The 57,671-nt window shown below is 39.4% G+C and carries 50 protein-coding genes and 1 pseudogene (1 of these 51 only partly in view); 20 read left to right on the forward strand and 31 right to left on the reverse strand.

All coding sequences use genetic code 11. The features are described 5' to 3' along the window. Window positions 1–61: 61 nt before the first annotated feature. Window positions 62–1,093 (reverse strand): glycosyltransferase family 2 protein, encoded by a 1,032-nt coding sequence (locus tag DTA23_RS18465; protein WP_070566056.1) that lies wholly within the window; start codon window positions 1,091–1,093, stop codon window positions 62–64. After that, window positions 1,090–1,956: a lysophospholipid acyltransferase family protein gene (locus DTA23_RS18470; protein WP_046671746.1), complete on the reverse strand. Its 867-nt coding sequence runs from the start codon at window positions 1,954–1,956 to the stop codon at window positions 1,090–1,092. The genes DTA23_RS18465 and DTA23_RS18470 overlap by 4 nt, the downstream gene beginning before the upstream one ends. Window positions 1,957–2,043: 87 nt before the next feature. Here DTA23_RS18470 and DTA23_RS18475 point away from each other — a divergent pair, with 87 nt between their 5' ends. Together DTA23_RS18475 and DTA23_RS18480 are read left to right on the forward strand one after the other, a co-directional pair. Beyond that, the gene (locus DTA23_RS18475) at window positions 2,044–2,655 is read left to right on the forward strand and encodes a WbqC family protein (protein ID WP_070566052.1); all 612 of its coding nucleotides are present in this window, start codon (window positions 2,044–2,046) and stop codon (window positions 2,653–2,655) included. A gap of 63 nt (window positions 2,656–2,718) precedes the next feature. Next, window positions 2,719–3,405 (forward strand): hypothetical protein, encoded by a 687-nt coding sequence (locus tag DTA23_RS18480; protein WP_112375611.1) that lies wholly within the window; start codon window positions 2,719–2,721, stop codon window positions 3,403–3,405. 2 nt (window positions 3,406–3,407) lie between these two features. Here DTA23_RS18480 and DTA23_RS18485 read toward each other — a convergent pair whose 3' ends face one another. Then, the gene (locus tag DTA23_RS18485) at window positions 3,408–4,412 is read right to left on the reverse strand and encodes a YihY/virulence factor BrkB family protein (protein ID WP_070566046.1); all 1,005 of its coding nucleotides are present in this window, start codon (window positions 4,410–4,412) and stop codon (window positions 3,408–3,410) included. 35 nt (window positions 4,413–4,447) lie between these two features. Then, window positions 4,448–6,214, reverse strand: coding sequence for an AMP-dependent synthetase/ligase (locus DTA23_RS18490; protein ID WP_112375612.1), 1,767 nt, complete (start codon window positions 6,212–6,214; stop codon window positions 4,448–4,450). Between the two features lie 260 nt (window positions 6,215–6,474). Here DTA23_RS18490 and DTA23_RS18495 point away from each other — a divergent pair, with 260 nt between their 5' ends. Further along, the gene (locus DTA23_RS18495) at window positions 6,475–6,975 is read left to right on the forward strand and encodes a hypothetical protein (protein WP_112375613.1); all 501 of its coding nucleotides are present in this window, start codon (window positions 6,475–6,477) and stop codon (window positions 6,973–6,975) included. 58 nt (window positions 6,976–7,033) lie between these two features. Here the strand turns inward: DTA23_RS18495 and DTA23_RS18500 are convergent, their stop codons facing one another. Further along, window positions 7,034–8,779, reverse strand: a complete 1,746-nt coding sequence (locus DTA23_RS18500; protein WP_112375614.1) for a M61 family metallopeptidase — start codon at window positions 8,777–8,779, stop codon at window positions 7,034–7,036. A 335-nt stretch (window positions 8,780–9,114) separates the two neighbouring features. Here DTA23_RS18500 and DTA23_RS18510 point away from each other — a divergent pair, with 335 nt between their 5' ends. Both DTA23_RS18510 and DTA23_RS18515 read left to right on the forward strand, forming a co-directional pair. Continuing rightward, window positions 9,115–9,981, forward strand: coding sequence for an N-acetylglucosamine kinase (locus tag DTA23_RS18510; protein ID WP_070566035.1), 867 nt, complete (start codon window positions 9,115–9,117; stop codon window positions 9,979–9,981). A gap of 11 nt (window positions 9,982–9,992) precedes the next feature. After that, a complete protein-coding gene (locus DTA23_RS18515) occupies window positions 9,993–10,517 on the forward strand; it encodes a glutathione peroxidase (RefSeq protein ID WP_070566033.1) in 525 nt (174 codons plus the stop codon). A 169-nt stretch (window positions 10,518–10,686) separates the two neighbouring features. On the opposite strand, the gene DTA23_RS18520 is transcribed toward DTA23_RS18515, so the two are convergent. After that, window positions 10,687–11,823: a serine hydrolase domain-containing protein gene (locus DTA23_RS18520; protein WP_070566031.1), complete on the reverse strand. Its 1,137-nt coding sequence runs from the start codon at window positions 11,821–11,823 to the stop codon at window positions 10,687–10,689. Window positions 11,824–12,047: 224 nt separating this feature from the next. Between DTA23_RS18520 and DTA23_RS18525 the strand changes: the two genes are divergently transcribed. After that, window positions 12,048–14,564 carry a TonB-dependent receptor gene (locus DTA23_RS18525; protein WP_112375615.1) on the forward strand — a complete coding sequence of 839 codons (2,517 nt, stop codon included), beginning with the start codon at window positions 12,048–12,050 and terminating at the stop codon, window positions 14,562–14,564. An 80-nt stretch (window positions 14,565–14,644) separates the two neighbouring features. On the opposite strand, the gene DTA23_RS18530 is transcribed toward DTA23_RS18525, so the two are convergent. Continuing rightward, the gene (locus DTA23_RS18530) at window positions 14,645–15,556 is read right to left on the reverse strand and encodes a LysR family transcriptional regulator (RefSeq protein ID WP_236560271.1); all 912 of its coding nucleotides are present in this window, start codon (window positions 15,554–15,556) and stop codon (window positions 14,645–14,647) included. Between the two features lie 135 nt (window positions 15,557–15,691). On the opposite strand from DTA23_RS18530, the gene DTA23_RS18535 reads away from it, so the two are divergent. Continuing rightward, entirely contained in the window at window positions 15,692–16,405 is a 714-nt protein-coding gene (locus DTA23_RS18535; protein WP_112375616.1) for a class I SAM-dependent methyltransferase, read from the forward strand. 296 nt (window positions 16,406–16,701) lie between these two features. Here the strand turns inward: DTA23_RS18535 and DTA23_RS18540 are convergent, their stop codons facing one another. From DTA23_RS18540 to DTA23_RS18550, 3 genes are read right to left on the reverse strand one after another with little or no spacing between them, the layout of a single operon-like run. Next, window positions 16,702–17,157: an NUDIX domain-containing protein gene (locus DTA23_RS18540; protein ID WP_046671830.1), complete on the reverse strand. Its 456-nt coding sequence runs from the start codon at window positions 17,155–17,157 to the stop codon at window positions 16,702–16,704. A 38-nt stretch (window positions 17,158–17,195) separates the two neighbouring features. Beyond that, window positions 17,196–17,942: a hypothetical protein gene (locus tag DTA23_RS18545; protein ID WP_112375617.1), complete on the reverse strand. Its 747-nt coding sequence runs from the start codon at window positions 17,940–17,942 to the stop codon at window positions 17,196–17,198. 52 nt (window positions 17,943–17,994) lie between these two features. Then, window positions 17,995–19,185: a DEAD/DEAH box helicase gene (locus DTA23_RS18550; protein ID WP_172462455.1), complete on the reverse strand. Its 1,191-nt coding sequence runs from the start codon at window positions 19,183–19,185 to the stop codon at window positions 17,995–17,997. Window positions 19,186–19,412: 227 nt separating this feature from the next. On the opposite strand from DTA23_RS18550, the gene DTA23_RS18555 reads away from it, so the two are divergent. Further along, window positions 19,413–21,827: an alpha-ketoacid dehydrogenase subunit alpha/beta gene (locus DTA23_RS18555; RefSeq protein WP_070566023.1), complete on the forward strand. Its 2,415-nt coding sequence runs from the start codon at window positions 19,413–19,415 to the stop codon at window positions 21,825–21,827. Window positions 21,828–21,884: 57 nt separating this feature from the next. Here the strand turns inward: DTA23_RS18555 and DTA23_RS18560 are convergent, their stop codons facing one another. The 5 genes from DTA23_RS18560 to DTA23_RS18580 all read right to left on the reverse strand — a co-directional run bounded on the left by DTA23_RS18560 (window position 21,885) and on the right by DTA23_RS18580 (window position 27,269). Next, complete coding sequence (locus DTA23_RS18560; RefSeq protein WP_112375619.1) at window positions 21,885–22,739, reverse strand: ROK family protein; 855 nt, start codon at window positions 22,737–22,739, stop codon at window positions 21,885–21,887. After that, entirely contained in the window at window positions 22,726–23,832 is a 1,107-nt protein-coding gene (aroC, locus tag DTA23_RS18565; protein ID WP_046671826.1) for a chorismate synthase, read from the reverse strand. The genes DTA23_RS18560 and aroC overlap by 14 nt, the downstream gene beginning before the upstream one ends. Before the next feature lie 203 nt (window positions 23,833–24,035). Continuing rightward, window positions 24,036–25,286: a 3-phosphoshikimate 1-carboxyvinyltransferase gene (aroA, locus tag DTA23_RS18570; RefSeq protein ID WP_070566017.1), complete on the reverse strand. Its 1,251-nt coding sequence runs from the start codon at window positions 25,284–25,286 to the stop codon at window positions 24,036–24,038. After that, window positions 25,286–26,398: a chorismate mutase gene (locus tag DTA23_RS18575; RefSeq protein WP_046671824.1), complete on the reverse strand. Its 1,113-nt coding sequence runs from the start codon at window positions 26,396–26,398 to the stop codon at window positions 25,286–25,288. The genes aroA and DTA23_RS18575 overlap by 1 nt, the downstream gene beginning before the upstream one ends. A 46-nt stretch (window positions 26,399–26,444) precedes the next feature. Continuing rightward, window positions 26,445–27,269, reverse strand: a complete 825-nt coding sequence (locus DTA23_RS18580) for a prephenate dehydratase (protein WP_046671823.1) — start codon at window positions 27,267–27,269, stop codon at window positions 26,445–26,447. Between the two features lie 570 nt (window positions 27,270–27,839). Between DTA23_RS18580 and DTA23_RS18585 the strand changes: the two genes are divergently transcribed. The 4 genes from DTA23_RS18585 to DTA23_RS18600 are packed head-to-tail and all read left to right on the forward strand — an operon-like array spanning window position 27,840 to window position 30,662. Beyond that, on the forward strand, window positions 27,840–28,316 hold the full coding sequence (locus DTA23_RS18585; protein ID WP_112376522.1) for a thermonuclease family protein: 477 nt from the start codon (window positions 27,840–27,842) through the stop codon (window positions 28,314–28,316). A 14-nt stretch (window positions 28,317–28,330) separates the two neighbouring features. Next, on the forward strand, window positions 28,331–29,197 hold the full coding sequence (locus DTA23_RS18590; protein ID WP_112375620.1) for an EamA family transporter: 867 nt from the start codon (window positions 28,331–28,333) through the stop codon (window positions 29,195–29,197). Beyond that, on the forward strand, window positions 29,194–29,811 hold the full coding sequence (locus tag DTA23_RS18595) for an IMPACT family protein (RefSeq protein ID WP_112375621.1): 618 nt from the start codon (window positions 29,194–29,196) through the stop codon (window positions 29,809–29,811). Before DTA23_RS18590 ends, DTA23_RS18595 begins: the two co-directional genes overlap by 4 nt. After that, the gene (locus DTA23_RS18600) at window positions 29,808–30,662 is read left to right on the forward strand and encodes a nucleoside phosphorylase (protein WP_112375622.1); all 855 of its coding nucleotides are present in this window, start codon (window positions 29,808–29,810) and stop codon (window positions 30,660–30,662) included. Before DTA23_RS18595 ends, DTA23_RS18600 begins: the two co-directional genes overlap by 4 nt. A gap of 103 nt (window positions 30,663–30,765) precedes the next feature. Here the strand turns inward: DTA23_RS18600 and rodA are convergent, their stop codons facing one another. The 11 genes from rodA to DTA23_RS18655 all read right to left on the reverse strand — a co-directional run bounded on the left by rodA (window position 30,766) and on the right by DTA23_RS18655 (window position 44,152). After that, window positions 30,766–32,031, reverse strand: a complete 1,266-nt coding sequence (rodA, locus tag DTA23_RS18605; RefSeq protein ID WP_112375623.1) for a rod shape-determining protein RodA — start codon at window positions 32,029–32,031, stop codon at window positions 30,766–30,768. Continuing rightward, window positions 32,024–34,006, reverse strand: coding sequence for a penicillin-binding protein 2 (gene mrdA, locus DTA23_RS18610; RefSeq protein ID WP_112375624.1), 1,983 nt, complete (start codon window positions 34,004–34,006; stop codon window positions 32,024–32,026). The genes rodA and mrdA overlap by 8 nt, the downstream gene beginning before the upstream one ends. Before the next feature lie 27 nt (window positions 34,007–34,033). After that, window positions 34,034–34,552, reverse strand: coding sequence for a hypothetical protein (locus tag DTA23_RS18615; RefSeq protein WP_046671817.1), 519 nt, complete (start codon window positions 34,550–34,552; stop codon window positions 34,034–34,036). Next, the gene (gene mreC / locus DTA23_RS18620; protein WP_070566004.1) at window positions 34,545–35,387 is read right to left on the reverse strand and encodes a rod shape-determining protein MreC; all 843 of its coding nucleotides are present in this window, start codon (window positions 35,385–35,387) and stop codon (window positions 34,545–34,547) included. Before mreC ends, DTA23_RS18615 begins: the two co-directional genes overlap by 8 nt. 91 nt (window positions 35,388–35,478) lie before the next feature. Further along, window positions 35,479–36,504, reverse strand: a complete 1,026-nt coding sequence (locus DTA23_RS18625; protein ID WP_046671815.1) for a rod shape-determining protein — start codon at window positions 36,502–36,504, stop codon at window positions 35,479–35,481. 475 nt (window positions 36,505–36,979) lie between these two features. Next, window positions 36,980–38,290 carry an NAD(P)/FAD-dependent oxidoreductase gene (locus tag DTA23_RS18630; RefSeq protein ID WP_070566001.1) on the reverse strand — a complete coding sequence of 437 codons (1,311 nt, stop codon included), beginning with the start codon at window positions 38,288–38,290 and terminating at the stop codon, window positions 36,980–36,982. A gap of 253 nt (window positions 38,291–38,543) precedes the next feature. Beyond that, window positions 38,544–38,876, reverse strand: coding sequence for a 2Fe-2S iron-sulfur cluster-binding protein (locus DTA23_RS18635; protein ID WP_112375625.1), 333 nt, complete (start codon window positions 38,874–38,876; stop codon window positions 38,544–38,546). A 2-nt stretch (window positions 38,877–38,878) separates the two neighbouring features. After that, the gene (locus tag DTA23_RS18640) at window positions 38,879–39,883 is read right to left on the reverse strand and encodes an NAD(P)/FAD-dependent oxidoreductase (protein WP_112375626.1); all 1,005 of its coding nucleotides are present in this window, start codon (window positions 39,881–39,883) and stop codon (window positions 38,879–38,881) included. 2 nt (window positions 39,884–39,885) lie between these two features. Beyond that, on the reverse strand, window positions 39,886–40,323 hold the full coding sequence (locus tag DTA23_RS18645) for a MarR family winged helix-turn-helix transcriptional regulator (protein ID WP_112375627.1): 438 nt from the start codon (window positions 40,321–40,323) through the stop codon (window positions 39,886–39,888). 115 nt (window positions 40,324–40,438) lie between these two features. Next, window positions 40,439–43,420, reverse strand: coding sequence for a protein translocase subunit SecDF (secDF, locus tag DTA23_RS18650; RefSeq protein ID WP_112375628.1), 2,982 nt, complete (start codon window positions 43,418–43,420; stop codon window positions 40,439–40,441). A 258-nt stretch (window positions 43,421–43,678) separates the two neighbouring features. After that, window positions 43,679–44,152: a hypothetical protein gene (locus tag DTA23_RS18655; RefSeq protein WP_070565992.1), complete on the reverse strand. Its 474-nt coding sequence runs from the start codon at window positions 44,150–44,152 to the stop codon at window positions 43,679–43,681. A gap of 225 nt (window positions 44,153–44,377) precedes the next feature. Between DTA23_RS18655 and guaB the strand changes: the two genes are divergently transcribed. The 5 genes and pseudogenes from guaB to DTA23_RS18680 all read left to right on the forward strand — a co-directional run bounded on the left by guaB (window position 44,378) and on the right by DTA23_RS18680 (window position 51,758). Next, window positions 44,378–45,853 (forward strand): IMP dehydrogenase, encoded by a 1,476-nt coding sequence (gene guaB / locus DTA23_RS18660; RefSeq protein ID WP_070565990.1) that lies wholly within the window; start codon window positions 44,378–44,380, stop codon window positions 45,851–45,853. 143 nt (window positions 45,854–45,996) lie between these two features. Continuing rightward, a pseudogene (locus DTA23_RS18665) lies at window positions 45,997–48,277 on the forward strand (ATP-dependent helicase). Between the two features lie 53 nt (window positions 48,278–48,330). Continuing rightward, on the forward strand, window positions 48,331–49,161 hold the full coding sequence (locus DTA23_RS18670) for a DUF4290 domain-containing protein (protein WP_070565986.1): 831 nt from the start codon (window positions 48,331–48,333) through the stop codon (window positions 49,159–49,161). 210 nt (window positions 49,162–49,371) lie between these two features. Next, complete coding sequence (murA, locus tag DTA23_RS18675; RefSeq protein ID WP_112375629.1) at window positions 49,372–50,697, forward strand: UDP-N-acetylglucosamine 1-carboxyvinyltransferase; 1,326 nt, start codon at window positions 49,372–49,374, stop codon at window positions 50,695–50,697. Window positions 50,698–50,825: 128 nt separating this feature from the next. Beyond that, window positions 50,826–51,758: a hypothetical protein gene (locus DTA23_RS18680; RefSeq protein WP_112375630.1), complete on the forward strand. Its 933-nt coding sequence runs from the start codon at window positions 50,826–50,828 to the stop codon at window positions 51,756–51,758. Window positions 51,759–51,858: 100 nt separating this feature from the next. Here DTA23_RS18680 and DTA23_RS18685 read toward each other — a convergent pair whose 3' ends face one another. Beyond that, the gene (locus DTA23_RS18685) at window positions 51,859–52,263 is read right to left on the reverse strand and encodes a DUF5606 family protein (RefSeq protein WP_070565981.1); all 405 of its coding nucleotides are present in this window, start codon (window positions 52,261–52,263) and stop codon (window positions 51,859–51,861) included. A gap of 26 nt (window positions 52,264–52,289) precedes the next feature. Further along, window positions 52,290–52,748, reverse strand: coding sequence for a peptidylprolyl isomerase (locus DTA23_RS18690; RefSeq protein ID WP_046671802.1), 459 nt, complete (start codon window positions 52,746–52,748; stop codon window positions 52,290–52,292). Between the two features lie 163 nt (window positions 52,749–52,911). Between DTA23_RS18690 and radC the strand changes: the two genes are divergently transcribed. Both radC and DTA23_RS18700 read left to right on the forward strand, forming a co-directional pair. Further along, window positions 52,912–53,610, forward strand: coding sequence for a RadC family protein (gene radC / locus DTA23_RS18695; protein WP_070565979.1), 699 nt, complete (start codon window positions 52,912–52,914; stop codon window positions 53,608–53,610). A 17-nt stretch (window positions 53,611–53,627) separates the two neighbouring features. Next, entirely contained in the window at window positions 53,628–54,377 is a 750-nt protein-coding gene (locus tag DTA23_RS18700) for a class I SAM-dependent methyltransferase (RefSeq protein WP_112375631.1), read from the forward strand. Here DTA23_RS18700 and DTA23_RS18705 read toward each other — a convergent pair whose 3' ends face one another. The 3 genes from DTA23_RS18705 to DTA23_RS18715 are packed head-to-tail and all read right to left on the reverse strand — an operon-like array spanning window position 54,378 to window position 57,467. After that, window positions 54,378–55,922, reverse strand: a complete 1,545-nt coding sequence (locus tag DTA23_RS18705) for an MFS transporter (protein WP_112375632.1) — start codon at window positions 55,920–55,922, stop codon at window positions 54,378–54,380. Between the two features lie 2 nt (window positions 55,923–55,924). Further along, complete coding sequence (locus tag DTA23_RS18710) at window positions 55,925–56,986, reverse strand: HlyD family secretion protein (RefSeq protein WP_112375633.1); 1,062 nt, start codon at window positions 56,984–56,986, stop codon at window positions 55,925–55,927. 34 nt (window positions 56,987–57,020) lie between these two features. Continuing rightward, window positions 57,021–57,467, reverse strand: a complete 447-nt coding sequence (locus tag DTA23_RS18715) for a MarR family winged helix-turn-helix transcriptional regulator (RefSeq protein ID WP_172462456.1) — start codon at window positions 57,465–57,467, stop codon at window positions 57,021–57,023. Window positions 57,468–57,612: 145 nt separating this feature from the next. Here DTA23_RS18715 and DTA23_RS18720 point away from each other — a divergent pair, with 145 nt between their 5' ends. Continuing rightward, window positions 57,613–57,671: the start of a hypothetical protein gene (locus DTA23_RS18720; RefSeq protein ID WP_146753116.1), read on the forward strand. The gene runs 427 nt beyond the window's last position; 59 of the gene's 486 nt are visible here — the first part of the coding sequence; its start codon is at window positions 57,613–57,615; the stop codon falls past the right edge of the window.

Genomic DNA, 57,671 nt, shown 5'->3' on the forward strand with positions numbered 1-57,671 from the left:
AATGACTGCTTTATTTTTAAAATGCGGTTTTCTGCATTTTGTGTTTTGGGAAAATAATATGCTATTTAAAATCCTCTGGATTTAGCTGTGAAAATTTATGTTTGTTATTTGTGTAAAAATCAATGATAATTGATTTTCTGTAATGCCCTTTTGTATTTTCTTTCGCCTTGTATTTTTTTCGTTTTTTAGCATTTTTGAAAATATTCAAGAAGAAATACTGATGCGCACGACTGATTGCCCAAGCATCCTTAGGTTTTCTGTCGATCAGAAACTTAGCAAGGGCAGCAAAGTCAAACCAAAGCCTGATGAAAATAATCCATATGGCTTTGCCTAACGGAAGGTTTTTTTGCAGCATGACCATATTATTCCTAAAATTGAGGTAAGTCTTTTTGGGATTACTTGCATTGAGGGTTCCTCCACCAACATGATAAACAACAGATTTAGGGCAATAACCTATGCCGTAGCCCATTTTCTTTAATCGCCAACACAGGTCGATTTCCTCCATATGAGCAAAGAAATCTTCATCAAGGCCATCTGCTTCCTTCCAGGCTTTTGAGCGAATAAAAAGCGCAGCTCCAGATGCCCAAAAGATCTCAGATTCCTTATCGTACTGTCCCGCATCATCTTCTACTTCATGTAGGATTCTCCCTTTACAGAAAGGAAAGCCAAAGTAATCCAGATAGCCACCGGCGGCTCCGGCATGTTCAAACTTCTGCTTGTCATGAAATGAACGTATTTTGGGCTGTGCTGCTGCCAGGGAAGGGTTTCTTTCCAAGTATTCAATCACGGGTTCAATCCAGTTTTGGCTCACTTCGACATCCGAATTCAGGAGTACATAGTAATCAGCGTCTACACGCTGCAGTATTTTGTTATAACCTCCTGCGAAGCCATAGTTTTTATCATTTTCAAGTATAGTAATCGTCGGATAGTACTGTTTCACAAATGAAATTGAATCATCATCGGAGGCATTGTCTCCAATGACAAATTCGACATTCGGATACGAACTGTTATATACGGATGGCAAAAATTTTTCCAGGAAAAATCGACCATTCCAATTGAGGATAACGACAGCTACTTTGGGTAATTTACTCATTTTCTACGTTTTCTTTTCCAGCGATTATGTGACCATAACCAATATTCTGGGTTTTCACGAATAAGCTGTTCAGCAAATTGATTGTGTATATCGGTAATTTCATGCTCGCCAAAGCCACTTGGATCTTCGATTAAAGTAACGAATTTACAGAAATACTGCCCTCTTTTGGGCTTTCTTCCGATATAACAATAGACCACAGGTGCTTTACTTATTCTAGAAAGTCTTTCGGCTCCTGTATAGACCAATGTTTCCTGATTTAGCCAATTAATAAAATAATCGGAATCCGAATACAGCGGTGTTTGATCCGCAACGAGTATACTGATATTGGGCTGGCCCTTCAACTTGACGATATGACGGAGTATTTGTTTCATTGGTACCATTTCGGCGCCAAACCGTCCCCGCATGTCATTGTACACCGTGTCAATGTCTTTGTTGTTGAGTGGTTTGTATACTATCAGTGTAGGGAAGTTTGTGATTAAACTCAAACGGTGAATACCAAGCTCCCAATTGGCATAATGTGAAGTCACCCCGATTACGTTTTTGCCTGCCTCGAGGTGTCTCGTCAGTTCTTCTACATCTTCCAAAGTCATCTTTTTCTTGACTTCCTCAGCCGTAATCGTTTTCAATTTGATCGATTCGACAAGGAGATCCGGGAAAAAACGGTAAAACTTTTTGGCAATAACCAGGCGTTCTTTATCCGTTTTTTCTGGAAAAGCATTCTTTAAGTTTTGAAATACAATATTCTTCCTATATCCAATCATATAGTATAGTATGTAATAAAGCCCATCGGAGATCAAATATAGAAACCAATAGGGGAGAAGAGAGATGATATAGATTAATGCGTTTAACGCTTTTTGTTTCATGCTATAGCTAAAATTCCCAGTGTTCTTTACAAATATCCTTAATTTAAGTTATTTTTGCGTCACTTATAACAAAAATCATCAGTTTTTATGGAATCGCAGTTATTACTTCCGGCATGTTATCTTCCACCAATATCTTATTTTCATACAATACAAGAGCATAATCTTCCTTTGTTCATCGAGAAATACGAGCATTTTCAAAAGCAGAGCTATCGTACGCGGGCACGCATTGCTTCAGCAAATGGTGTGCAGGATTTGATCGTACCCATTCAACATGGCAATAAAGAACGAGTTCCCATGAAAGATATTCGGATAAGTTATGAATTTAACTGGCAACGTTTACACTGGTTAAGTATACAGACCGCTTACCGGAGTTCTGCATATTTTGAGTATTATGAGGATGATTTTATACGGTTTTACGAAGGTAAATATGACTATCTCGTCGATTTTAATGTGGCCCAGCTGGAGCTTATTCTAAAATCAATCAAACTTAAACGAACCATAGGGTTTACAGAAGCGTATGTGGCCGAGCCGTTAGAAGCGATCGATTTCCGCAACCTTATACATCCCAAAAAAGAAAGCATATGGCCTGATCCAAAAGAATATTATCAGGTTTTCTCTGATAAAAATGGATTTTACCCAGATTTGAGTATTATCGATTTGTTGTTCAACCAAGGGCCGCAATCAAAAAGTTATCTATAGTCGGACGATTTTTTGAACAAAATGCGTTTAATATTGTTGTTATTCAATATTGAACGCATTTAAATGAAACAATTCTTTTTTACTTTTCTCCTTCTTTCTTTGTGTTGGAGCTCTATACGGGCTCAGGGCGGCGTTGATACGATACATTATCGAAAAGTTTACTATTGGGGTACAACCGGAATGGGTTTTCCGATCGGGAAAACCAAAGATATACTTTCGCCAAAGTTTTCGGGTAGTATTGGTTTAGATATATCCCTGAAAAATTCAATGTTTTTTGTATCCCCCACGCTTTATACACTTTCATTTAAGTACAAACAACCCTTAATTGATCCCGATTTCCAATACCGCATAGAAGATGCCAATACGAATTTCTATACTTTTTCATTCTCGGGCGGGATTAGGAAACAGATGCGTAGACTGAATATCTACGGTTTTGCTGGGCCTGGCGTTGGTCTGGCGAGTGAGCCGAGAGCGCGTGTGCTGGCAGATCAAAAGCTCGTCAAGATGGAGAATAAAAATCATCTGAATTTTTCCAGTAAATTGGGGGCTGGCGCAGATTACAAATTTAATGGCTTCTTTTTAGGGCTCGAGCTTGGTTATCTCCATAATTTTAGGAAGATACAGGATAGGCCTGTTAATATTTTTACCGTCATGATCGGGTTAAAATCCGATATCACGCAGATTGGAGACAAAGTCATTGACGTCATCGGTATAGACGGTTCCATCAGTGGTAAAAAAGACAAAAAATAAATTTATTGTTTTAAGACCTGAATGGTGTCTCCAACATGTGCTTCGGCGTCGCTTCCTGTTTTTTTAACTTTTTCCGTCTGTTCAACCGCTACCGCAAATGTGGAAGGCACAATGCCCGCGCCAAATTTAATGGCATAAAACTTGGTGAATTCTGCCCCAAAATACAATATCGCAGCCGAATAGTAGATCCATAATAACATGACAATTATCGATCCTGCGGCTCCATAAAAGCTGGCTGTGGAAGAGAGATTCAGATAGATTGAAATGCCGTACCGGCCTAACATGAAAAGTAAACCTGTAAAAATGGCTCCCCCGAGCATGTCTCTGAATTTTACTTTGGCATCGGGAAGGAAAGAAAAGATAAAGCCAAATAAAATGACAATGACCGAGAAAGTGATGCCTGTATTTACCCACGAGATAAGCGCAATGGGAATAAAGGGAAAATAGGTCATAACTAAATTGGTCACGGCAACGATAACTCCATTGATCATGAGTGAAGCAATTAGTAAAAAGCCCAAGGCGATCACGATGGAAAAAGAAATCAATCTATTGATGATTAATTTTAACCAGCCTTTTTTGGGTTTCGGTTTTACTTTCCAGATATTGTTTATGGAGTCTTGTATATCAACGAATAAGGTCGTAGAGGAGAGAATCAATGTAACAATACCTATCGTGATCCCCATATTGGATTTATTCTCGAAAGTTATCTTTTGAAGATAGGACTGGATCTGCGTTGTTACATCCTGTCCAAAAAGAACCATGACTTCCTCCAACACCTGATCCTGCGCCGAAGATCCACTCTGAAGATGTTCTCCGTAGAAGAAGCCGATACACCAGATCACAATCATAAGAAGTGGGCCGATGGAGAAGACGGTATAGTAAGCCAATGAAGCACTCTTCTTCATACATTTGTCATCATTGAATCCATTAAAGGCATCAACTAAGACATGCCAAATGTTTTTCCAGTAGGCGAGTGTAAATAAATCTCGTAGTGTAACGTGCTTCATAATAAGATGATCAGCCCCAATAATCGTGCAAATTGCTATTCTTGGTTTTGTTCCTGATACAATTTGTCGATTACGGCTTCGTTCTCTTTTAAAATAATTTTTCGTTTTAAACTCAATTTTGGTGTCAATTGACCGTCGTTGATTGTCCATTCCTTTGGAAGAAGAATAAATTTCTTGACAATTTCCCAATGCCCAAAGTTAGTAGATAATCGGTTAATTTCTTCCTGATATTTTTGGATTACTTCTGGATTTTTGATGATTTCTTCGTTTGAACCGCTGGTGATACCTTTTTGGCTTGCCCATTTGGACAGCACATCAAATGCAGGAACAATCAAGGCTCCAGGAAATTTTCTATTTTCTCCGAAAACCATGACTTGTCCGATTAAGGTAGATTCCATGAGTTTGTTTTCAATGGATTGGGGGGCAATATATTTACCACCTGCCGTCTTAAACATTTCCTTTTTTCGATCGGTTATTTTAAGGAAACCATCGGATGTTATTTCTCCGATGTCGCCTGTTTTGAAGAATCCATGATCGTCAAAAGCCTCTTTCGTGGCTTCTTCATTTTTATAATAGCCAGTCGTGATACTAGGACCTTTGACAAGGATTTCGCCATCTGAAGCAATTTTAACTTCTAAGTTTTTGAGGGGTTTCCCTACCGTCCCAAATTTCAATCCATTGGGTAAGTACGAGTTTACCGCAATTACGGGGGAGGTTTCAGTTAACCCATAACCTTCGAGCACTTTAAGTCCAGCAGCCCAGAATACACGCGCTAAACGTTCTTGAAGGGCAGCGCCACCTGACACGATAATTTTAATATTTCCGCCAAGAGCTTCTTGCCATTTGGAAAATATGAGTTTTCTAGCAATCGCAAGTTTGAGATTGTAAAGCGGTCCATTTCGTTCAGGTTCTTGAAATTTCAGGCCGAGATCAACAGCCCAGAAGAAAATTTTCTTTTTTAATCCCGTTAAGGCTTTCCCTTTTTCAATAATCTTATCGTATACTTTTTCCAGTACACGCGGTACTGTGGTGAAGACATCCGGTTTGACATCGTTGATATCGGCAACGACATTGTCTAAGGTTTCCGAAAAATAAATCTGAATTCCTTTCGAATAGTACATATATACTACCATGCGTTCAAAGATATGGCATAGCGGAAGAAAGCTTAGCGCCGTTTTGAAATCTGATCGGATGAGATGATTGCAGGCCAAGACGTTGCTGTATACATTTTTGTGGGACAAGTATACGCCTTTAGGGCGTCCTGTGGTACCTGAAGTGTAAATTAAGGTTAGCAGATCATCTTCTGTGACTGCATCACGAAGCGGAGCTAGATCAGTTGAGTCATCTTTTGCTGTTTCGATGAATGTTTTTAGCTGGGTATAATTTTCAATGGCATCAAAAGTATACAGTTGTGGGTGTATACCGTGCTCCCTGATCGCTTGTTCAATACGGTTTGTCAATTCGCTGTTGCTGACAAAGAGTACATTGACATCCGAGTCATTCACGATAAATGAAAGATCCTGTGCAGATAATGTGGGATAGAGGGGAACAGTTGCGAGACCGATTTGATTGCAGGCAAAATCAACTAAATTCCATTCGGGACGGTTGCCGGACATGATTCCGACCCGATCACCTTTTTTGAGGCCTAGTTTAAGTAACGCCCTGCTTAAGGTGTCAATCGCGTCGGTGTACTCTTTGGTAGAATACGTTTTCCACTGGCCGTTTCCATCTCGACCTGCCACCATGATGTCCTTTGCGTATTTTTCTTTATATAAGGTTATAAAGTCAAAAATTCTGCCCATATCACTTGAGTTTATTTGGTTACTACTACATGCTGTATTGATCTAAATATACAGAAATAAAGTTGGATAATTCGGGATTATTGTCATAACAAATTAAACATTGTTTCGTTATAGCTGTAGTGGATATTTACCCTATTGAAAAGGTCCTTCATAGGGGAAGTTCTGGTAAATAGTTTTTATGTGCACTGCAATATATTGCATATAAAAAGCAATTTATCTATGTTTGAAAAAAATGTAAAGCAAAAAAGCGTACGATTTTTATGAGAAAAATATTTTTGGCTGTCGGTGGAATACTGATGTTTGGAGCATTATCCAATAGAGCTATGGCTCAGTTGGACAATAAGGGTGCTATTGGTGGACGTTTTGGGTCTGCTCAGGGAATTACATATCGTCATACGCTTAACTCGGACCATGCATTGGAGGCTATCATGAGCATTCAGAGCAATTCTGATTTCCGCCGTTTCCGCGTTGTTGGTTTATATGAAATCTATAAACCATTGACTGGAGGATTCAATTGGTATTATGGTTTCGGTGGTAGCGTAGGCTCTTATAAAGAGAAAGATAAAATTATAGATGGTCAACGTCATTCGTTTGACTCACAACTCAATTTAAGTATCGACGGTATTGTTGGTATTGAATATAATATTCCCCAAGCTCCATTTCAGATCTCATTGGATGTAAAACCTTATTTCGATTTTCTAAACGAATCCAGTATCAAATTATTTGATCCGATCGGTTTTTCGGTAAGATATAAATTTTAAAAAAGAATAGCGGGAGACCCCGCTATTCTTTTTTAATTTTAATACTAGTACTTTCGTGTTATGCCATCCAGATTTTACCCAGCAATTCCTGTAAAAAGGTTTGTTCTTTGAGCGGACGGATTTCATAGATCTTTTTATTGCTCTTTCTGATCTGAACAGGGATTTCACGCACTAAACCATCTCGTGCCACCAGGAAGTTTAATGTTTCCCCCTCTTTGGCATGTTGAACAATGAAATCAATTTCCTTGTCTTTCACGTCGAGCCTGTTATTATTAATTGCAATCAGTTCGTCTTTTACATTCAATCCGGCGTCATACGCACCAGAGCCTTTTTCCACTGTTGCTACCGAAATTAACCCATCCACTTTGTTGGTCGTAATGCCGAATGTCAATGTGTTGTTATCAATATTGGTATCCACAATTTCGTAACCAACAAGATTAAAATAATCGTTATAATCCAGTTCTCCGTCCTGATGGGCAGCATTGAAAATGTCGTCTAACGACGTGCCTGCGATGCGTTCAGCAAGGCTTCTCAATTCATTTTCTTCAAATCCGCGATCAAGTTTTAGGTAGAACTCCTCATAAGCCTCACGGATAACATCATCCAATTTTAGTCGACCTTCTGTAGCAGCGATAATTTTAATATCCAATAATGCTGTCAGCATTGCCCCCTTGTTGTAATAGGAAATTCCTGAATTCATCGAATTTTCATCAGGCCTATAATATTTAATCCAGGTATCGAAACTTGAGGCTGCGGCAGACTGTATCGCATGACCCGGTCGGTTCAGTACAATATTGAAATCGTTAGCTAGCAAAGCGAGGTACTCTTTTTCATCATAAAATCCACAGCGTTTAATAATTAAATTATCATAATACGAAGTGAATCCTTCCATGATCCAGAGGCCTGTGGTATAGTTCTCGCCATCGTAATTAAACGGTCCTAATGCTTTTGGACGTAAGCGCTTGACATTCCATAAGTGAAAATATTCATGTGCAACGAGACTCAAATAGTTTTTGTAGCTTGTCTCATTTAAATACGCATTCCTCGACGCTCCCAATACTGTTGAATTGAGATGTTCTAGGCCTCCACCTCCAGATTGGTAATTGTGGGTAATAATGACATATCGCTCATTGGGGTTCGAACCCCAGATGCGGGTTTCCTCTTCGACGATACGTGTGATATCTTTCGTCAGACGGTCTTTATCATAACTACCACCTCCGACCATGGCGCATTCATGCTCGACACCGGCAGCTATGAATTTCCAGACATCTTGGTTACCCGCTTCGATGGGCGTATCGTATAATACGTCAAAATTTGGTGCATAAAACTTATGTTCTTCAATTTGTTCGAGTCCTGTTGATATACTTGCCCAAGAATCTTTTAGTGCTATGCTGACTGTTGAAGGACTGTCTATACGGCCATCGATATGAAAGAAAGTTGCCGTAGGCACAATAAAAGCATGATCACTATCGAAAAAGTTGGTACGCACAGAAACTTCAAAACCGTATACAGCGTAGATTACTTCGATTTGATCCAAAGATTCTGTGGGTATTCGCCAGGTATTTTTTGAAATTTTCTGATAGGAAATCGTATTTCCTGTTTTGTCAAATGATCGAAATCGTTCTACATTTTTAGCATATTCACGAATTAAATAAGATCCAGGAGACCAAACTGGCATTTTTAGATCGACATAAGGCTGGTTGAGCTTTGTGATGCTCATTTTTACTTCGATGTAATGAGCTTGTGCTTCTGAAAATGATACCTCAAAATGTATTTCGGGTATGTTGAAAGGGTCACTGTCCATGAAAGATGATTTTAGTATGAGCTTACAAAATTACAAGTATCGTACGCTTAACCAAACAAAAAAAAAGATTGTTGGTTCTACAATTATGAATCAGCTGCTTCCTGTCATCATTCTTTTAGTAGAAAAGAATGATGACAGGAAGCAGCTGATAGTATCCTCCAATATACATAAATTTATTTAAGAAATGAGGTATAATTCGATGGCAAAATTGCTGCTTTGGATAAAACGACGGTTTTAATTGGGCTGGGGAGATGAAGCAAAAAATCTGTTTTTTATCAGAATTTTTGCTAAGTTTGATACAGTAGTTTATAGGGGGAAAATAATCAAGAATTTGTATGATCTTAGTTGTTGATAGCGGCTCTTCAAAGTCGGATTGGAAGTTGGAATTGCCAGATAGTGCGCCTATCTCATTCAGTACAAATGGACTTAATCCTTTTTTTGTGAATGAAAAGGAAATCACACGTGTTATTAAGGAAATACCCGAAATTATTCCCTATGCCGATGAAGTTACTGAGTTGTATTTTTTTGGTGCGGGATGCATTACGCCCGATCGTCGGGAAATGGTTTCAAATGCATTGACACCCTTATTCGAAAACGCTTACATTTCTGTTGAGAACGATCTTTTTGGTAGTGCCTTAGCGACCTGTGGTAATAAAAAAGGTTATGTAGCGACATTGGGGACGGGGTCTGATTTGAGTTTTTTTGACGGGGAGGAGCTTATGCCCTCACATAATGGAAATGGCTACGTATTAGGTGATGAGGGGTCGGGGGCATATTTTGGAAAAAACCTGGTCAGGCTTTTCCTATATGGCCGTATGCCGAAAGATCTGAACGAAAAATTTGCGAACAAATACAGAATCAATAAAGAGATTGTCATCAAAAATGTTTATCAAAAAGAACGTCCAAATGCTTTCTTAGCATCTTTTGCGCCGTTCATGTCCGATAATATTACCCATCCCTATATTATAGATCTGGTAAAGAGTGGATTCGAAGAATTTGTTCAAGCTTCGATTTTGACCTATCCAGACTATAATAAATATGCATGTCACTTTGTGGGTTCTATTGCGTATAGTTTTGATTTAATCTTGCGGGAAGTCTGTGAAGCACATCAGATACAGGTAGGGACCATTTTAAAATCTCCTATCAACGAGCTTTTTGATGCGGTATTGGAAAGAGAAAGTAATTCATTGTTAAGTCTTTAAAATAATTAAATATGATTATTGCAACTATTATGGTGTATATGTCAATGTTATTTGGCAATCCCAACTTTTATGATTTTAAGTTTACGACACTTGAAGGGCAAGAAGTGAAAATGTCCGATTTCAAGGGGAAGAAAATATTGATCGTGAATACTGCCTCAAAATGTGGTTTCACAAAACAGTACAAAGATTTGGAGGAATTGCACAAGACCTATGGCAATAAGCTCGTTATTATTGGCTTTCCGGCAAATAATTTTGGACAACAGGAACCGGGTTCAAATGCGCAGATTCAAGAGTTTTGTGAACAAAATTATGGTGTTGATTTTTTAATGGCCGAAAAGGTCGATGTAAAAGGAGATCAAATTTCACCCTTGTTTAAATATTTGACCGCTCAGGAGAACCCAGATTTTAAAGGTGATATCAAATGGAACTTTGAAAAGTTTTTGATTGATGAGAACGGCAAACTTGTCCATCGTTTCCGTTCTGCGACGAATCCGCTGGACCCTGCTATTGTAAACTGGGTGGAAAACAAGAAATAGTAAAAATAACAAAGTAAAAAAGCTGCAAAATCTGCAGCTTTTTTACTTTGTTATTGTCCAGTTGATCCGAAGGCTCCTGGTTTTGCCATAAACCGGGACAAGGCTCTATTTGATGGGTTTGGCTTTCGTTTATTTATTAAACTTTTGCCTATTTGATGTAAGCCGTTGCCTATTCAATGTAAGCATCGTACAGGGCGCTAATGCAGTCTTCAAGCAAAGGGTTGAAGTCATCGCTGTCGGGAATATTGCAGCCGTTTGTAATGACAATAAAGCCATATTTCTTTGCAGGGTTGAAAAATAGTGCACTATAAAGCCCGTAAGCCGAACCCGTATGGCCTGTCAAAGTAATCCCCGGTATAATTTTAGAATTATTCATCATAGCTAATCCATAGCCCGATTCCTTATTTACAGCGGTCTGCATAATCTTCGCATACTTTTTATCGATGATGTTTTTTCCCTGACTATGGCCGTAATTCATATGCATCATCATATATTTAGCTAAATCTAAGGCAGATATTTTCATTCCACCTGTCGGAGAGAGCACAGGAGTGCTATAGCCCAAGATGTACTGATTGAGTTCCTCCCGACGTGGATTATAGGCACTGGGTTCTTCATGCGGTGTACCTTTAGCATCAAAGGAATATAAAGGAACAAATCTTCTTTGGTCCAAAGAGTCGATACAATAACCACCATATAGGTTGAGCGGTTTGAGGATATGGTTAACAATATAGCTGTCGACGCGTGTATTGGTCAGTTTCTCCAGAACAGCTCCTGCCATATTAAAATTGAGATTACAATATTGGTATTGTGTGCCGGGTTCATAAAGATTGTAGGAATCTTTCCAATTGGGGTTCTTGGATGGATTGATGACATCTAGGTTGAAGTAACCGTTTTTATCATTGATACTGGAGGTATGGGAAAGGATCATCCGGACGGTGATTTTTTTGCCTGGAAAATTCGGATTTCTGATTGGGAAACCTATCAAATCCCCGAAGTCGTCGTCGAGTTTGCATCGGCCATCCGCTATTAATTGCATCAATGATGTTGCGGTGAATGACTTTGAAATCGAAGCAATCCGAAAGAGGTCATTTTCTCCGAGAGGCGTTTTGGTTTCCAAGTTTTTGTAACCATAATTTTTGTGATACTCAATTTTATTGTTTTTGACGACGACCACACTGAGCCCTACGGCATTATAGCGACGCATAATTTCTGTAAGATCATGATCAACCTGTGTGTGCTGGCCAAGCAAAACTGTGGGAACGAATAGATAAATAAAGACGGCGAGTAGGAGCTTATACTTTCTCATTGGATTGATTAGTTGGGATGTTAGTTCTGGTATAAATGTAGGAAATACTGATGAATAATAGAAATAGTTACAATGAATCCGTGCAGCATATCATAGTTGCTATACAGCTCAATCATGCTTTATTAGCGTAATAAACTATTTTTATTTAAAACTATTCTAAACAATAAAATAATATCGTATGTTTGCGCCGACAAATAATTTTTACGAACTCACAATTTATTAACATGAAAAGAACTTTTCTAGGACTTGTTTTAAGTCTAGGATTAGTAGGAGCAATTCATTTGGATGCATCGGCGCAAAGTAAGGGGATACATGGCCGTGTTAAAACCAAAGATGGTGCACCAATTGAATCGGCTACAGTAACCATAGTTTCTTTAGGTAGGTCTACTTCGACTTCAGGTGATGGAAGCTTCCATTTCTCTAATCTTCCGGATGGAACCTATACTATTCGGATCAAAAGTATCGGAAATGGAGTCGAGGAGCGTACTATAGAGGTTAAAAATGGAAAGGCGATGGCCGTGAATGTTGCTTTGAATATTTCTGAATCTCAATTGGAACAAGTGGAAGTCGTGGGCTACAACTCGCACAACAGCAAAACAGTGAATGTGGGTAAAGCAGGGATTATTGACCGGGATTTGCCGCAGAGTGTACAAATTATAAACGAACAGGTAATTGCGGATCAACAGGTTAATCGCCTGAGCGACGCGCTAAAAAATGCAAACGGTGTCGCGATGGGAGCGAACCGTGGTGGGGTCAACGAAAATTTTTACGCAAGGGGCTATAGCTTAGGCGGAAATAATATATTTAAGAATGGCGCGCGAACCAATAATGGAGGTTCGATTGAGGCGAGCACCTTAGAATCTGTCGAGATTTTAAAAGGAAGTTCTGCTTTGTTGTATGGCGGTGTATCTGGTGGGGCCGTTGTAAACCTAGTGACGAAAAAGCCTAAATTTTATTATGGAGGCGAAGCGTCAATGCGTGTAGGAAGTTATGACTTTTATAAACCAACAGTAGATGTGTATGGTCCAATCTCCAATAAGGTTGCATTCCGGGTTATCGGAACTTATGAAAAAGCGAGTAGCTTTAGGGATCAGGTCACATCAAAACGTACATATGTAAATCCTTCTGTTTTATATAAAATATCCGATAAAACTGATCTCAACTTTACAGTCGATTACTTAAAAAGTGATTTTACGCCGGACTTTGGAATGGGGACCGTGGATGGTAAGTTGAATAATGAAGTTGGAAGAAACACTTTTATGAATGTGCCTTTTGCTTTCAACAGAACAAATACCTCAAACGGGCAGATCAATTTGAACCATAAGTTTAATGATTCATGGAATTTAAACGCAATAGCAAGTTACCAAACCTACGATCGTGATTACTATGGATCAGATCGGATTCAAGCGAATAAAAATGGAATTGCTCCACGGAATTTAACCCGATCCAAATCAAATGAGTTTACAGCCAATCAGCAATTGAATCTAACAGGAACTGTAAAAACAGGGGCGATCAAGCATAAGATCTTGGTGGGAGCAGATGCCGATCAGTCGCATTCAAATGCGTATGCCTATAAAATTGATGCATCTAAAAATGTGGGCGGTGTATACGATTCTATTTATGTCTTTAATCCCTCGCAAACTGCGCAGCATTTGGCTTCGGGAAATGGACTTCGGACAGATATGCCACAAGCGGATTTATTGACCAAAACAACGACGGATATCTTTCGTTATGGCGTATTTTTTCAGGACCTAATAGAAGTTACTGAACAATTTAAAGTGTTGGCTGGTATTCGCTACACGTATCAGCGTACACCTAATTCGGAAAAGTATACTTATGCGACGAATCAATCGGAAGAGATTATTAATCTAGATGGTCAAAAAAATCCGATTGGAGCAAAAGTGGATAAAGCATGGTCGCCTAAATTTGGATTGATCTATCAGCCGATCCGCTCATCAAGTGTCTATGTCACTTATGCAAATAACTTTACATCGAATTCGGGATATGATGTGAATTACCAACCGATGGCTCCCTCTATCATCGATCAGTATGAGGCCGGTGTGAAAAATGACTTTTTCAACGGTAGGTTATCCGCAAATGTTGCTTGGTATAGAATTAACAACAATCGCTTTGCCCAACAGTTATTGGTGCTTCCGAATGGAACAAGCAATAGCGATGCAAATATGAAAGAATTTTCTGGAAAGACGGCTTCAAGCGGATTGGAAGTTGATGTTACTGGAACCTTACTCCCAGGACTGAATGTAATTGCAGGTTATTCCTACAATTATATGCGTTATACCGAAACCAATCCGATTTCAAGTTATACAACCATCGTTGATGGTAAGGAGAAAGTGACTGAAATTTCTGGGAACGAAGAAAATGTACGTCTGGTAGGAACCACAGCACATACGGCTAATGGGACCGTGTTTTATACCATTCAAAATGGGACAGTTAAAGGACTGAAATTAGGTTTTTCCGCATTTTATACAGGTCGACGTAATGCAGGTTGGAATAATACTAAGATCAATGTACGCGATGGCCTCAATCGTCTGATCTCTGTTAGTCCATTTACGACCATAGATTTCTCCGCTGGTTATGCTTATAAAAACTGGAGTATTTTGGGTAAATTATCCAATATTACCAACGCGTTTAATTATTATATCCATGAAAACTATAGTGTGAATCCGATTCCACCGCGTAGTTTTATGGCAACGCTAGCGTATAAATTCGAGAAGAGGTAATATTGCTCTTCGATCCAAAAAAAAGGAGTCAGCAACATGCTGACTCCTTTTTTTATGCTGGAATTTCAATAGATGCCCCTTTAGGACGCATTGAAATCAATATACTCTTTCTGGATACAGGCTATAAATTCGCCTAATGCACTGTTTTTACTTTTTATATTAGAGACCAGGATCACTTCTGTTTTGCTATCCATATCTTCAAGCTTCATGATTTTTAGGTTTAAATGCGGGTATTGTTTGATGGTGGAATAGGGGACGACTGCCAGGCCCAACCCCTGTGCTACCAACTCAAGGATGGAAGACATCGAATTGCTCTGGTGTACAATTTTAGGTTCGAAGCCCATGCGATTACAGGTGTTAATAACAAGCCGGTGATATTCGGAGGCGTATTTCTGATTGAAAGAAATGAAACTTTCATTAAAAAAGTTGATCGCATTAAATTCCACCTGTGAAGGACCTACAATCACCATAGGGTCTTCGAAAAGAGGAGTGGTCAGCAATTCATTTGAATAAATTGGAGCGCGCATGATGCCTAGATCCAATTTTCCATTTTCCAACGCCAGCTTTTGCTTCTGTGTCGAAGTTTCAAAAAGACTAACCCTTAAGTATGGAAACTTTTGTTGAATTTGCTTCAATACTGTAGCAAGCATCTTTTTTGGTGTTGAACTGATATAGCCTAGTTTGAATTCTCCGGAGATATTGTTGTGAATCTGTTTGGTGATCGTTTTGCTGTGCTCTATGTTCTGCAGAATCTCTAACACTTCCTCCAAAAAGTATTTACCTGCTTCAGTTAGCTCGACACGTTTGTTGGTCCGGAAGAAAAGAATAACACCCAATTCGTCTTCTAGATCTTTAATCTGCCGGCTTAATGGGGGCTGGGACATAAATAAGCGTTCTGCTGCTCGGCCAAAATGAAGCTCTTCGGCTACTGTTTTGAAATAAATGAGATGTCGGATTTCCATCGATACTTTTTTGGTATGAATTGATGACAAAATAAATATTTTTAATGAATTCCAGTTAGTCCTACCTTTAAATTATTAAAAATTAATGGATGAAATGCCCGATGGACTGTAAGATACAGCTGTAGGGGGAATCTATCTGAACTTTAGAGCATAAACAATTTAGAGATGAACAAAGCTACACCACAGGAGATTGAAACACGGTTTGACAATGATGTCGAACGGTTCTCAAATTTAGAAACAGGTCAAGCAACCACATTGGATGCGGTATGGAATATGGAGCTTATTACGGATGCCATTGTCAGTCTTTATCCAAACGCTCAAAATATATTGGACATTGGATGTGGGGCTGGCAATTACGACGTAAAACTATTGCAAAAATTGGAGTCTAATCCAAATGTTAGTCTGTTGGACCTGAGCCAGCCCATGTTAAATAGGGCAAAGGAACGCGTTGGAAAATTGACCAACGGAGAAATTCATTTGATTAAAGGCGACTTTCGTACTGCTGCTTTGGAAGAAGACAAATTTGATGTCATCATCGCAACATCCGTTTTACATCATCTTCGAGATGATAAAGATTGGGAAAATGCGTTTGGCAAGCTGTTCCGCTTATTGAGAAACGGGGGAAGTGTGTGGATTTTTGATTTGATTGAGCAAAATAATGAACAGCTTCAAAAATTAATTTATAGAGAAAAATATGGTGAATACTTAACTAGCCTGAAGGATGAACAGTACCGTGATCATGTTTTTGACTATATTGAACACGAGGATACACCAAGATCGCTGATTTATCAACTCAACTTATTGACACAAGTTGGCTTTAAAAATGTTGATGTTTTACATAAAAACCTTTGTTTTGCTTCTTATATGGGATTCAAATAGGCGCTGGAAAAAAGTGTAAAATAAATAAGGCGATACGGGGAGTATCGCCATAAAATCACACTAACTATTAAAAAACCTATAGGACTAGGAATTTACAAATTCAATAAACCAATGTATGTCTCATCCCACGCTCCTCTACTTTTATTCCTCGTCACATGCGAGATGTCAAATAAATAATAAAATGTAATTATTAAGGTCAATACTTTAAAAAAATCAAGTATTTCCATTGGTTTACGTAAAGATATGTCTTTATTTTTTAAATACAAATAAAAATGATGAAAATTGAAAAATTATTATTATTTGACCGTTTTTAAGAATTCTTCCCAGGCGATCTGATCTGTTTTGAAGGTCAAATCTTCCGTTAACACCGATTCAATCGGTACCCATCGAAAAGACTGAAGCTTATTATCTTCAGGTTTCTGATCAGGATCGAAGTCAAAGGCTTTGGTAGTCGTTCTGATCTGAATAGCTGAGGTATTCTTGACCTGATAGTAAATCGATATGATTTGGCTATCGTTAAAACTTGATTTCTCATAAAAGTCTGTGGTGTAAATATGTTTAACCACAGCAATGTCAAAAGCACATTCTTCCTGATACTCCCGGATCAAAGCATCCAATAAGCCTTCCCCGTATTCTAAGCCCCCACCAGGGAATTTGGTAAATGAAACATTTTCCGTTCTTTCGTCGCTGATCAATACCTCTTGATTTTCATTGATCAATATTCCGTACACTCTTACGTTAAATGGAAACATGGATTAATTATGTTTGTATATATTTTAGTTTCTGTCTTTTACAGTGGCATAAAACCATTGTCTACTGCAAATTCATCCAATCCGATATAAGAATAATGTCTCGGAAGAAACCAGCCAATTGCTTCCATGATGTTGGTGAATTCTTTTTCAGTCCTGAATTGGTTCGCAGCGATATTGAATGCCAAATCTTGTGAAGCATTTTCTTCATCTTTATAATTACGCGCAATGAGCATCACCTTTGCATTCTTTACGCCATAATAATCTAAAAATTCACGTAATTGGTTGCGGACAGCCTGTGGAAGAATGGTCTCGGCAGGTTGCCCCACTAATATTTCTTCATCTTGACCGATAATCGTTTGTTCATTTTTCTTTGAGAAAACACTTTCATCTGTATAAAACTCTCCGTTTAAAAAGTAGTTAACTAAGTCGCCGTAGGTGAATACCCAGTCGGGGTTTTCATTTTGTGTATTGATAGCAATACCAAAACCTTTTGGCAACACGTAATCCTTCAGCCGATTTTTAATGACAAAGGCCTGAAAGTTCTGATCTTTCGGAACACTTTCGAGTTGAAAATAGGGGAACCCATCAGGACCAACAACCACTTCTGTTTCTGCTAATTTTAAGGTGCATTCAGCAATATTAGCCAGAAAAATATCACGCCACTCTTCATCCCGCTCTTCAAAGGGAACTTCCATCAGGCTATTTATTATAATCGTTTTTTCCAGGTCTCCCAAACGATTATCATTCGCATTGTTGCTATCGTCAAATAAATGTATTGTACTCATCTCGGATTGTGATTTTTTGATTTGCTGGTAAAAGTAAAAGAATATTTATTAATTAACGACGTTTTCTTGATTTCGAGCCGCCTTTTCGTTGATTGTTTTGGCTGCTAGAACGCATTTTCTCCCAACTCAATAAATAAGGATGTTGATCGTCAATTTTAATTTGCCGTTTTAAGGATAACTGTAATTTTATCCACTTTTCATTGTCCTCCGCATCGCAAAAGGTAAATGCTTTTCCCTCTGCTTCCGAACGACCTGTTCGACCGATTCGATGCGTATAGAGCTCGGCGGAATCCGGAATTTCGTAGTTGATGATAGCTTCTAGGTCCGGAAAATCTACCCCTCGAGCCAAAAGGTCCGTCGCAATTAATACACGTACCTCTTTTTGTCTGAATTTAGCAATAATCTCTTCTCGTTTTTGCTGCGCTATATCGCCATATAATGCCGAGCAAGAAATGCCATTTCGATCTAAATCTGTTGCGATGCGTTCGACAGCATGAACTGTTCGCGTGAAAACGATTACTTGCTGTGCAATACGGTTTTCAAGGAGATAACGCAGAAGGGTCTTTTTATCATTTTTATCAACATAGAGGACAGATTCTTCTATTTGACCCTTTTTGGCCGTTGTTTCTAGGTTGATCTCAACAGGGGTATTTAATCTTTTTCGAACAATTTTTTCGATTTCAGGGGTTTTCGTAGCTGAACTGAAAATGGTTTGTCTCTTAGCAGGCAATGTGCTGATGATTTTATTGATTTCTTTCGTGAAACCGAGATCTAACAATTGATCGAATTCATCGATCACCAGGATATCTATCGTTTTTAGATCGATAATGCCTTGTTCAATAAAATCCAGCAAACGTCCTGGAGTCGCAAGGACCATCTGGGCTTTCGGATAAACGTCGAGTTGACTTTCATAAGTTCCGCCACCATAGAAGCTGGCGATAGTCAACTCCATTCCATCGATAAGCCCCGATATGCGCTGTTTGGTCTGTATACAAAGTTCCCGTGTAGGAAGGAGTATAAGGACCGATAAGTGATCTGGGGTAATCTTGGTTCGTAAGCGCTGAATAATAGGGACGGCGAAAGCCTCCGTTTTTCCCGTGCCGGTTGGGGCAATCGCCAAACAGTCTCTACCTTCTAAAATGGCGGGGATAGCTATTTCTTGAATAGGTGTAAGCGAAGAAAGCTTTTGTTTTTCAAGATTAGCGATAAGGATTTTATCGAGTTTAAGTGCTGAAAAATTCAAAATAATGAATGTAAAACCCAAAAATAAAAATTAAAAAGGACAATGGTGTTTTTGCCTGCTGATTGGAATTAAAAATCTGTAAAAATTAGGATTTTTTGTCAAAAAGTACTAATTTGAGAAATTAGAATATTCTATTTCAAATCTGAATTATTGATTATCAATTTATTTGATAAACACCAATTATATAGAATAATATTTTTGTTAAATTTGTTGAAACAAAAAAGAATATGTTTGATACTGCATTTGACCAAAACAATGAATCTATTTCCACTTTGAGCTTTGACGAGTTCAAAAAGATTATTGTGAATGATTATCGAACTGCCTTAGAAAGTCGTTACGTGAGTTTATTGGGACGTAAAGAAGTGCTTACAGGTAAGGCTAAGTTTGGTATTTTTGGCGATGGAAAAGAATTGGCACAAATCGCGATGGCTAAAGTTTTCAGAAATGGGGACTGGCGGTCGGGATATTACCGTGACCAAACATTTATATTTGCTTCTGGCATCAGTGATGTCTATCATTTTTTCTCTCAATTATATGCCCATCCCGATGTTGAGGCAGATCCTTCTTCTGCAGGAAGGCAAATGAACTGCCATTTTGCCACGCGTGTTGTGGACGACCAAGGTAACTGGTTGGATCAAATGGTTCAGAAAAACTCGTTTTCAGATATTTCGACCACTGGCGGTCAGATGGCAAGATTGCTGGGCTTGGGCCTGGCTTCTAAGTTGTATAAGCAGAATAGAAATTTAGACTATCTATCTTATTTTTCAAATAAAGGAAATGAAGTTGCATTCTGTACGATCGGAAATGCTGCTACTTCTGAAGGCGTATTTTTTGAAGTCATCAACGCCGTAGGTGTTCACCAGATTCCAACAGTGATTTCTATTTGGGATGATGGGTATGGGATATCTGTGCCTAATGAAATTCAAACAACAAAAGGAGATATCTCCGAAGTCCTCAAAGGTTTTCAGAAGGAAGACCTAACAAACGGGATCGAGATATTCAAAGTGAGGGGATGGGATTATGCGGGTTTATGTGAAACCTACGAGCAGGCCGCCCAAATTGCTCGCGAAAAACATATTCCATGTCTGATTCATGTGACCGAATTGACGCAGCCTCAAGGACACTCTTCTTCAGGTTCACACGAACGGTATAAATCGCAAGAAAGATTGCAATGGGAAACTGATTTCGATTGTATCGCGAAAATGAAAGAATGGATCGTAAGTTCTGGTATTGCTACCACAGAAGAATTGGATCAATTGGATCAACATGCTAAAGACCATGTTCGTCAAGAACAAAAACGAGCTTGGGCCGATTATATTAAAACATTGAGCATCGAAGCTCGGGAAGCTATTGATTTACTTCAGGGTATTCCAAATGAGCGGGCTGATTTTGCGTCAAAGAAATTGCAATCGATGGTTGAGCCTTCTTTGAAAGAAGTTTATGGCCAGGTTCGCAAGGTGTTGCACGAGCTTAAAGGTCAGCATAGCGATGGGCGCCAGCAATTATTAAATTGGTACAAAGAGAAGCAGGAACTGAATGAGAAACGTTATAATTCAAAATTATTTACAGATGGTGTAGATTCACCTGCTCACGTGACGGTCGTACCTGCAGTCTACAGTGAAGAAGCTAAAGTGGTCGACGGACGTGAGGTCTTGAATCTATGTTTTGAAGAGAACTTCCGGCGTGACGAACGATTATTGGCGTTTGGAGAGGATGTCGGTAAGATTGGAGATGTGAATCAAGGTTTTGCAGGTTTACAAGAAAAGCTGGGTGTGCATCGTGTATTTGATACCGGTATTCGGGAGAATTCAATTATAGGAAAAGGACTAGGTTTGGCAATCCGTGGACTTCGCCCAATTGCTGAGATCCAATACCTGGATTACCTAATCTATGGTATTACAGTAGCAAGTGATGATTTGGCAAGTTTAAGTTATCGCACCTTTGCAGGTCAGAAAGCACCATTAATTATTCGTACACGTGGCCATCGATTGGAAGGTATATGGCATTCCGGATCGCCCATGTCAGTAATTTTAGGATCTTTGAGAGGTCTGCATGTATGTGTGCCGCGTAATATGACCCAGGCAGCAGGTATGTACAATACGTTGTTCCGCTCTGACGAACCTGCTATCGTTGTCGAATGTCTGAATGGGTATCGTCTAAAAGAGCGTCTACCAGAAAACGTTGGTGAATTTACTGTGCCAATCGGTTATGCCGAATGTGTTAAAGAGGGGCGGGATATCACGGTGGTATCCTATGGGTCAACTTTACGTGTTGTTGAAGAAGCGGCCGTGGAATTGGAACGTTTGGGGATATTCATCGAAATTATTGATGCACAAACATTGCAGCCTTTTGACAAAGGAAAACTTTGTGCTGAATCGCTGAAGAAAACAAATAAACTACTTATTGTGGATGAGGATGTGCCCGGTGGGGCCTCAGCTTTCATCTTGCAAGAGATATTAGAGAAACAAAATGGCTACTATCTATTGGATAGTCAGCCGAGGACACTGACTGCAAAAGCACATCGTCCGCCATATGGCTCAGATGGGGATTATTTCTCGAAGCCATCTTCTGATGATGTTGTCGAGACAGTGTATGCAATTATGCATGAAGCTAATCCAGAAAAATATCCATCTATGTTTTAATAGATGGATATCTTTTTGCTTTACTAAGCTAAATATTCCAACGGCTGGGATGATATTTTAATTGAATATACTCGCAGCGCCAATCATAGCGGCTTTTTCACCAAGTATTGCTGTATAAATTTGAAATTTTTCAAATTCACTTCGGTCACCAATGAAAATAGGTAGCGCTTTGGCGATATTGCCACCGACTATAAATATTTCAGCAGCATGTTTCTCTGCGAAGAACTGCATAAAATCAAAGAGATGTTTAGCATATTCATCTTTGATGATTTGAAATTCCTTAGTTTCCCGATGATGATCTAAAATATCTTTAAGTCCCGTAACATCTTTTCCTGCTACTTCTTTGAAACGTTTGATGAACCACCGTGTGACAAGAAATTCTTCGAAAATACAATCTTCGTAAGGGCTGTTCCATAGGGCGGCATCATAGGCTTTTTCACCTTGATTCCATACCGCAGATCCAAGTCCAGTACCCAACGTAATTCCTAATATCCGCTTGTTTGTTTGCAAGTTCTGTACGAATATTTCACCTTGTAGGAAGGCTGCTGCGTCATTGATAAAGTGGATAGACGTAGGCGGAAGTCCCAGCTCTTCAGCTAAAAGCGCTTTGACATCCATGTTGTACAGATTGTCATATTTGCTTTGTCCCTGTATCTTAGATATTCCATTTTCGTAGTCAAAGGGTCCCGGCATAGCAATGCCGATGAACTGAATAGGAGCCGGTGAGGTGGCTATGATATCGCGTATAGCTGATGCCCACGTTTGTAAAATCGTTTTAGCATCTCCTTGAGAAAAAACGTGGTTTCTGGCCACGTTTTCTAAGTATATATTCCATTGTTTTGTGTCAATGATACAGGCAGAAATATGTGTGCCTCCAATATCAACACCTACGACATAATTATCTTGCAGCATGTTTGTAACTTTGATTTTTAAGTAGATGATCCGCGATTACAAGTGCTGCCATAGCTTCCACAATAATTACTGCTCTCGAAACAACACAAGGGTCATGTCTCCCCTTGCCACTTGCAATAGCAGGGTTGCCATGGATATCCACTGTTTCTTGATCTCTCATGATAGTGGCAACAGGCTTAAATGCTACTTTGAAAGTAATATCCATACCATTTGAAATCCCGCCCTGAATCCCTCCAGAAAAGTTGGTATGTGTGTGCACTCGATTTAAATCATGGTCATCTGCTACAAATATATCATTATGTTCGGAACCTCGCAACTCCGAACCTGCAAAACCTGAACCATATTCAAAACCATGTACCGCATTGATGCTCATCATTGCTTTAGCAAGGTCTGCATGGAGCTTATCAAAGACCGGCTCGCCTAATCCAACAGGCACATGTCTGATGACAGCCGAAATACGTCCGCCAACAGTGTCACCTGCTTTTCTGACCGAGTCGATAAACTCAACCATTTCGTTTGCTGTTGCTGGATCTGCACAACGTGCGATGTTGGCTTCCCGCAACTCAAGCAAAGCTTTGAGGTCTTTGGTATCTACATTTGGCGCCTCAATAGTACCTACTCCCGAAACGTGGGCAAAGATTTCGATGCCAAATTGATTCAGAAAGCTTTTTGCTACAGCACCAGCAGCAACACGGGCAGCGGTTTCCCTCGCTGAGGACCGTCCACCGCCACGATAGTCACGTATGCCATATTTCATCTGATAAGTGAAATCAGCATGGGAAGGTCTGAAAATATCTTTGATATGGGTGTAATCTTTCGAACGCTGGTCTTCATTTGGAATAACAATTGCTATTGGTGTTCCCGTTGATTTGCCCTCGAATACGCCAGATAAGATTTGTGCAGTATCACTTTCTTTTCTTTGTGTCGTGATCTTAGATTGACCGGGTTTTCGTTTGTCGAGCTCAGACTGGATAAATTCCTCGTCTATTGTTATATTTGAAGGGCAACCATCAATAATTACACCTATAGCTTTGCCGTGTGATTCGCCGAAAGTGCTAATTCTGAATAAATCGCCAAATGAATTTCCTGCCATAAAAATTAAATTTCAATAAACTTAGATAAATTTGCCTTTAAATGCAATTCTAAAGCACCAGACTGAATACAAATTATGAGTCTGTAACTCGAAGATGGCCTAGTAGATTACATTACAATTTTTGTCCCAAGCTAAAAGGCTATCTGGGAGATTGTATCATAAAACAGAGATTAATATTGATGTTAATCCCTGTTTTTGATATGTTAGTCAATTATAAAAGCTTGCGCTTGTAAATGTTTCCAAAAATCAGGATATGACTTTTCTACAACTTGAGGTTCAGCAATCTTGATTTGGTCAAAAACTAAAGCCAAAGGTGCGAATGCCATCGCCATGCGGTGATCCTCGTAAGTCTCGAAGGTCACATCTTCTGGTTGATATACACCTGCAGTTTTCAGATGGTATGTGTCACCATCTTCGATCAATTCAGCACCGAACTTCGCGATTTCGGTCTGCAATGCAGCAATACGGTCGGTCTCTTTAATCTTTAAGGTTTCTAGACCTGTAAAGGAAACATCACGTTTTAAAGCAGCTGCGACAACGACTACTGTTTGCGCAAGATCAGGGCATTCTTTAAAGTCGAACAAGGTTTTGTCTGAATTGATTTCTTTTTTAGTTAAATGCAATCCATCCGATTCAAAGCTCGAATAAACCCCAAAATGTTCCATAATGCTTATGATGGCAATATCGCCCTGTAAACTATGTTGTCTTAGCCCGGGCAATACGATCGAGGCATCTGCATCAGCTAGTGCTACAATAGCATACCAATAGGATGCTGCGCTCCAATCTGGTTCTACATATATGGTTTGCTTTTCAAATGCTTGCGGTGCAATTTTAATCGCATTCTCCGTCCATTCATATTGGATCCCGACACTTTTAAGCATATCCAAAGTCATGGATACATAAGGTCTGGAAGTTAATTCGCCTTCAATCTCTAAGGTAAGTCCCTTTTTTAATGCCGGAGCAATTAATAGCAGGGCCGATATATATTGACTGCTGATATTTCCTTTAATCTTAACACGGTCTTTTCCTTGAAATAATCCGCCTTCAATCTTCAAAGGAGGGTAACCCACCTTTTTTTCATAATGGATTTCGGCACCAATTTCTTTCATGGCATCGACCAATATCCCAATTGGACGCTGTTGCATGCGCTCTGTCCCTGTCAGGATAAAATTGCCTTTAACAAGGTTGAGGTAAGCTGTAAGGAAGCGCATAGCTGTTCCTGCAGGGCCTATGTCAATTGTATTATAACCAGGTTGCGGTTCTGACGCGATTTTTAATACGCGGTTTAGAGTAACCGTATCTGCAGCCTCAGAGAGGTTGGCTATTTCAACTTGTCCTTTGCTCAGCGATTGGATAATAAGAGCACGGTTGCTCTCAGATTTTGAACCTGTGAGTTGGACCGTGCCCTGTATCTTTTTTGCAGGATGCGTCAGCGTGATGACTTGTTGATTCATTATGCTTCTGCTGTTGGTTGCTCTTGCGTATTCATGACCGCATTTTGTTTGCGGATAGATTCGTTGTGAATTAATTCCAGGAATTTCGTCGCAAATTCGCTACCCAAAGAAAGCGCTTCCGCTAATTTTGTGCGTTTTTGAACAATTTCATCCCAACGGTTAACTTGCAAAATTGTCACGTTGTTATCGCGTTTGTATTCGCCGATTTTCTCAGCAATTTTCATGCGTTCACCAATTTTTTGGATGATCAAATCATCTAATTTGTCAATGTTGCTACGCAATTCTGCTAATTTATCTTCAAATGAAGGGTTGTCCGAAGCAGCTTTACGTAACGTCAAGTGGTCGATCAACTCGGCCAATGCAGCTGGCGTTACTTGTTGTTTTGCGTCAGTCCAAGCGACAGATGGATCGATATGTGATTCGATAATCAATCCTTGCATATCCATATCCATTGCTTTTTGTGCGATGTATGGTAACAATTCGCGGTTTCCACAAATGTGACTTGGATCGTTGATGATCGGTAGGTTTGGACAAGCCGTTTTTAACTGAATCGCTAAATCCCACATTGGTTCATTACGGAATGCTGTTTTCTCGTACGATGAGAAGCCTCTATGAATAGCACCTAATTTTTTGATACCAGCACGGTTGATACGTTCCAATGCACCGATCCACAGCGATAAATCGGGGTTTACAGGGTTTTTAACAAATACTGGAATATCTACGCCTTGCAAAGCATCAGCAATTTCTTGTACAGTAAATGGATTTGCCGTTGAACGTGCACCTACCCATAGTACATCCACACCAGCAGCCAAAGCTTCTTCCACATGTTTTGCTGTAGCAACTTCAGTAGCTGTTAATAAACCTGTTTCTTCTTTCGCTCTTTTCAACCACTCCAAACCAATTGAACCGATACCTTCAAATTCTCCCGGACGTGTACGTGGCTTCCAGATACCAGCGCGTAAAATATTTACTTTTCCGGTATTTGCCAACAAATGCGCTGTTGATACCAGCTGCTCTTCTGTTTCTGCGCTACAAGGACCTGCGATAATTAAAGGTTTGTCTCCTGTATCCAACCAAGATTTTAAAGGAGTGATGTCTAATGTATTTTTCATGTTAAGTTTGATTATCTATTTTAATATTGTCTGCGTAAATTGTTAATTATAGTTTTTCGTTTTTGACATACTCGCCCATAATATTGAAATTGACACTATGTTTGAGTACTTTACGTATAGCTGCTTCGTAGTCTGTTTGTTTTTTCCATTCTACGTCGACGAAAAAATCATATTCATTGCGTTTTCCGATTACCGGCATTGACTGAATCTTGCTCAAGTTGATATTCTGTTCAGCAAAACATTGTAAAATAGTCGCCAGAGATCCCACTGTATTTCCTGTTTGGAATGATAATGACGCTTTATTGGCATTTTTATGTTCGACAACCTCATTCGATAGTACGAGGAAACGCGTTGCGTTCTTTTTATTGGTTTCGATTCTCTTTTCTAATATTTCAAGACCATATATTTCAGCGGCCAATGTCCCTGCAATTGCCGCAGTATCCGTCAATTTTCGCTCGGCAATCATTTTTGCAGTTGCAGCCGTATCAGATCCCTCGGTTATGCGTACGCCCTCAAGTTCAGAAAGAAATTCTTCGCATTGGCGAATAGCAATCGGATGCGATTCGATGTGTTTGATATCCTTTAATTTAACGCCCGGCAATACCATGAGATTCTGTTGGATGTTTAGGTAAACTTCCCCAGTGATATGGAACTTGTAATCTCTCAATAAATTATAATTCGGCAATAAGCTTCCCGCAATTGAATTTTCGATCGCCATAACGATATAGTCGACTTTTCTTTGCTTCAGCAATTCACAAGTTTTTTTAAATGAATCACATTCTACAATTTCAACTTCTCTTCCGAAAAATTTAAATGCGGCCTCTTCATGAAATGAAGCCTTTGCTCCCTGTATTGCAATTTTTAAACTCATTGTTTTTTGTTCGCTATGTTGTCTCCAAAAAAAAGAGTCCCGATCATTTGAACCGGGACTCTTCTTGTTTGTATTTTTTATGATTTATACACAATCTAATCCCGGCTCTTATTTTTAAAATAAAAGAAGTTAAAATAGAAATATGTATATGTTCTGTTCATCCTGTTGTTGTTTGATATTTCAAATGTACGAATGTTTTTGAAATATCAAAGAAAAAAAATAATTTTTTATTGAAAATATCTGATTTATTTAATGAATTTTTTATTTGTTTTTTATGTGTTTTTTATGTGTTTTTTAAGCTTAATTTTACTTGTTTATTTTTAATTTTTTTTGAATATCTATTTTGTTATAATGTTGTAATTAGGTTATTTGGCTGTTTTTATAACAATTTTTATTTTATAAAAAGCCTTATTTTTTAGTTGTTTTATGTGTTAAAAATGATTGTATTTTTTCGTGTTTTTTAGCTATATTTTTATATTAAATTTAGGTGTTTTTAATGTTAATATAATCGTTTTTTTAGCTGTTTTGTTAAAAAAGTATTTTATTACCTTTGGGCAAACGCTGGATTTTATGCTAAAACGAATTAATTTTTATGTGTGTGTAAGTGTGATCTGTTTGGTGTTGACAGGTTTCACTTTTAAAGGAGAGGAAAAGGACGCCAAAGTAAAGCGTGTTATTGATGGCGATACCTTTGTCATTGAAAATGGAACCCCAAAAGGGGAGAAAGTTAGGTTGATAGGAGTAGATGCTCCGGAAACGAGACGTACTGCGCGGAAGGAAATCGGGTACTATGGTCAAGAAGCAAAGCAGTATTTAACGACGATGTTAAACGGCAAAAGTGTTAAGTTGGTCTTTGACGTTGGAAAACGGGATCGGTATGGAAGACTTCTTGCCTATGTGTATGTTGGAAAGAAATTTATCAATCGGGATTTGGTTGAACAAGGGTATGCAGTATCCTATACGCTGGCACCAAATGTACAATATGCAGAATTATTTGTAAAATTGGAGCGTCAGGCTCGTCAGGAGAAACGTGGCCTTTGGAGATAAATGAAATTTGAATCATGATTTTTGTTTTATTAAGTGTCATCTGCAGCGTCACCGTTGCTGTTTTATTAAAATTGGCAAAACAAAATGGAGTTGAAACCAAACAGGTTATCGTTTGGAATTACCCCATGGCAGTTGCACTGACCTATTTTGTCTTACAACCAGATCTAAAATCGCTGGTATGGGATGCTATGCCGATGACGTTGTATATGAGCCTGGCGATATTACTTCCTGGAATGTTTGTTTTTATTGCTTTGTCCATTCGATATAGCGGTTTGGTCAAGACAGAGATTGCACAGCGCCTATCGTTGTTCATACCCTTGCTTGCATCATTTTTCTTTTTTCATGAAAAAATGGAAGGACACAAGATGCTGGGAATAGCTCTTGGTTTATTGGCCATCCTATGTTCTATTGGTTGGCAAAAGAATCAGCATGTTAGTTCGGCAGACAGTCGTTATAAAGCGCTTTACCCGTTATTGGTATTTATCGGTATGGGCATAATTGATATCCTCTTCAAACAAGTCGCCTTGCATGTCGATATACCTTATATCAGTTCCCTATTTATTATCTTTGTGATGGCGATGTCTATTGCAATGGTGCTATTGCTGTATTTCCTTTTTGTGGAAAAACAACGTTTTTCAAGGCAAGCTATGGGCTATGGATTGGTTTTGGGTGTATTTAACTTCTGTAACATCCTATTCTATATGAAAGCGCATCGTGCGCTACCAGAAAATCCATCAGTTGTATTTACGGGGATGAACATTGGCGTAATTTCATTGGGCGCGTTAATCGGCGTCTTATTTTTTAAGGAAAGGCTATCGTTGTTGAATTATCTAGGTATAGCGCTTTCTATTGTTTCAGTTTTAATCATAGCATATCTATGAGTTTATTTGAAGATACTTACCGGACTATCAATGCAAAATACGAGGGAATTTTTAGGGATAAGGGAAGTAAGTTTATTGCTTATGCTTTTCCTTTTAAATCCGAAGATCAATTAAAAGATTTGATCTTGGAAGTGAAAGCGATTCACCCGAAAGCGAGGCATCATTGTTGGGCTTATCGCCTCACACCTGATCGTGCGGTCTTTCGTGTAAACGATGATGGAGAGCCTTCGGGGACTGCAGGACGACCTATTTTAAACGTTCTGCTGTCTATGGATGTCACCAACGTTATCGTCATTGTCGTTCGTTATTTCGGTGGTACTTTGTTGGGGGTTCCAGGCTTGATTAATGCCTACAAATCAGCAACCCAAGATGCTTTGATCCATGCCGAAATTATCGAGCGTACAGTGAATGACCATTATAGTATTACCTTTGATTACCTGCATATGAATGATATTATGCGGATCATAAAGGAAGAGGGCGTGGACATTGAAAAGCAAGAGTTTGATAATCAGTGTTATTTGGAGTTTGAAGTCCGAAAAATGCAAGTCAATCGAATTGTGGATCGGTTTTCCAAAATAGAAGGTTGTCAGTTAAGCTATTTGTATACAATATGATCAACGCATCGGAATTGATTTTAAATGCAGATGGAAGTATATACCATCTGAATTTATTGCCAGAAGATTTGGCAGGTACAGTAATTACAGTTGGCGATCCAGACCGTGTAGCCAAAGTCTCGAAGTACTTTGACCGTATTGAACTCAAAAAAGGGAAGCGTGAGTTTATTACGCATACCGGCTATCTGGGAAATAAACGGTTGACGGTAATCTCAACAGGTATAGGTACTGATAATATTGACATTGTGTTGAATGAACTGGATGCACTGGCAAATATTGATTTTGCCAATAGAACAGTAAAGTCGACGCTCAGCTCATTGCATATTGTACGCATTGGAACTTCTGGAGCAGTACAACAAGATGTCGAGATGGGAACTATTTTAGCCTCTGCTTATGGAGTAGGTCTTGATGCATTGATGAACTATTATCAGGGATCTTACGACGGCGAGGAGCAGGCGCTTCAGGTAGAACTAGCCAAATATTTCTCTGCATTAAACCTAAACCCCTACGTTGCGAAAGCTGGTGCAGGCCTTTTGGATCGAATTGCCTTTGATTTACCGAAGGGAGTTACGTTAACTGCGCCCGGATTTTATGCTCCGCAGGGAAGGACTGTCCGCTCCACGAATACGATTCCTAATTTTATAGATTTGATCAACTCCTTTCAATATAAAGGTCAGCGCTTCACCAACCTGGAAATGGAAACAGCTGGTATTTATGCGTTGGCTAATATGTTTGGACATCAAGCTTTATCCATCAATGCGATCTTGGCAAGTCGGGTAGATGGCCGGTTTTCTTCCGCACCTGAAGAAGTTGTTGATAAGGCCATACAGCTCGTTTTGGAACGCATTTAACAATTTTTCTGCGTCATGCAGAGGCGATGATAGTTTTTCTCAATGATGCGGTAAAAGAGTTGAAAAGAATTAAATATTGATTCAAATAGAAAAGGAGTTGTTTTTAGACAACTCCTTTTCTATTTGAATCAAATTTAAGCATGATGAACAGTAAAATGGTGAAACTCCATAAGGATGAACCACCATAACTAATAAAAGGCAGCGGAATACCGATAACCGGAACAATACCGATGGTCATACCGATATTGATGAATAAGTGAAAAAAGAGAATGGACGCTACACCGTATGCATATATCCTGGCGAAGGCTGAACGCTGTCGTTCGGCTATATGAATAATGCGAAGCAGTAGGGTGAGATAGATAAGTAATAAGGTAACCGATCCAACAAATCCCCATTCTTCTCCAACGGTGCAAAAAATAAAGTCCGTGCTCTGCTCAGGTACAAAGTTGTATTTTGTTTGCGTTCCCTGCAGGTAACCCTTGCCTAGGAGCTGTCCTGATCCAATTGCAATCTTCGACTGATTCAAATTATATCCTTTTCCTTTAGGGTCTTCCATTTTACCCAGGATAATGTCAATACGGTCACGTTGATGAGGTTGTAGCACATGCTCATACACCAGGTCCACACAGAGAATAAATACAGCGCATGCAGCAAAAAGTATACTGAGATTGATAATGTATTTTCTTCTCTTGCGGTAGTTCCACATGACAAGGCCAATAAGCAATGCTAAAATCAAGATAAGTATCCAAGGATTGACCAATAAAGAAAGAACAAAAAGTAAAATGCAGAGCCCGCCAAATATAAGCAGTTCATTATTTACATAGCCTTCACGATAGAATACAAAAATCAACGAAAAGAACGCAAGGGCAGATCCCGTATCGGGCTGCAGCATAACTAAAAATACAGGAAATAAGACAATACCGGCTCCCATGGCCAGTGTCTGCATGGTCGGCGCTTTATTGCTCTGAGCGCTCAAAAAGTTAGCTAAGAGCAGACAGGTCGAAAGTTTGGCAAACTCAGAAGGTTGTAAGCGGAAAAAACCTAGGTCAATCCACGCTTGGTTTCCGCCGACATTTCGCCCTACCACGAGCACGATGACAAGCAGTACCGCTGTTATACCATAAAATATTGGTGAAGCGGAACTGAAAAACTTAGCATCGATGATCAGAATGGATATCCCCAAGATAATTGCGGAAACAAGATACAAAGACTGTTTTCCGTAATTGGTCCCTAAAGTAAAGAAATTGGGTAGCTCAGGATTAAATACAGCTGCACGGATATTGAATAGGCCAATTAAGCATAGCGCCAGCCAAAGAATGATGGTGAGCCAGTCTATTTTCCCAAAGAAACTCGTTTTTTGATTATTCATATCTTCTCTTTATCTCGCTATGGTGAACAATTGTTTCTTTTGGTTTCGTTAAAGCAGCCAGTTGGCGTTTGGATTTTAATGTGTCCGTTTTTGATTTGACGGAATCAGCCTTTTTTACATCTTTGACCTTTGGATCCACGACCTTTTTAGGCGCAGGAAGAAAATTCGCTTTATAAATGCGGTCCTGAATATATTTTGGCGCAGTTATCGTGTCTTTGAGGTATTTCTCAACCATCATACTTGCGATAGGTCCTGCCCAGGTTCCACCGTAACCCGCGTTTTCAACAAAGACAGCAATAGCAATTTTAGGGTTTTCTCGTGGGGCAAAAGCAAAGAAAACGGCATGGTTTTCACCATGTGGGTTTTGCGCTGTACCTGTTTTTCCGCACATTTCGATGCCCGGGATACGATTGGCCCAAGCGGTACCTTCGGGTGTATTAACAGCATCACTCATCCCTTGGATAACAACAGGATAGTACCGTTCATCCACTCCGGCACTGACTTTTTCGGTAAATTCCTTCTTGGCAATTTTCTGTGCACCAATACCTTTAATCAAATGGGGTCTGTAATAAAAGCCTTTGTTGGCAACGATAGCCATAATGTTGGCCATTTGCAACGGTGTTATTCCCATTTCCCCTTGTCCGATCGATAAGGAGATATTGAAACTTGAACGCCATTTATCGTTACCGTATCTTTTGGTATAAAAATCTGATGTCGGCAGTAAACCCGGCTTTTCACCCGGTAGATCAATGCCTAGTTTATGGCCAATTCCAAACTGTGTCACGGCATTGCGCCATAGATCGTAGGCCTTAGGTCCCGAAAGCCCACGTCCGTCGATCATCTTAGCATAGGTAAAACCATAATAGGTATTACATGATACGGCTACAGAGCGCTGTAATGTGGTTGATCCATGATAGTGCGTACAGCCCATCCAGCCGCGTCCACCACCATAGCTGTATCCATGTGGGCAGAAAAATACGGTATTACGATCAATAACACCAGCCTGCTGCGCAGTCAATGCTGAAACAACTTTAAATACAGAGCCTGGAGGGTAGGAGGCTTGAATAGGGCGGTTAAAAAGTGGTTTGGTTTCGTCTTTCAATAATTTCATATAATTATTGCCAGACTGCCTGCCGACCATCATGTTGGGGTTGTAACTCGGGCTACTGACATAGGCCAAGATTTCACCCGTTGCAGGCTCAATGGCAACTATGGACCCCAATTTATTTTTCATGAGGTTCTCCCCAAGAATCTGAAGGTCTTTATCCAACGAGGAAACCAGTCCTTCCCCCGCAACAGCGAGTGTGTCGTATTTCCCCTCCATAAATACACCCTTGGGACGGTTCAGTGCATCGACCATCAAATTGTTAACACCACGTTTTCCACGAATGAGGTCTTCATAGGAACGTTCCACCCCGCTTCGGCCAATATAGTCACCACTTCGATAAAATCCATTGGAGCGTTCAATATCCTTTTCATTTACCTCACTCACATAGCCCAAAAATTGAGCAGCTATACTGTCTGGATAGCTTCTGATCGTTCTTTTTTGAACATAGAAACCACGAAATTGATATTGGTACTCCTGGTATTGAGCCCATGTCCGTACAGACAGCTGTTTTTCAAAAATAGATGCACGGTAAGGCGAGTGCACTCTTGCCTTTTCCATCCGTTTGATAAAGCCTTCCTTGTCAATGTCTATCAATTTGCAAAACAAAGCGGTGTCGATTTCTTTCACCTCACGTGGAGTAACCATAAGATCATATACCGGTTCGTTCTGAACCAATACCTTTCCCTTTCGGTCCAAAATAACCCCTCTGGCGGGGTACACAATGACCTTGCGCATGACATTGCTGTTTGCGGAATGTATATAGGAATCGTCTATGATCTGTAAATAGAATAAGCGGGCCACCAAGGTCAATGTGATGGCAATAAAGATTCCTGAAACGACGTACTTACGCGCAAAAAAACTGTTCATAGAAATGAATTTCTATCCATCGATTTACTACAACCGATCTTTCTTTTTGTAGAATAATATGCTAAATAATAGCATGATAATTACTGTAAATATACAACTTAAAACGATACTCAATAAGGTGTATTGGATGTGCTGGAAGGAAAAAGATTCCAAGAGATACAAAAATGTATGATGAATCAATGTTCCGAAAAAGATGTAGGAAAAGAACCAGCGAATATTCATGAAGCCCAACATCGGGGTAAAGAAAGATTCGCGTTCTTCAACTTCAAGCGTAATTTTCATGAAGAAAATACGGAAGGCTGCCAGTGCAACACAGGCTGCGGTATTGACCCCAAGGGTATCATAAAACGAATCTACGGTAAGTCCCGTGAGAAATGCGATCAAATACACCAGGAAATTAGGTGTTCCTGTAGGAAGTAAAAAAATAAATAAGATATAAGGAAATGCAGCGACCAGATTGTAATAACCGATATTTTGAAATAGGAAAACTTGCATCCCTATCAAAACGATAAATCGAATAATATTAAATATTAAAATCCTAGCCATTGTCCTTTGTCGATTCTTCTAGTGTCTTTAATTCTTTATTTAACAGGTCTTTTACAACGTAGACATGTTGCAAGTTGGAGAAATTGGTACTCAACAATAGTCTAAGATCCAAAAAAGCGTCTCCTGAAGAGATCCCCGTCTGAATGACCGTTCCAACAAAAATTCCTTTTGGAAAATGTCCTGAATATCCTGAGGTGTACACTTTATCTCCTTTGTTGACTTTGATATGGTTTGGAATTTCCTTGACCATTGCCGCGCGGTAATCCATGCTATTGCCCCATACCAATGAGCCGAAAACCTCGGTGTGGCCTAATGTTACGGATATACGCGTATCGGGATGCAATAGGGATTGCACTGTCGAGAAGTTTTGGGAAACATTCAATACGATACCAACTACTCCGTTGGGAGCGATAACACCCATACCTCGCTCTATACCATCTTTACTGCCTTTATCGAGTGTGATCGTATTTGCCTTTTGGTGAATGCTATTGTTGATGACATTTGCAATAATAAATTCGTAACGCCCAAACTCACTGCTATCGATTGCCGGGACAGGACCGATCTTGATGCTGTCTGTTGATCGATAGGCTTGTAAGTCCTTTCTCAGTTGTGCATTTTCCTTTGCAAGTGCATCGTTGGTCTCCCCGAGGTGCAGGTAGCTTTTCCAGGAATTGACCTTTGCATACAGGCCTCCGATGATACTATTTGAAGAATTTAAAACAGAATTACGTTGGAAAGAATTGTTTGTGATCACCAAAAATAACGAGAATCCAAAAAATAGGATAAACCAGAAGAATGCATTATATCGTCTCAGGAATAACCAAAGGTTTCTCATTTTTTAATGTGGGTATTTAATAAGCAAGCGATATAATAGTTTTGCATATTATATCGCTCTTTAATAAAATATTGTTATTAATTATCGAACGTTATGATTGCATCAAGAATTTAAATCGTCCAATATTTTTAAGTGCAATACCAGTTCCTCTTACAACAGCACGTAATGGATCTTCAGCAATATGCACTGGAAGTTTAGTTTTCGCTTGTATACGACGGTCCAAACCACGCAACAATGCACCACCACCGGTAAGATAAATACCTGTTTGATAAATATCCGCTGATAATTCTGGTGGAGTGATTTCAAGTGCTTTTAAGATGGCTTCCTCAATTTTTGATATGGACTTATCCAGACAATGCGCTATTTCGGTATAAGAAACAGTAATTTGCTTAGGAACACCCGTCATCAAATCACGACCTTGAACGGCGAAATCTGCTGGTGGTTCCTGTAACTCAGGAAGAGCCGCACCAACTTCAATTTTTATTTTTTCAGCCGTACGTTCACCGATCATGATATTATGTTGCCTTCTGATGTATTGAACGATGTCTGAGTCGAAGTTATCACCTGCAACACGAATAGATTGGTCACACACAATACCCGATAAAGCGATGACAGCAATTTCAGTGGTACCACCACCGATATCGATAATCATATTACCCATTGGTTCTTCCACATCAATTCCGATGCCGACAGCAGCAGCCATGGGTTCATGAATTAAGTAGACTTCTTTCGCACCAGCAATTTCCGCTGAATCGCGTACAGCTCTTTTCTCTACTTCCGTAATACCGGAAGGAATACAAACCACCATACGTAGGGAAGGGAAAAACCAGCTCTTACCATTGTTTACCAATTTGACCATACCTCTGATCAAGTGTTCAGCTGCCGTAAAATCAGCGATTACTCCATCACGTAAAGGACGTACTGTCTTTATATTATCGTGTGTTTTACCTTCCATTTGCATGGCCTGGCGACCAATGGCGATCACTTTGTTTGTGGTGCGGTCAAATGCAACAATAGAAGGTTCATCCACTACTACTTTGTCATTATGAATTATTAGGGTATTTGCAGTACCCAAGTCAATCGCAACTTCTTGCGTAAACCAATTAAATAAGCCCATCTGCTAATCCTTAAGCTATTTTAAAATAATATGCAAACCTACACAAAAAAAATTAATCTTTTTGAGGTTATACATCAAAAAAAACTATATTCTGAAAGTAAATTCTATCTGGAAAAAACTGTCTTTAAATTTAACGAATATAATCTGTAATTCTTACGTCCCGGCTGAAGTTATTTTTAATCGGACGCCGTGTTAAATTAAGAAATAAGTGGGTGTTTTTTAAATCATGGAGCACAAGGAGCAAGAATCCAAAAGTGAAAAGGTGGTTTTGGAAAACTAGCTAAAGACTCAAATGCTATGAAGAGCTGATAAGCGAAGCCGTCACAACGTTTTAGAAGCCTATTCAGTAGGTTAATATGGCGAAGAGAAACAGCTTCAGAAGGTTAATAAAGATAAAAGAAACAGCGGCATTATCGTTTGGGATAATGCCGCTGTCGGGCTACTGAAATATGTTTATTTAGAATTCAATAGGAAGTTAGTGGGCAGTTTCTGCTTGTTTTTCCTCTGGAGTTGGCTCATCATATTTGTGGAAGATCAAACGCACGCCACTGTTTTTGGTGAAAAATTTGATCGACCAGTTGACGAATGTGATCAATTTATTTCTGAATCCATAGATGGACATCAAGTGGACAAACATCCATGTCATCCAGCCAAAGAATCCATTGAAATGGATTTTTCCCATGTCGACGACAGCTTTGTTACGACCTACCGTAGCCATGGATCCTTTATCAAAATAGTTGAATTTCTCTGTTGGTTGATTGGACATGGTTTGGAGAATGTGTTTTGCAACATATGCTCCCTGCTGTTGCGCTACCGGTGCAACACCAGGTAAGCCACGAGGAAGATCATCTGTGATAAATGCCGAAACATCACCAATAGCATAGACCCCTGGCATATCAATAACACGGCATTGATCATCTGTCTGTATACGGTTACCACGTTGGATAATCTCCTTTTTGAAACCATTCGGATACTGCCCAGCTACACCTGCTCCCCAGATAACAGTTTTTGTTTCAATGCTTCTGCCATCGGCGAAAGTAATTGAATTGCCATCATATCCAGTTACCTGAACATTCAATAAGACTTCTACACCCAAATCTTTGAGGTACTTTTCTGAATCTTTAGAAGATTTTTCAGATAAGTTGGCCAATACTTTTGGAAGTCCTTCAACCAGGTAAACCGACATCTCAGATTTTTTCAATTCTGGATAATCTTTCTCAAGAACATTGTTTTTAATTTCTGCGATTGCTCCCGAAAGTTCTACACCTGTTGGACCACCTCCAACAATAACAAAGTTCAAATTAGCTTTACGATCAGCAGGGTTTTCTATTCGCACTGCTTCTTCGAGGTTCTGTAAAACATAGCTTCGAATATTTAATGCTTCTTGTATATTTTTCATCGGCAAAGCATATTTCGTGATTTGCTGATTTCCGAAGAAGTTCGTGGTAGCACCTGTCGCAACAATTAAATAATCGTAGTCAAAATCACCAACATCTGTTCTTACAATCTTAGCTTCATTGTCTACGCTTTTTACGTCAGCAAGTCTAAAATGAAAGTTGTCTTGGCCTTTGAACATTTTGCGAACAGGGAAGGAGATGGAGTCCGCTGAAAGAGTACCCGTGGCAACTTGGTACATCAATGGTTGAAAAGTATGAAAGTTATTTCTGTCCAGCAACAGAACTTCAACTTCCTTATTTTTAAGCTTTTTAGCAACTTCAATTCCTCCAAATCCAGCACCAATAATGATTACTCTTGGGAATTTTCTATTTGAACTATTGCTTGGCATATTTTTAATAGTTTGTTGTAAAAATTCGGTACAATCGAATTAAGCTGCAAATATCTTAAATTTTGGCTCAAAAAGCTAAAAAATATTTATTTATTATGCTGATATGTTGTGAATTTTATTGTAAAGAGGCTAATTCTTTCAATAATATGTTTTGTAGTTGTTTGATTTTTAGCTCTTTATAGTGTACATTGTACCCTTTGAAAAAAAACGATGTATAGTATCATCATTGTGTATAAAATACACAATGATGATACTATTGTAGCGCACCTTTGATCTTGATTTTCATGCCGTTGTTGTTATTCTGTAGATACAGCTGACAGGCAAGTCGACTTTGATCATCGGCATCCGGAAGCGTGTCCAGCATGTCGAGTTCTTGATCACTCGCTTGGGGAAGTGTATGCAGTCCTTCGACAACTTCGACATGGCAGGTAGCGCACAGCGCCATACCACCGCAAGTGGCCAATATTTCATAGTCGGATGCCTTTAAAATCTCCATGAGTGAAAGATTGATATCGGTCGGAACTTCCAGGATATTTTCGGTCCCATCCCGATCTATAACAGTGACTTGAATTAAATTATCGTCCATGGCTAGAAAGTATTTATACCGTTTACTGTTGTGTATTTGAATGTCAATTTTTGATCTGGATACACAAATTTGAACGCACTTTGACACATTAGTGCAGCCTCATGGTATCCACAAAGGATGAGTTTCAGTTTGCCTGGATAGATGTTGATGTCTCCAATAGCATAGATTCGTTCGATATTGGTCGAGTAATCAAAAGTATTGACCGCTATCGCATTTTTATCGATATTTAATCCCCAATCCGCGATCGGACCAAGCTTCGGTGTAAGTCCATATAAAGGAATAAAATAGTCTGCATTTGTAGCGATGACTTCTTTTTCTTTATTGGTTGTTTCAACATGAGACAAGTAGCTATCGCCATGAACATTGGTCAGATTGTGGGACAATAATAAGTTAATCTTACCCTGTTGGGCCAATTTGAACACTTTCTCAGCCGAGTCTGGGGCACCCCTGAAGGAGTCACTTCGGTGGATTAAAGTGACCTGTTGCGCAATATCTGCAAGATGGAAAGTCCAGTCGAGCGCGGAGTCACCGCCACCGGCAATGACGATTTTTTTATCCCGGTATTTGGCGGGATCTTTTACCATATAATCGACCCCTTTTCCTTCAAAGAGATGAAGATTAGGGATTTCTGGCTTGCGCGGTTCAAAGCAACCTAATCCCCCGGCAATGACAATGACCTGTGTATGGACCATCGTATGATCATTGGTTTCTACGATAAAGGAACCATCGTCCTGTTTTGTGATATGTTCCACTCGCTCGCCTAAGGTGAATGTGGGGTCAAAGGGTTTAATCTGTTCGAGCTGTTTATCGATCAATTCCTGCGCAGTGATACTTGGATAACCAGGAATGTCGTAGATAGGTTTATGGGGGTAGATCTCCGAAAGCTGACCGCCCACTTGGGGGAGTACGTCAATCAAATGGCAGCGCATTTTTAAAAGTCCAGCTTCAAAAACTGCGAATAGGCCAACAGGTCCCGCTCCGATGATACAGATATCCGTATTTATCATAGCTATTCTATATTTAAGTTGTTATATATTGTATTCAAAATTCTTGTAAAAGCTTCGAAATCTTCGTCTGCTAGATTTTCCCAGGCCTTCATGCGAATCTCTGTAACAAGCGGCGTTAGCGATGCTACTTTTAATTTCCCTTCTTCTGTCAAATGAAGGTAGAGACTTCGACGGTCAGTTTCGTCAGTAATCCGCTCGGCCAGGTTTTTTTTAAGAAGGATATCAACGATCCGTGTCAGTGTGGGCTGGTCTTTTCCGCAGCGCTTTGCCAATTCTTTTTGTGAAAGTTGATCTGTTTCGTATAAAGCCTTTAAGATGGTCCATTGGTCTACAGTAATATCAAATCCTTTCTCCGCAAAAGAAGATTGGGCGAACTGTTTTACTTTCTTGGCCGTTTGGTCCAAGATGAAAGAGTAGCGGTCAAATTTTACGTTTAGCATACAAATATTTAGTGTAACAAATATATTTAAAATATTTAGTGTGACAAGTAATTTGAATGTAATAAAAAAAGGGCGTTCATTCGAACGCCCTTCTTTATTTTATTAACATTAGCTATTATGGTCTTACGACTTCAGCTTTTTTAGCTGTATTACCTTCTGCTAAATGCTTTCCTTTACGTAAGTCATATACCGAAGGTGCCGCTAAGATAATCGATGAATATGTACCTACGATAACACCGATTAAGATTGCGAATGAGAATCCACGGATAACTTCACCACCAAAGATAAACAATACAGCAAGCACAAACACGATTGTCAATGATGTGATGATTGTTCTACTTAAAGTAGAGTTTATCGCATGGTTTACCACATCGCCTAGATCTTCATTATGCGCATTTGGTTTCGATACGAATTCACGTAAACGGTCAAATACAACCACTGTATCATTCACCGAGTAGGCAATTACAGTTAATATCGCTGCCACAAAGTGTTGGTCAATATCCAATGAGAATGGTACGATACCATCCAAAATTGAGAATAATCCCAATAAAATAATCGCATCGTGAATTGTTGCAATAGCTGCTCCAACTGAATATTCCCATTTATGGAAACGGATCAGGATGTAAGCTGCAACAATGATGATAGAGAAAACTGCGGAACTGGTTGCTCTAGATTTGATGTCGGTAGCGATACTTGGTCCAACTTTTTGAGACGAAAGGATCTCATGTTTATTGGAAGCATCTACTTTTGATAAACCTTGGTTTAATTTGTCCAATACCTCTTTATCAGCAGTGTCCGAAGTTTCTTCGATATGGTAAGTTGTTGTTATACGCAGTTGGTTGGATGCACCAAAGACTTTTACTTCAGTTGTTTTCTGGAAGATATCATCCAAGTTTGTACGTACAGCTTCCAAGTCCACAGGTTTATCATAACGGACAGTATACGTACGGCCACCTTGGAAGTCTACACCTAAACTGAATCCTTTTGTGAAAATTGATGCCGCAGAAATTAACACGGCAACGATTGAAATCGCATAAAAGATTTTACGTTTCTGAACGAATTTAAAGTTTGCATTATGCAAGGTATTTGCAGACCAAGGGAAAGAGACTTTGATTTTGAAATCTTTCGCCAACATCCATTCGAAAATAACACGAGTAACAAGGATCGCAGTAAACAATGAAGTAATGATACCCACCATTAATGTTGTTGCGAAACCTAAGATTGGACCGCTACCAAATAAGAATAAGATAATACCGATCAAAAACGTTGTGATCTGCGAATCCAGGATGGAAGGTAAAGCGTGTTTGTAACCATCTGCAACAGCCTGACGGATCGATTTTCCTAATCCCAGTTCTTCACGGATACGTTCATAAATCAAGACGTTCGCATCGACCGCAGTACCCATCGTTAATACGATACCCGCGATACCCGGTAAGGTGAGTACAGCATTTAAGGATGCCAATACCCCCATAATGATAAATACGTTTAACAACACCGCGATGTTTGCCACGATACCTGCAGTATTGTAGTAAGCGATCATAAAGATCATTACTACGATAATACCGATAACAGCAGAGTTAACACCCGCATCGATGGCAGCCTGACCTAGAGTAGGTCCCACAATAGCTTCTTCAACGATTTTAGCAGTTGTCGGAAGACGACCTGCTTTCAATACGTTTGCTAAATCTTTGGTGTCTTCTACCGTAAAGGATCCAGAGATTGATGAACTACCATTTGGGATTTCTCCGTTTACAGAAGGAGCAGAATAAACCACATTATCAAGAACGATCGCAATTGCATCTCTGTTTTGAGCCGCTTTTGCAGTAATTTTCTTCCATTCACGTGCACCTTCGCTGTTCATTTGCATACCAACCACAGGTTGATTTTTCTCATCAAAGTTTGCTGTTGCATCCGTAATGACATCTCCTGTCAATACAGCACCGTTGTCTTGTCCAGCCCCCTTAATTGCATATAATGATAGTTGCTCAGGTGTCTTTTGCTCAGGTTTTACAGCCCATAAAAGTTTTAAGTTTCCAGGTAGGATTGATTTTACCTCTGGACGTTGTAAATAAGCATTTACTTTTGCTGTATCTTTTAAAGAAGCAATACCAACCATTGAACCTGGCATAAGCGCCATTTGTTGGTTTTCGCCCATATAAACTGCTGGACGTAATACTTCAAATAATGGATTTTTCTGACCTAGATTTACAGCAGCACTGTCTTTCTTAGCATCTTTCTTACCACCGGTTAGATTAGACAATAAATCATCTGATTTTTTGCTTGTATCTGCAGCAGCATTTGTCGTAGCTGCTGGAGCAGCTTTTAACGTTGAAGCTAAAGTTTTGTCGATATTTTCTAATATTGGATAAACTTCCTGATTCGTATAGGTCTCATAGAATTCCAATTTAGCTGAACCTTGTAATAGGTTACGAACACGGCTTTCATCTTTTACACCAGGTAATTCGATTAAAATACGGTTTGTACCTTGTTGAATTTGAATGTTTGGAGATGCAACGCCAAATTTGTCGATACGCGTACGAAGTACTTTGTAAGAATTTTGGATGGCATTGTCTGCTTCTTTTTGAAGGAATGATTCAACTTTTGAGTCTGAATCACCCGGTTTAATTAAAAAAGCATTGTCTTTTGTTGAGAAGAATGTTGAAAGTGGCGTTGTCGCACCGATGGATTTGTATTCCTCCATAAATAAAGCAACGACTGTTTTTGCACTCGTTTTACTTTTTGCCACTGCCTGTTCCAACGCTTTGTTGAATTTCTCATCTTTTGGATTGTTCGCCAAATTGCGGATCAATTCGTCCAATGAGATCTCCATGGTTACGTTCATACCGCCTTTCAAATCCAATCCCAAAGCGAGTTCATTTGCTTTAGCTTCCCGATAGGTGTATTTTGCAAAACCTAAATTGTACACTACTTCACCTGCCATTGAGTCGAGATAGCTTTTCTCTTTTGTCAAGTCTCCTTTGGCAAAATTCTCAGCATCTCGCTCCACATTGCGGGTCACCCAAGTAAATGATAGGGAGTATAGACACGCTAATGACACCACTATCACTAAAAGTTTAATCAGCCCTTTACCTTGCATCGTCTGTTATAATTGTATTAATTTTAATGTTAAATACTGTTTATGTAATTGATAATTAGTTCTCGTTTAATCACATTTTACCAAGAATGGCAAAGGTATAAAATTTTTGTAGAATGAAAAGTTTTATTTATGCCAATTAGGTCAACGGCATAAAAATAGGAGAATTGAAGAAAAAAAGAAATATTAATTGATTTTATTTATAAAAAAAGGCCCTACTCAAGACGAGAAGGACCTTTTTACACTGTTTAGTTGCTTATATTATTTCAATGTGTATTTGATACCAAAAGAAAATGTTGATGCATCAAAATCACTATTGTGGTTCAATCTCCAGTCTGGTTTCCAGTCTGCGTGGAAAGCAATCGGAGCAACTGGAATTTTGAATTCCAAACCTAGTTGAGGACGTAAAGCAACATTTGTAATATTATCTCCTACGTCGATAAATGTCAATTGTGCACCAACGCCGGCATACCATCCCAAACCATTCACGCCTTGGAAGGGTCTTGCATATTGGTAGTCTGCACCTACAGCAACCACGTGGTCGTCAAACATCACCTGTGCTTGTCCCATGTTGGCACCGCCAAAAGATTGCTTATATTGAACACCCCATAAGTCAGTTGTTGTACCATCGAATACAACACCTATCGCTGATCTAAATGGAGACTGAGCTTTCGCTTCCTGTGCGCCAAATGCTAATGCTGCGACGGCAGCTAATGAGAGTAATGTCTTTTTCATAATTATCTTATCTTTATATTTTCATTAATTAAAATAACTTTTCGTGTTACACAAAAGCAAATAGCTTGCCAAAAAATGATATTGCCAACATAGGGGCCGTCATGTAGTCTTAATTCATAACGTTTCTAATTTGTCTTCCGATTGTAATTTGTATCTTTTATTTTTTATTATTGCTTATTTTTCTTAAATTTGCCTGGCAAATAGAAAACCCAATACATATTTGCCATGCAATTAGATCCACAAAAATTCGTAGCAGAAGGTCTCACTTACGACGACGTCTTATTAATTCCAGCTTATTCTGAAATTTTACCCCGTGACGTTGATACGAGCACTTCGCTAACAAAAAAAATCAAATTAAATATTCCATTGGTTTCTGCAGCAATGGATACGGTAACCGGTGCTGATTTGGCGATTGCGATTGCACAAGCTGGCGGTATTGGTATGTTACATAAGAACATGACTATTGCAGAACAAGCTGCTGAAGTACGTAAAGTAAAACGCTCTGAGAGCGGTATGATTCAGGATCCAGTTACGTTATTGGCAACAGCAACGGTGGGTGATGCCTTCAATATTATGAAGGAGCACAAGATTGGTGGAATCCCTGTTGTGAACGAAAAAGGTCAATTGGTCGGTATTGTGACGAATCGTGATCTTCGTTTCCAAAAAGATATGAGCCGTCCCATCAATGAATTGATGACCAAGGAAAATCTTGTGGTTGCTCCCGAAGGAACGGATTTAGTGAAAGCGGAAGAAATTCTTCAAAACGAAAAAATCGAAAAACTTCCAGTAGTCAATGAAGAAGGTATTTTGAAAGGCTTGATTACCTTTAAAGATATACAAAAATATAAGCATTACCCAAATGCTGCCAAAGATAGCCATGGTCGTTTATTGGTTGGTGCGGCAGTAGGCGTTACACCAGATACCCTTGACCGCGTGGAGGCTTTGGTGAAAGCAGGTGTGGATGTGGTTACAATCGATACAGCACATGGGCATTCTAAAGGTGTAATCGATAAGTTGAAATTGGTGAAATCGCAGTTCCCTGACCTACAGGTAATCGTTGGAAATATTGCAACAGGTGCAGCAGCAACAGCTTTGGCTGAAGCAGGTGCAGATGCTGTAAAAGTAGGTATCGGACCGGGCTCTATCTGTACAACCCGTATTATCGCTGGTGTCGGTGTTCCGCAGCTTTATGCCGTATATGAAGTTGCCAAAGCCCTCAAAGGAACTGGCGTGCCATTGATCGCAGACGGAGGTATCAAACAGACTGGTGATATTGCGAAAGCAATCGCAGCTGGAGCAAGCACAATTATGGCTGGTTCTCTATTCGCAGGCGTGGAAGAAGCTCCTGGAGAGACAATTATCTATGAAGGACGTAAGTTTAAATCTTACCGCGGCATGGGCTCAATCGAAGCCATGGAAAAAGGATCGAAAGATCGTTATTTCCAAGACGTAGAAGATGATATCAAAAAATTGGTTCCCGAAGGTATTGTGGGACGTGTTCCCTATAAAGGTACATTGGCTGAGGTTGTTTATCAATACATTGGTGGATTACGCGCTTCTATGGGCTACTGTGGTGCTGCTACAATCGAAAGATTACAGGAAGCACAATTTGTTCGTATTACAGGAGCAGGGCTGAGAGAGTCCCATCCACATAATATTTCCATTACGAAAGAAGCACCAAATTATAACAGCAGAGGCTAGATATTGCTTGGAGCATATAAAAACCGATAATCTTGATTATCGGTTTTTTTTGTGTAAAAATATTAGCAAAATAGCCTGAGTGATCAACAGGAAATTTGTACTTTTATACCCTATTCTCAGGTTTTAAAATTTAAGGAGTTAATTTGGATTATTTAGCGGGTTTAAACCCTTCACAACGAGGAGCCGTAGAGCAAACAGAAGGTCCTGTGATGATTGTTGCGGGAGCTGGTTCAGGAAAAACACGGGTCATTACCTATCGTGTCGCACACTTGATTCGAAAAGGTGTTGATCCATTCAATATCTTGGTATTAACATTTACCAACAAAGCGGCCAAAGAGATGCGCGCGCGTATCGTTTCTGTTGTTGGGAGCGAAGCGAAAAATATTTGGATGGGAACATTCCACTCGGTGTTTGCAAAAATACTCCGTGTAGAAGCTGAATTGATCGGTTATCCCAGAAACTTTACCATCTACGATACGGATGATACCAAAAGTTTGTTGCGTGCCATTTTAAAGGAAATGAATCTCGATGATAAGCTGTATAATGTCAATCATGTGTACGGACGTATCTCACAGGCAAAAAATAACCTGATCTCACCGCAGGAATATAATAAGAATGAAGCCATATTGGCCGAGGATATTTCCAATGGTCGTGGTCAACTGGGACAGATTTATATGACCTATGCACAGCGCTGTTACCGTGCTGGGGCAATGGATTTTGATGATCTGTTGTTTAAAACGAATGTATTGTTAAATAAACATCCAGAGGTACTGCATAAATACCAGCATCAATTTCGTTACTTGATGGTCGATGAGTACCAGGATACCAACTTCTCGCAATACCTTATTGTCAAACGCCTGGCAGCAGTCAACGAAAATATCTGTGTGGTTGGGGATGATGCACAATCAATCTATGCATTTCGTGGCGCAAATATTCAGAATATCCTGAATTTCCAAAAAGATTATCCGGATGTGAAGATCTTTAAACTGGAGCAGAATTATCGATCTACGAAGATGATCGTGAATGCGGCCAATTCGGTGATTGCCAATAATCAGAATCAATTGGAGAAAAATGTTTTCTCGGATAATGAAGAAGGCGAAAAGATCAAGGTTTCACGTGCTTTCTCTGACAATGAGGAAGGTAAGATCGTCGCCGACCAGATCATTGAAGAGAAATCGTTAAAAGGGCTTAATTATAAGGATTTTGCTATTCTGTATCGTACCAATGCCCAATCCAGGGCTATGGAGGAGGCCTTACGCAAAATCAATATCCCTTATAAAATCTATGGTGGTACGTCTTTTTATCAACGGAAAGAAATTAAAGATCTGATCGCGTATTTCAGACTTACCTTCAACCCGAATGATGAGGAAGCACTCAAGCGTGTGATCAATTACCCGCGTAGAGGGATAGGGGATACGACGATAGAAAAGATCATGATCGCTGGCAGATCAGAATCAGTATCGTATATGGGATGTTGTTGCAAATGCAGCCCAGTTTCTAGATGGGCGTAGCGCAACGTCTGTCGGTGGTTTTGCACAGATGATTCAGAGTTTTCAGGCCCTGGCCAAAAACAATAACGCATTTGATACCGCAATGCATATTGCGCAGCACTGCGGTATTCTGAAAGAATTGTACGAAGACAAATCGGTAGAGGGGTTGGCACGTTACGAAAATATCCAGGAACTCCTCAATGGTATCAAGGAATTTTCGGAACGGGAAGATATCGAAGAACGTGGACTTGATGTCTATATGCAGGATATTGCCCTGTTGACAAACGACGATAATGATAAAGATCCAAATGCGGATACTGTATCATTGATGACCATCCACTCTTCCAAAGGCTTGGAATTTCCGATTGTTTTTATTGTAGGCTTAGAAGAAAACCTATTTCCTTCCCAGTTGTCGTTGAATTCCAGGTCGGAACTGGAAGAGGAACGAAGACTTTTTTATGTTGCCGTTACGAGAGCTGAAAAAAAATTACTACTTTCGTATGCTACTTCGCGATATCGTTGGGGAACGCTGAATAACTGCGAACCCAGTCGCTTCTTGGATGAATTGAATCCGGCATGTCTTGCATTGGATTTTAAACCACGACAAACTTCTGCCTCAGCCGGAAGTTTTCAAGGCGAACGAATTGCATGGCAGCAAAAGGACAGTGATGATACGTTTTCTAAACCTAAGCCTAAGCCCATGGTTAAAACGACATCGATACTGCCGAAAGCCCACAAACCTACTGCGGGTTTTGCTCCTTCAGATACATCAAATCTTCAGGTCGGCATGGAAGTTGAACATGAACGCTTTGGATTTGGCAAAGTTGTGAATCTCGAAGGAAACAAAGGAGATATAAAAGCAACTATTTTCTTTAAGGAATTGGGACAGAAACAATTGTTGCTTAAATTTGCAAAACTTAGAATAATTCAATAATAAAATACCAAAACGATATCTTAATCGTTTAATTAGGTACTTATATTAGCTATATGAACTTTGACTACAACAGCACTAGACCAAAATTGATCCTTGCAGAATATGGTCGCAATGTGCAAAATATGGTAGATTACATCTGTACTTTACCCACAAAGGAAGAAAGAAATAAACATGCGCAGATTGTAATCGATATGATGGGGGTATTGAACCCACATTTGAGAGACGTGTCTGATTTTAAACATAAACTGTGGGATCACCTACAGATTATCTCTGATTTTAAATTGGATATCGACTCGCCTTATCCAATTGCCACAGCGAAAAGTGTGAAACACGAAGTTGAGCATTTAGGCTATCCGCAGCATTCCATTAGATTCAAGCACTATGGTTTTACCGTAGAGAAAATGATTGAAAAGGCGTTATTGGCCAATGACGAAGCCAAAAGAGAGCAGATGGTCATCGGTATCGCTAATTTTATGAAAATGGCTTACCTGACCTGGAATAAGGATTCTGTTTCGGACGAGTTGATCATCCAGGATCTCAAAGAGTTGTCAGGTTATCAATTGACCTTACCAGAAGGTACTGTATTGACCAAACTTGACTTTAAAACTCCGCCTCCGGGAAATCGCGTTAAAGGTCCGGCTAACAGTAACTCAGGCGGAAATAATAACAATAACAATAATAATAATTCCGGTCACCAGTCGAAAGGTGGAGGCAAGCCTCGTATGACAAGTAACAACAACAATAATACGAAGCGCAATAACTACGGAAGCAATAACAACAGCTATAGTCGAGACAACAATAACAACAGCTACGGTAGGGACAACAATAACAACAATAACAGAAACAGAAAGCCGCAGGGTAATTATAATAATAAACGAGGCTAGTTCTTAATGATTTTGTTTAAAGAAGCAGGCAATTGCGAAGTGATTAACAGATTTCTTTACAATTGCCTTCTTTTTTTAAGAATCGCGCTGTTTTATAAAAAAACAAGGTTCTTTGGTCTCCGATCCCGGTATGTTGGGCGGAAGGCTAAATATCCCGAGACAAATACAAGAACAGGGGTATGACACTAAGAAGATATCACTTATATATAAATGAACGCATTTGAAATAATCGGTGGAAAACCGTTAAAGGGAGAGATTATTCCTCAAGGAGCAAAAAATGAGGCCTTACAGATCCTTTCTGCAGTTTTACTGACAGAAGAACCTATGACCATCAGTAATATCCCAGATATTAAGGATGTCAATAAGTTGATCGATCTATTGGCTGCTTTAGGTGTTAAAATTGATCGCATAGATAAGGACACATACGTTTTTGAAGCTAAAGATATAAATATAGACTATTTCCAGTCACCCGAATTTAAAGAAAAAGGCGGTGGGTTGCGTGGCTCTATCATGATTGTCGGTCCTTTGTTGGCTCGATTCGGAAAAGCCGCTATTCCGAAACCGGGGGGTGATAAAATCGGACGTAGACGATTAGATACCCACTTTTTGGGTTTTGAAAAATTGGGTGCTAAGTTTGTGTACGATGCGACTACCCATTTTTTTAACGTTGATGCAACGGAGTTAAAAGGAAGTTATATCCTTTTGGACGAAGCTTCTGTAACGGGTACGGCAAATATCGTGATGGCTGCTGTATTGGCAAAAGGGACAACAACGATATACAACGCTGCTTGTGAGCCTTATTTACAACAACTATGTAAGATGTTGAATCGCATGGGGGCTAAAATATCCGGTATTGGATCTAATTTGTTGACCATCGAAGGCGTAGAGCGTCTGGGGGGAACTTCACACCGCATGTTGCCTGATATGATTGAAATAGGTTCTTTTATCGGCCTTGCGGCAATGACAGGTTCAGAAATCACCATTAAAGATGTCTGTTTCGAAGAACTTGGCGTTATTCCATCTGTATTTTCGCGCTTAGGCATCAGGTTTGAATTACGCGGTGATGATATTTTTATCCCGGCACAAGAATCGTATGAAATCGATACATTTATCGATGGATCTATCCTGACCATTTCAGATGCACCTTGGCCAGGTTTTACGCCCGATTTATTAAGTATAGTACTTGTTGTGGCGACTCAGGCAAAAGGAAACGTATTGATCCACCAAAAAATGTTCGAGAGCCGTTTGTTCTTCGTGGACAAATTGATCGATATGGGGGCTCAGATTATCTTGTGCGATCCGCACCGCGCAACTGTTATTGGACTGAATAAATCACATCATCTGAGAGGTATTGAGATGACTTCGCCAGATATTCGTGCCGGGGTTTCTTTATTGATTGCAGCCCTATCTGCTAAAGGAAAATCTGTGATCCATAATATCGAACAGATTGAACGTGGCTATCAAGATATCGAAGAACGCTTGCGTAAATTAGGAGCAGATATTAAACGTATCGATGCCGAACCAAAAGGTCATTAATTAAAGCGAATAGCCTATGTGCTAGTGTAAGATAAAAGAAGCTCCGGATATAAATTCTGGGGCTTTTTTTGTGATATCTGCGTCAAATAAGGTAAATTTGTCTATACTACATTTAAACAGCTATAGATATGAAAAAATATCTAAAAAAGTACGCCTTAGTTTTCCCATTATTAGGCATAGTGCTTCTTTTTCACAATTGTCAATCCTCTACACCTAAAGAGGTTAAGCTACATGAAGAATCAAATACAACAACGGATATCCGCTCTTCTAAACGGATCAATGCTGCGGTAATCGTACAAAAAGTTACTTTTCCTAATATGCCTTTTGCTGAACTGATCAAGTTGATGAATCTGACCAATGATAGTTCACCTGCTGCATTGTGGAAAGCGATATCCGCACTACCTCAGGCGGAACAGATAAAGAAAGATAGCTTTGATATTGAAAATCCCCTGCAGCGCATGGAGCTGATGCTTGTTCCTTTACGCAAGATGGAAATTAAATTTGATCAACAGCAAGCAAAATCGAATGCTGAAGGCCTGACTTACCGCCTGGAAAATTATGTGAATTATAACAAAGGCTTAGGCGAGGTTTTTCTAGCAAATAGCGAAAATGAGGCTATCCATGTAGGGCTGAACTATCCGGAAGGGAGACTTAATGGATTGGCGAAAGTGCAGATACGCATAAATCCCAAAGAGTATATGATCGATAAGACCGGAAAAACAAAAGTAATTGCCGGAATTACCTGTCAGCAGGCTATTTACAATAAAATTGATGCAAGCGATAAGACGCTCCCTAAATTTGTTGTCTGGAAAAGTCCACGTATTCCGAAAGGAATCAATGTGTTGCATCCTTATGTGTTTGACGAAAACGAAGGCATACTTGAAATTGATGCCTATCTCAATGCGGATGAAAATTCCCTTTTGCGCTTTACGACCACTGCCGTTGTCGAAAAGAAATTTGAACCCAATGAATTTGAGGTAACAAAAGCACATGTTAAGCTTGATGGGGCCAAGGATCAAAAGAACATCGAAAAAAATGTACTTTATGTAGTGTTTCATTAGGAAACAACACATCAAGGAAACATCATTGAAAAGAAAACACCATAAAAAAGGAGTTGATCATTTGATCAACTCCTTTTTTATTTGGGCTATATGTAAAAGTTTACATTAAAGGAGCTGGTGCTTCTTCTTCAAATAAAGGGAATTCCTTGATAATGTTGTACCATGTGATTACCTTTTTAATATCCGAAGAATAAACACGTGATTCATCATGGCCAGGAGCTACTTCACGGAAGAAATTTCTTAAAGTAGCGCCATCAGATTTTGTATCTGGTAGAGCGATGCCTTTCTCTTTGATTGTTTCAAAAATATTCAATAGACGAATTTCTTCTTCTTCACCATAGATTGTGATATCTTCCAAAGTCGCCATTTTTGTAGAAGATAAACTTACTACAGTTTTAATTTTTGCTTGATCAAGGGTTTCTAGAATAAAACCACCTTTATTTTGTCCAACCAATTTGAACAATCCTGGTTTACCAGTTACGGATACTAATGCTCTTAAATTCATTTTAATATTATTTAAATCTCCAAGAATTAATCTTCGATAACTTCAATTGATAAAATACGGTCACCTTGTCTGATATCGTCAACGATGTCTACGTTTTCGATTACTTTTCCAAAACAAGTATGGTTACGATCTAAGTGCGCAGTGTTGTTACGGCTATGACAGATGAAAAATTGCGAACCACCTGTATTACGACCTGCATGAGCCATAGACAATACACCTCTATCGTGGTATTGGTTTTCGCCTGTTAGTTCACAGTCAATTTTATAACCAGGTCCACCTGTTCCAGGGATTCCAGCAGCACCTTCACGTGAATTTGGACATCCACCTTGGATAACGAAATCAGGGATCACACGGTGAAACGCTAATCCATCATAATATCCTGATTTAGCAAGTTTGATAAAATTGGCTACTGTATTTGGAGCATCAGCTGTGTAGAACTCCACAGTCATGTCGCCTTTTTCTGTTTTAATAATCGCTTTACTCATATTCAAAAATTTTTATGAAATACAAAGATAACGTTTCAGAGTGAAATGTGAAGTAAATCGCGATTGCCAATTTTTTTTAATTGATAGATTGTGTATTTCTCAGGATATTAATTAGCTATTTTTTGTATATTTATGTACGCTAGCCAATTATAATTAACTTTAGATGTCAAATCCGTACAAACTAGTCATTCGGGAGTGGGCAGAGGCCGACCGCCCGAGAGAGAAGCTATTGAGCCAGGGGCGTAGGGCGCTTACAGATGCCGAATTATTGGCTATCCTGATCGGCTCTGGTTCCAAAAATGAAAGTGCTGTCGAATTATGTCGACGCATATTGGCTGATGTCAAAAATAACCTGCACACCCTTTCGATGATGGAGGTCTCGGAACTGAGCCTATATAAAGGGATAGGTGAAGCAAAAGCCATCGCCATTATTGCGGCATTGGAGCTCGCCCGCCGCAAAAACGACCTGCCTGCAGAAGAACGAAAGCTGGTAAATAGCAGCCGCTTCGTTTACAACTTGATGAAACCCATCCTGCAGGATCTGCCTCATGAAGAGTTTTGGACTCTGTATTTGAATACGGGGTATAAAATATTGGACAAACAGCTCATCGGCCGTGGTGGTAATGATTTTACGCCGGTCGATGTCCGGATAATTTTACGCTCCGCACTCAGCCTTAAAGCACATGCCATTATTTTAGTTCATAACCACCCATCGGGCACCTTGTATCCCAGCAATGCTGACAAAATTCTGACGCAAAAAATTGTTGAAGCCTCTAAAATTATGGATATTAGAGTTGCCGATCATTTAATCTTTACCGATAACGGCTATTATAGTTTTAAAGACGAAGGTATAATCGACTAGTTACAGTAATTCTTAGTATGAACAAAAACAGTATTGATAGATTCACAGACCGGGTTGTCGATTACGAGAAATTTAGACCTTGTTATCCAAAAGAGATTATTCAAGTACTTAAAGAACAGATAGGGCTGGATAAAAAATGGTTGGTTGCCGATATTGGTAGTGGCACTGGGCTATCTACGCAACTTTTTCTCGAAAATGGAAATGACGTTTTTGCTGTTGAACCCAATCGGAAAATGCGTGAATCTTTATTGCATCATTTTAAAACCTATCGGAATTTAATCGCGCTGAATGCCACCGGCGAAAGTACATCCATTGAGTCTGGCTGTGTCGATCTTATTTTTGCGGGTCAATCGTTTCATTGGTTTGATCGGGATGCATGTAAAAGGGAGTTCGCCCGCATCCTCACCGAAAATGGACATATTGTGTTGGTTTGGAACCAGCGTGATCCGGACGACGCTTTTCAACAGGAATACGAAGATTTTCTGCTCAGCCATATACCAAGCTATCAATCTGTCAGTCACAAAAATATCAGTGACGATGATCTCAAACAATTTTTTTCACCACGTCCAATGATCAAAATAACCTTGCCAAACCAACAGATATTGGATCTTCGGTCGTTCTTGGGAAGAGTACGTTCATCATCCTATTTTCCCAAAGAGCAGGCTGAAAACAAAACGCTCTATGACGATCTCCGTACACTTTTCGATAAGTACGCAATCTCTGAGCGTATCGTATTCAAGTATATAACCGAAATTTATATCAGTTAACTAAGAAATGGGAATTTGCAAAGCTTCTTTCGTTGCATTTTTTCTCTTCCAGTCGAAAACTCTTCGCATAGGCGAAGAATGAAAAGGGAAGATTAAGATGAATAACGTTAGGATTACCCCGATAATAAATAGCCCGGAGTAGGCGTCGCGTATGGATAGTAGCGAGGCTTGGACTTGGACCGATTTCATTATATTTCCTCTTTGTAGCACCAAGCTATTTGTTCGATCGATTATACCAGCAAGATTATTGGCATTAAGGATCTGTAGGTGGTAATACCAATTGGCAATGACGTTTGACCAGACTACAGGGACCAAAAATGAACGTGTAAGAATCAAAAATACTAAACCAGAAAGGTAATATTTGCTGGGGATATTGCCGGCCATATATACGCCTATCCCAATATAGGAAGTGATCACACCCATTCCTCTTAATGTCAAAGGGAGATAGAATAAAGCCGTGTTTGTCTGTTGATCAATAATCCTTGCAAAGAAAAAACAAGATAGTGCATAACAAGCCGCCGAGAATGCCAAAATAAACTTACATTTCTTTGTGATTTTGAAATATACATAAGCGATTACTGCACCAATGATATAGCTAGGGATCACATAGGTATTTATTTCGGCGAGTTCCAATGGATTTGTGCCCAGCGTAATTCCCAAAAGAGAGGAGTAAAGTGAAGTTGAACTATAAAAAATGCCGAAAATAAAAATTGTTCCAATGGAGATCGGCAGAATCCGTGTTGAAAATGCTTCAAAATTTAAGAGTGATTTTCGGATGAGCGCATTTCTGTTTATAAAAAGGATAAAGAAACAGAGTGATGCGATTCCCGTGACCAGAATAAACTTGGAATGAAACCAATTTTGTGTCAAACCATATGTGCTGAAATAGGCAAAGTTCAATAAGGAAATACAAAGTAAAATACTGCCAAACCAGTCATACTGGTACAGCGGGACCTTTTTAAAATCTGACGATTTCATAAAGATAATGCAGATTAGCAACGCTACTGCCAGTAGTATATTTTGAAATAGAAAGACAGTTTCCCAATAGAAACGTGCTGCAAATAGAACAGATATATAACTTGCTAAGGCCGGAATGATCATTGTCATAGGATAGTAGACCGCATATAATTGATACCGCTCTCCACGCGGCATGAGGAAAGGGATCATTTCCCCAATGATGGCAATCGTGACGATGATCTTGGCACTTCCGATAAAAAATGTAGCAATACAGATGTTGACGCCATTATTGGCGTGTTCCAAAATCGTATTGGAAGCGAGGATGATGAAGATGGAAACGATTAATATCGTCTTTTTGGAAAATAATTTCAATAACCTAAATACCAGCGGTATGGCACATACCATTCCTGCATAATTACAATATGTAGCCATACTCAGATCTGCGGTGATACCGGCATATCCATTCATGACATACGCGTTAATGGATGTGGGGATACCATTATTGAAGGAAAATAGAATATTGAGCACAAATAGAAAGAACAATTCCCATCCTGAACTCAACCAATCTTTGAATATACGATCTTTCATGATTATTTAATACGTATGATGGCATTCATACCTACGCGAAGCATGGCGAGATCTTTTGGGGTATTGGATGCTGTAAAATTAATTCTAACCGGAATGCGCTGTTGTACCTTAACAAAGTTCCCCGTAGAATTGTCAACCGGAACAGCAGAATACTTAGACCCTGTTGCTTCAGATATGGCCGCTACTTCACCTTCAAATGTCTTCCCTGCCAATGCATCAATTTCAATGTTGACTTTTGCCCCGAGGGTAATATTTTTTAGTTGACTTTCGGTATAATTTGCGGTAATCCATTTCTGCTCATCACGTACAATATTGACCAATGGCGTGCCGTTTTTTACCAATTGGCCTTCTTCTATCGTCCGCCGTCCCAATACACCGTCGTACGGTGCCGTGATAACCGTATACGACAGGTTTAACTTGGCTAGATCAATCGCTGATTCGGCCTTTAGTAATGAGGCATCATTGACCGACAGCTTCTGTTCAGACTCATGTGTGTTAAGTTTCGATACACGCTCTTGCGCCAAAAGTGCCTTATATTTGGCTAACATGGCCTCATAATCTGCTTTTACCTGATCGAATTGATATTGCGCTACTGCTTCATCTTTCACCAGACTCTCATAACGCCTATAATTCAATTCCATATTATCTAGCCGGGCTCTCATCTCATCGATATTGGCATTTGCTATCGCAGTACTATTGCTGGCAATGGCACTTCCAGATTGCGATATAGTTTTACTTGCTTTGGCATCGGCAAGAGTGGCTTGTGCATTTTGTAATAAAATTCTGTACTCCGCATCATCAATAATGACGAGTGTATCGCCTTTGTGAACTTTTTGATGCTCATCAAATCGAATTGCTTTGATATAACCGCTGATACGCGAATTTATAGGGGTAATATGGGCATCTACCTGGGCATCATCTGTATAAACAGATTCGTTGATGTGGAAAAAGACTAAGATACCCCAGATAATTGTTACCACAATGACGACCGCAGATAGGATGTTGATGATCCATATCTTCCGCCTTTGTTTTATTTCTTTCTCACTTAATGTTGAATTGCTCATGACTCAATTACTTATCTTCTTTTTTTTCTGAAAATCAAGGCTCCCGATACGATTGCTTCTCAATAATTGCGGTCAATTTTTCGAGAGTTTCTGTAATTTCCAATACTTTTTTTTCTGATATCTCCTGCAGGATCACACAGTAGAGGTCCTGTTGGACAGGGTCCAACAATGTCCTATATTCTTCTCCCTTTACTGTTAATTCGATTAAATTATTCCTTCTGTCATTGGGATCGCTGACGCGCCTAACCAAATCCCGTTTACAAAGGTTATCAATCAGCGGGGTGACACTTGCTTTGCTCTTTTGTATCGCTATGGCTATATCTTGCTGATTCATTTGCTCCTTTTTCCACAGCGCCGCTAATACTTGTAACATTTCGTAGGTGATCTCCAATTGCTGTTCCTTTATTTTCTGTATATAGTATTGTTTTAAGCTCGTCCGCAAAGCAATGATACTATCTACTAAGGGTTTTACTGGATTCATGGAGTCGTTTTTCATCATACAAAGTTAAATATAAAACAGTTAAATATCAAACTAATTTATTTTAGTTAAAAATGTGTTAAAGATGAGTGCTTTAGAGAGAGATGGCATTTTATTTGGAAGCACTTAAACGAAAGGAAAAAAAGATATGTTAAGAGTTGAATTAATCTTCTTTAGAAGTTGCCTACTGCCATTGCTGATTTTAGG

Origin of the sequence: Sphingobacterium multivorum, assembly GCF_900457465.1 — a bacterium.
Classification (GTDB): Bacteria; Bacteroidota; Bacteroidia; order Sphingobacteriales; family Sphingobacteriaceae; genus Sphingobacterium; species Sphingobacterium multivorum.

Bases quoted from the DNA above. Each gene is read 5' to 3' on its own strand.
- DTA23_RS18705 (WP_112375632.1), bottom strand. From the start codon at position 55,922: ATGAAAGATCGTATATTCAAAGATTGGTTGAGTTCAGGATGGGAATTG.
- DTA23_RS18515 (WP_070566033.1), top strand. From the start codon at position 9,993: ATGATTATTGCAACTATTATGGTGTATATGTCAATGTTATTTGGCAAT.
- DTA23_RS18700 (WP_112375631.1), top strand. From the start codon at position 53,628: ATGAACAAAAACAGTATTGATAGATTCACAGACCGGGTTGTCGATTAC.
- DTA23_RS18490 (WP_112375612.1), bottom strand. From the start codon at position 6,214: ATGGGCAGAATTTTTGACTTTATAACCTTATATAAAGAAAAATACGCA.
- rodA (WP_112375623.1), bottom strand. From the start codon at position 32,031: ATGAATAATCAAAAAACGAGTTTCTTTGGGAAAATAGACTGGCTCACC.
- DTA23_RS18540 (WP_046671830.1), bottom strand. From the start codon at position 17,157: ATGTTTCCATTTAACGTAAGAGTGTACGGAATATTGATCAATGAAAAT.
- DTA23_RS18480 (WP_112375611.1), top strand. From the start codon at position 2,719: ATGAAACAATTCTTTTTTACTTTTCTCCTTCTTTCTTTGTGTTGGAGC.
- DTA23_RS18510 (WP_070566035.1), top strand. From the start codon at position 9,115: ATGATCTTAGTTGTTGATAGCGGCTCTTCAAAGTCGGATTGGAAGTTG.
- DTA23_RS18500 (WP_112375614.1), bottom strand. From the start codon at position 8,779: ATGGACAGTGACCCTTTCAACATACCCGAAATACATTTTGAGGTATCA.
- DTA23_RS18625 (WP_046671815.1), bottom strand. From the start codon at position 36,504: ATGGGCTTATTTAATTGGTTTACGCAAGAAGTTGCGATTGACTTGGGT.
- DTA23_RS18690 (WP_046671802.1), bottom strand. From the start codon at position 52,748: ATGAGTAAAGCGATTATTAAAACAGAAAAAGGCGACATGACTGTGGAG.
- DTA23_RS18715 (WP_172462456.1), bottom strand. From the start codon at position 57,467: ATGAATCCAGTAAAACCCTTAGTAGATAGTATCATTGCTTTGCGGACG.
- DTA23_RS18470 (WP_046671746.1), bottom strand. From the start codon at position 1,956: ATGAAACAAAAAGCGTTAAACGCATTAATCTATATCATCTCTCTTCTC.
- DTA23_RS18485 (WP_070566046.1), bottom strand. From the start codon at position 4,412: ATGAAGCACGTTACACTACGAGATTTATTTACACTCGCCTACTGGAAA.
- DTA23_RS18585 (WP_112376522.1), top strand. From the start codon at position 27,840: ATGCTAAAACGAATTAATTTTTATGTGTGTGTAAGTGTGATCTGTTTG.
- DTA23_RS18595 (WP_112375621.1), top strand. From the start codon at position 29,194: ATGAGTTTATTTGAAGATACTTACCGGACTATCAATGCAAAATACGAG.
- aroC (WP_046671826.1), bottom strand. From the start codon at position 23,832: ATGGCAGGAAATTCATTTGGCGATTTATTCAGAATTAGCACTTTCGGC.
- DTA23_RS18520 (WP_070566031.1), bottom strand. From the start codon at position 11,823: ATGAGAAAGTATAAGCTCCTACTCGCCGTCTTTATTTATCTATTCGTT.
- DTA23_RS18680 (WP_112375630.1), top strand. From the start codon at position 50,826: ATGAAAAAATATCTAAAAAAGTACGCCTTAGTTTTCCCATTATTAGGC.
- DTA23_RS18535 (WP_112375616.1), top strand. From the start codon at position 15,692: ATGAACAAAGCTACACCACAGGAGATTGAAACACGGTTTGACAATGAT.
- DTA23_RS18670 (WP_070565986.1), top strand. From the start codon at position 48,331: ATGAACTTTGACTACAACAGCACTAGACCAAAATTGATCCTTGCAGAA.
- DTA23_RS18465 (WP_070566056.1), bottom strand. From the start codon at position 1,093: ATGAGTAAATTACCCAAAGTAGCTGTCGTTATCCTCAATTGGAATGGT.
- guaB (WP_070565990.1), top strand. From the start codon at position 44,378: ATGCAATTAGATCCACAAAAATTCGTAGCAGAAGGTCTCACTTACGAC.
- DTA23_RS18495 (WP_112375613.1), top strand. From the start codon at position 6,475: ATGAGAAAAATATTTTTGGCTGTCGGTGGAATACTGATGTTTGGAGCA.
- mreC (WP_070566004.1), bottom strand. From the start codon at position 35,387: ATGAGAAACCTTTGGTTATTCCTGAGACGATATAATGCATTCTTCTGG.
- secDF (WP_112375628.1), bottom strand. From the start codon at position 43,420: ATGCAAGGTAAAGGGCTGATTAAACTTTTAGTGATAGTGGTGTCATTA.
- DTA23_RS18475 (WP_070566052.1), top strand. From the start codon at position 2,044: ATGGAATCGCAGTTATTACTTCCGGCATGTTATCTTCCACCAATATCT.
- DTA23_RS18655 (WP_070565992.1), bottom strand. From the start codon at position 44,152: ATGAAAAAGACATTACTCTCATTAGCTGCCGTCGCAGCATTAGCATTT.
- DTA23_RS18590 (WP_112375620.1), top strand. From the start codon at position 28,331: ATGATTTTTGTTTTATTAAGTGTCATCTGCAGCGTCACCGTTGCTGTT.
- DTA23_RS18545 (WP_112375617.1), bottom strand. From the start codon at position 17,942: ATGAGTACAATACATTTATTTGACGATAGCAACAATGCGAATGATAAT.
- radC (WP_070565979.1), top strand. From the start codon at position 52,912: ATGTCAAATCCGTACAAACTAGTCATTCGGGAGTGGGCAGAGGCCGAC.
- DTA23_RS18710 (WP_112375633.1), bottom strand. From the start codon at position 56,986: ATGAGCAATTCAACATTAAGTGAGAAAGAAATAAAACAAAGGCGGAAG.
- DTA23_RS18555 (WP_070566023.1), top strand. From the start codon at position 19,413: ATGTTTGATACTGCATTTGACCAAAACAATGAATCTATTTCCACTTTG.
- murA (WP_112375629.1), top strand. From the start codon at position 49,372: ATGAACGCATTTGAAATAATCGGTGGAAAACCGTTAAAGGGAGAGATT.
- DTA23_RS18560 (WP_112375619.1), bottom strand. From the start codon at position 22,739: ATGCTGCAAGATAATTATGTCGTAGGTGTTGATATTGGAGGCACACAT.
- DTA23_RS18580 (WP_046671823.1), bottom strand. From the start codon at position 27,269: ATGAGTTTAAAAATTGCAATACAGGGAGCAAAGGCTTCATTTCATGAA.
- DTA23_RS18615 (WP_046671817.1), bottom strand. From the start codon at position 34,552: ATGGCTAGGATTTTAATATTTAATATTATTCGATTTATCGTTTTGATA.
- aroA (WP_070566017.1), bottom strand. From the start codon at position 25,286: ATGAATCAACAAGTCATCACGCTGACGCATCCTGCAAAAAAGATACAG.
- DTA23_RS18640 (WP_112375626.1), bottom strand. From the start codon at position 39,883: ATGATAAATACGGATATCTGTATCATCGGAGCGGGACCTGTTGGCCTA.
- DTA23_RS18685 (WP_070565981.1), bottom strand. From the start codon at position 52,263: ATGAATTTAAGAGCATTAGTATCCGTAACTGGTAAACCAGGATTGTTC.
- mrdA (WP_112375624.1), bottom strand. From the start codon at position 34,006: ATGAACAGTTTTTTTGCGCGTAAGTACGTCGTTTCAGGAATCTTTATT.
- DTA23_RS18575 (WP_046671824.1), bottom strand. From the start codon at position 26,398: ATGAAAAATACATTAGACATCACTCCTTTAAAATCTTGGTTGGATACA.
- DTA23_RS18600 (WP_112375622.1), top strand. From the start codon at position 29,808: ATGATCAACGCATCGGAATTGATTTTAAATGCAGATGGAAGTATATAC.
- DTA23_RS18525 (WP_112375615.1), top strand. From the start codon at position 12,048: ATGAAAAGAACTTTTCTAGGACTTGTTTTAAGTCTAGGATTAGTAGGA.
- DTA23_RS18630 (WP_070566001.1), bottom strand. From the start codon at position 38,290: ATGCCAAGCAATAGTTCAAATAGAAAATTCCCAAGAGTAATCATTATT.
- DTA23_RS18635 (WP_112375625.1), bottom strand. From the start codon at position 38,876: ATGGACGATAATTTAATTCAAGTCACTGTTATAGATCGGGATGGGACC.
- DTA23_RS18645 (WP_112375627.1), bottom strand. From the start codon at position 40,323: ATGCTAAACGTAAAATTTGACCGCTACTCTTTCATCTTGGACCAAACG.